The sequence below is a fragment of the Alteromonas sp. 1_MG-2023 genome (genome assembly GCF_030547075.1).
GTDB lineage: Bacteria > Pseudomonadota > Gammaproteobacteria > Enterobacterales > Alteromonadaceae > Alteromonas.
The window spans coordinates 57,672-115,342 of record NZ_JAUOQH010000006.1; the positions used below are offsets into that span (position 1 = coordinate 57,672).

Below are 57,671 nucleotides of genomic sequence, written 5' to 3' on the forward strand. Positions count from 1 at the left end.
ACCTGGAATAACATAAAGCTTTCCATCGGTGGCATCTGCTGCACTACCCACATCAGAAATGACCAATGCGTCGCTTTGTGCATCGTAATCGATACCATGAATATTCGTAGGCGCGGCAACAGCTGTTCCCGACATTGCGGGCGTAATTAATCGGTCTTCACCGTCAATAGTGTCCATACCGCTATTAAGTTTACGCACCACATCTTCAAATACCGCGACTGTACCGTTAGTCAGCGCTAAGAATGCTTGGTCTGTTGCTGCATCATAATCAACATCCCACGGGCTAGCGCCGTTAGATGCCGTTAGCGTAAGTAACGGAGCAACATTACCTGCAGCACACGTCGAGAAAATGCGAACACCTGGTGAGCTGGCATCTATATCGGCAACAAATATAAGGTTATCGTCTGATGAAACATCAATACCTTTAGGCGCAATAAGTCCCGTGCTATCACCGCTAATTTCATGGTCGTACGACGTATTATACATGCCTTCATCACGGGTAGATTTAAGACGGTTTACTACCAATATGCCACCTGTACTGGTTGTTGTATCATCAAAAGTAATGTACCCGTCGCCAACTGCGGTATAAGTTGCGCTCTCAATACTAATAGTGCTATCGAAGCTAGCTAATTCACTGCTTAATGTGGCGCTATACTGCGTAACACCGCCAGTGGTATCGCCAGCTGTTCCAGGGTTACTGGTTACACTAAGCCCCTTGATGGGCATGGTAGATAGACCATTGTCAGACGCACCCATTTGCATTTCAACATCTGTTAATTCGGCAATTGATTCAGGCTTACTGGTAGAGGTAACCAGGTCAGGAGCTATGTCGCCACTCTCACCACTAAATATGTTGGTAAAAACAAGAATAGCGTCATTCGATTTTTCGGCCACGCGCAGGGTAGAACCGGTAAGCGCAATATCAACGGGATTACCTAACACCGTTGATGCACCGCCAATAGTTCTGGTAGGTACGGTAGCACCATCAGCAGTGGCTGCACTGGTCAGCACAAATAGTTGACCATCGTCAGCTACGGCAGCATCACCAACATCTGATACCACTAATCTGTCTGACATAGGCTCGTAAACAATACCGTGAGCGTTGACAGAGATTTGGTTTCCGTCGCTATCTGAAGGCACGATGGTACGCGTCACTGTTGGGGCAAACTCAGAGGCTATCACATCATCGTATACCGCAATGGTGCCATCGGTTAATGCCACGAATAACCTGTCAGCGTCTTCATCAAATGCCACATCCCAAGGTTGTGCTGCGGTTACAATTTCCGCGACTGGAGCCACATCGCCAGCAGCTTGGCTACCAAAAATACTGATGCGCATACCTGTAAAGTCGGCAGCAAAGATAATGCCTGCGTCATTAGCAACTGCAATTCCTTTCGGGTTAGTTAGCCCCGTATTGGCACCACTAATTTCTGTGTCAGCATCAGCTGAATACATGCCAGAGGTGCTGCTTGATAATGAACATAAAGTACGTAACAAGGGCGTGTCGCTGTCTCCTGCTTGTACTAAGCTGCCTGTTTGGGTGAAAACGACACCTTCATTAGCGCCTGTGGTTAGCGTTTCAAGCGTGTTCGCGTTTTGATCAACAAGACTTACGGTGCCACTATTGCTCTCACCATTATTGGCAATAAGAAATTGGCCTTGAGGCAAGCCTGGTGCGCCGTTACTTCCGTCTGCGCCATCCATACCAGCAGCGCCGTCTATACCATCTTTTCCGTCGTCGCCATTACAACCAGATAACAGCATGGCCACCGCCACAGAAATAGCCGTTAATTTAAGTGTGTTTGATGTTGTATTTACCATTTTCATGCAGTGTAACTCCATTATACGTGCTCTCAGATTAAGTAGACGCGTGAAACTGCTAACGCCCTGTCACTTAAACCAAACGACTCGCACATAGAATTAGATGCAAGAAAATAAAAAAAGCCTCATTTAGTCAAATGAGGCTTTCAATTTAATCAATAATCAACTTCTAAAGGCTATCTTGGGGGGAACATACCGCCACCGCCGCCGAAACCACCAGGGCCTCCGCCGCCACCGCCAAAACCACCTGGACCGCCCGGCCCACCTGGAGGCATCATACCTTTCATCTGGCGCATCATTTTCTTCATGCCGCCGCCAGACATTTTCTTCATCATCTTTTGCATTTGGGTAAACTGCTTAAGTAAACGGTTTACATCTTGAATCTGGGTACCAGAACCTGCAGCAATACGGCGCTTACGAGAGCCTTTAATCATATCGGGACGAGAACGTTCCGCTGGCGTCATCGAATTAATGATGGCTTCCATTTGATTAAACTGCTTGTCATTGGCCTGCTCTTTGATTTTTTCAGACATACCACCCATACCCGGCAGTTTGTCCATCATTCCCATCATGCCGCCCATGTTCTTCATTTGCTCAAGCTGATCTTTAAAATCTTGAAGATCAAAGCCTTTACCTTTTTGAACTTTCTTGGCTAGTTGTTCCGCTTTGTTGCGGTCAACTTTACGCTCTACTTCTTCAATTAAGCTGAGTACGTCACCCATGCCTAAAATACGTGAAGCAATACGCTCTGGGTGGAATGGCTCTAACGCATCCACTTTCTCGCCCATACCGATAAACTTAATAGGTTTACCCGTAATATGACGTACTGAAAGGGCTGCACCGCCTCGCGCATCACCATCGGCCTTCGTTAAGATAACACCGGTTAAAGGTAATGCATCGTTAAAGGCTTTTGCTGTATTTGCCGCATCTTGACCTGTCATGGCATCAACCACGAACAAGGTTTCAATTGGCTTCACGGCGGCGTGTAAGTCTTTAATCTCGTCCATCATGTCATTATCGACATGTAAACGACCTGCGGTATCAACTAGCAGTACATCGAAAAAGTTTTTCTTCGCTTCATCAATGGCGCCTTCAACAATGTGAATTGGCGTTTGCAAAATAGTTGATGGGTGAAAAGCAACGTTCACTTCGCTAGCAAGGGTTTCCAACTGTTTGATCGCCGCTGGGCGATAAACGTCGGCACTCACTACCATGACTTTTTTCTTTTCACGTTCTGTTAAGTATTTAGCCAACTTAGCCACAGAGGTGGTTTTACCCGCCCCTTGCAGGCCGGCCATTAGAATAACTGCCGGAGGCTGGGTAGCAAGGTTTAGCTTTTCATTCGCTTCACCCATCACCGCTTCTAGCTCAGACTGAACAATCTTAATAAAGATTTGGCCAGGCTTAAGGCTCTTGGTGACTTCAGTCCCTACCGCACGTTCTTTAACTTGTGCAACGAAGGATTTAATAACGGGTAACGCAACATCAGCTTCAAGAAGGGCCATACGCACTTCACGAAGGGTTTCTTTGATGTTGTCTTCTGTAAGACGCCCCTTACCACTGACATTTCGTAATGTCTGGCCTAAGCGTTCTGATAAATTTTCAAACATAGTATGAAACTTCTATTTATTTCAGACGTAATGCGCCTATTGTAACGTAAAAGGGCGACTTAACGTACCGTCAAATGAAGGAAATTTCTTTCCCTAAAATACCGCTCAAGCATGTAAGCGTGCTGTGAGCCATCATTAAACTAATTCTGACTGTGATTGTCTCATCTCATAAGCTTGCATGCGAGGGAATTAAACGAACTCTATTGCCCCAATACATGGTACTTGCATAAAGAAAAACAAGGAGATGGTTGAATTTCAGCCCAACTTCCAGTATCAATACCGCCAGTATTGGTGATAAACACCATTTTTGACAGGAAATATCATGAACACCGCTTTCGCCATTGCCGCCTCCGCGCTTTATGCTATGGCCGCCATTGTTTTACTTGGCAAGTTTGTACATCAAGAAGGTCCCAATAAACGCTTAGGCTTAGGCATTGCTAGCTTGGGTGTTATTGCACATATTGCCTTTCTGCTAAACGTTATCATGGTAGCCCCAGGGCAAGACATGAGCATTACCAACGTGCTTTCTCTAGTCGCCTGGATAATTACTACCTCCATGCTTATTTTTGCTCGCGCTATTCCTAACCTTATATTACTTCCGGTGGTGTTCGGGTTTGCGAGTTTGACGGTATTAGCTTCGCGGTTTATTCCTGTGTCTTATATCATGCATATTGAGTTGCAGCCTGGTTTAGTGGTGCATATTAGCTTGTCTTTATTCGCTTATTGCACACTTGTTATTGCCTTCCTTTATGCCCTTCAAATGTCTTACATCACTTACCGGTTGAAGCAAAAAGGGGCTGCGCTTTTACATTCTTCATTACCCCCTCTTATGCTAGTAGAAGGCATATTGTTCAAGCTGTTGTTAGCAGGTACCTGCTTATTGTCTGTTTCACTTCTTAGCGGTTTTGTGTTCTTAGACGATATGTTCAATAAAACCTATGCCCACAAAACGGTGCTCTCAAGCGCGGCATTGGTGGTGTACTTGATACTATTGGTAGGTCAAAAACTACGAGGATGGCGAGGAAGACAAGTGATCTTTATGACAGTACTAGGTGTTATACTGCTATCCCTTGCCTATTTTGGCAGCAAATTAGTTCGAGAAATTTTGCTATAAATCGCCACTTATCCAAATGAATTCATCAAATTTACGTGCACACCTCGTGTATGCTGCGTATATTGCACATGTAGACCTAATTTCAAATAATAATATTTGAATATCAATAAATGATAGGAACCCAATAGTTGGACGACATATCTACGAGTACGCTGTTTATCGCGCTCGGCGTACTCATATTACTTTCTGCGTATTTCTCTAGCTCTGAAACAGGCATGATGTCGATAAACCGTTATCGTCTTAAGCACCTGCAAAACGAAGGCAATAAATCTGCCCAGCGAGTCCAAAAACTTCTCGACCGTCCCGATAGACTTATTGGTCTCATCCTGATTGGAAACAACCTCGTTAATATTGCTGCGTCATCGCTGGCCACTATTATTTGTATTCGTTTGTTTGGCGATTACTGGGGCTTATTTGCCGCTACGTTCGGCTTAACCTTGATATTACTGATATTCGCAGAAGTTACACCAAAGACCTTGGCTGCGCTGTACCCTGAGAAAGTCGCGTTTCCTAGCTCGGTAATACTTTTACCTCTGCTAACACTGCTTTATCCTTTCGTTGCTTTCATCAATGGGATTACTAACGGCATTTTAGCGCTACTCAAAATTAGCCCAGCTAATGGTAATGATGATTCGTTAAGTCGCGAAGAATTGCGTACCGTGGTTTACGAAGCTGGAAGCCTTATTCCCAAAAAACACCAAGATATGTTGGTGAGTATTTTGGATTTAGAGAGCGTAACGGCTGAAGATATTATGGTGCCCCGAGCAGAAATTGTTGCCATAGACATTAATGATGAATGGAAACGTATTCAGAAGCACCTTACCCACGCTCAGCATACCCGCGTGCTGCTCTACCGCGATAGCATTGATGATGCAGTTGGGTTTGTACATGTACGTGATGCCCTGCGCTTATTGTCAAAGGATCAGTTCACTAAATCGAGTCTTCTGCGAGCGGTAAGAGAAATTTACTACACACCAGAGTCTACCCCGCTGCATACTCTTATGTATAAGTTCCAAGCGGAAAAAGAACGTATAGCGCTGGTTGTTGATGAATATGGCGACATTATGGGCTTGGTAACGTTAGAAGATATTCTTGAAGAGATTATTGGCGACTTTACGACAAGCATGGTGCCCGATCACAGCAAAGAAGCCCATGTTCAGCAAGACGGCTCAGTATTAGTAGACGGAAGCGCCAACATTCGCGACCTGAACAAAGAAATGGATTGGAATTTACCTACTGAAGGCCCGAAAACTTTGAATGGGTTATTACTTGAGTACTTAGAAGAGATCCCCGATAACAAAGTGAGTGTTCGCTTAGCGGGTTACCCGTTGGAAATTGTGGATATCACTGAAAATATGATTAAGACGGTTCGGATTATGCCTGAATACTTCCAAGCCCCCCAGTCTGGCGGTTCAGACTAGATTTTATCTGCGGCTTTTTCTGCACGTCTGGCAAGCACCTGCGCTTTTGCAGCAGCGACCTTGTCAGATAGCGTAGACAATTTTGTAATAATATCCTGCATCTCCTCATCTTCGCGCAAATCTGCTTCCGCCATATGCGATTGCAATGAACGCTTGAGGAGTTCAGGAATTGATTTACTAGTCATTCCTCACCCTGCTTTCGAATAAACTTTGACACTCTCAATATTTATTATCGGTCAAAAATAAAACTTCTGAAGCAAAATTAACAATTAAATTTTTAGTCTGTTGTTTCTTTTCAGTTTCAAGTGGGCGTACCGGCCTCTCATGCTCGCTGAAGGATTGTCACGTATGCACATCACCCTTGATAATGGGTGACTAAGGTTCCTTTTTGCGCACGTGGCGAATAGCGAATAACCGCGATAGATGCTGTAGCGAAGAGGCTTGTTGTATAAGACTGGCACAATGCGTCTACCAAATAGCTGACCAACGGCATGTGGCTTACCACCAATATTCGCTTCAGGGGTTGTTTGGAATTTACCGAACTGTGAATACGCGCAGACAAATAATCACTAACCAGCTCGGCTGAACCGTCAGGAATAATATCTTCATTCACCTCGATTTTGTCAGCAATGATATCTAGCGACACCATGTCGAGGGTTTGCCTTGTTCTGCGATATGGACTAATTAACGCTAAATCCACCGCATTATCAGGACAATAATTCGCGCATAACCACTGGGTGGCGGCCGACGATTGCTGCCTACCAACCTGAGTAAGTTGTCGGCTTTTGTCATCCAACCGCGGGGCATCTGCCTCTCCGTGGCGCATGATAAATAAAAAAATGTCGTCGTTGCTACTTTGACCTGACATAACATTACGCATACTATGTTTTATGTGCAGTTACGATAACAGAGTGCTTTAATTACGCATAGTATAAAACCTAAATAGTGGGTATTAAACTGTGTTATTCATTTCAGGGATTGTGAGCAGTTCGTGGTTTTCCTGACAATTTTGTCCTGAGTTTATACAAACGAGATCATGTGACTAACGTTCAAAAATTTGACAACGCATACCATCTTACTCTGCCAAATGGCCTTAGAGTTATGTTGTGCCATGAGCCACAATCTACTACTTCTTATGTCTCGATGGCCGTTCGAGCGGGGCACTTCTACGATCCCGACGATTGTCAGGGCCTAGCGCATTTATTAGAACACATGCTCTTTATGGGTAGCAGGCACTTTCCAAATCCAAACAGTATTAATGGTTTTATAGAGCAACATGGTGGCAATATAAACGCATGGACCGGCACCGAGTATGCGAATTATCATTACCAATGCGAAGGTTCGGCAATTGCGCAAACGTTGCCCGCTTTTGCTGATATGTTGCGCCAACCCATTCTCAATGAAACGGCGTTAACGAACGAAATAAAATCTATTGATGCAGAATTTCAGTTTAAAATTAAAGACGATTTACGCAGGCTCTACCAAATTCATAAAGAAACCTGCAATCCTGAGCATCCTTTCGCTAAATTCTCTGTAGGCAATGCAGACATTTTTTCAAAGCACGACATTAGTAGCCTACGAGAAGCATTAAGAGCACTTCATAAAAAGTACTATTGTGGCAGTAATATGTGTTTGTGCATATCGAGTCCCGTTCCCATAGCTCAACTTGAAGCCCTTATTACACAAAGCTTTTCTAGCTTTGATGCTGGAAGCCTAGCCAGTGACGCGTGGCCAGCCTTATATTCATCCTCACAGCTTGGTATTCAAATTAATATCAAGCCGCTGCAAACCGCCCGTAGAATGATTGTGACCTTTGCCCTACCGGGCATTCACAACGACATTGACACCAAACCCTTGAATTATATTAGTCATTTACTTGGCGATGAAGGCGAAGGTAGCTTACTGGCTTATTTGAAAAGCCAAAACTGGGCGGTAAACCTTATAGCGGGCTCGGGTATTGAGGGCGACAAGTTTAAAGACTTTAACATTAGCTTTCAGCTAACAGAGTTAGGCTTAGCAAATCAGCAACACATAATTATGGCGTTGTTCAGTTATTTAGAGCTGGTAAAACTATCAGTAAACGATTCATGGCGATTTGCTGAAAAAGCGCAACTCACCGCCCTTGCGCTAGAATATGAAGAAAGCGTCAAACCGCTAACCATGGTTAGCGAGTTTGCTCAGCATCAGTTTTTGTTTTCCCCAGAAGAGCTCAAAAAGCTTCGCACCAGTATAGGCAGCTTCAACGACACGGTTATGAAAGAGGCGTTGTCGTTCTTTACTCCTAGAAATATTCGTTTAAAAGTTATCTCTCCCGATGTAGAAACCGACAAAAGCTGTGCTTACTACAACGCTAAATACAGTGTAAAGCCAATTGCAGAAAAGCAACTAAACGCCTTTGAAGCGCCAATTACGATAGCAGCACTGTCATTGCCCCCTCCCAACCCTTATTTGGGAGAAAGTTACGCATTAATGTTGCCTGAAACCGGATTTGATAACCCCACCAGAATGGTCGAAAAAGACGGCATGCGTTTTTGGTTTGCTCAAGACCAACAGTTTTTTAGTCCCAAAGGCGACATATATGTCTCGTTTGACATGGTGCACTTTTCAGATTCATTAACCGCAGTTGCTGCAAAACGAATATGGCTAAGTGCGTTGAACGACTATTTACAAGCCAAATACTATCGCGCGGAAATAGCCGGCCTGCATTATCGAATTTACGGCCATCAGGCAGGCTTTACTTTGCACACCCGTGGTTTCACTAATCAGCAAATGCTGTTGGCAGAGCAACTTTTAGAGGCGGTGTTATCGTTCAAACCTTCTGAATTTAACTTCTTGCACTATAAACAGATGCAGCTTCAAAATTTACAGAACTCACTGTTAAACAAACCCACTAACCGGTTATTTTCCCGTTTAAGTGTATTAATACAGCGCAATACACAGGCGCCAGTTGAGCTACTTGAGACTGTTGCTAACACCAGCTACCAAGATATGATTACCGCGCGCGATACCGCATTCAATGACTACTTTATTGAAAGCTTTGTACACGGAAACTGGACGAGCAAACAGGCAAAAGATTTTGCGAATTGTATTGACGATAAATGTGTTAATTCCAGTGGACAGCCTTTGTCTAGAGCAGTATCGAAGCTCCCTGTTGGCGAAGCCTTCTACCACCAAGTGAGTTGTGAACACGACGACGCTGCCGTTGTGCTTTATCTACAAGCACCTACCGCCGGCCTGCACGACACCGCATTGTGTATGGTGCTAGAACAAATGTTAGCTGCACCATTTTTCAATGCCCTGCGCACCGAACAGCAGTTAGGTTATATCGTCGGCACCGGTTATGTGCCCCATAACCAACATCCCGGCATGGCCTTTTATGTACAAAGTCCAGACAACAGCGCCAAAAAGTTACTTGATGCGATGACGGTATTTTTGTTTCAGCAGTTAGAAGAAATTGAGTTTTATCGTTTTTACTGGTCTACCATCAAACAAAACCTGTTAAAGCAACTTGAAGAACGAGATCTCAACTTATCGATGAAGTCACAACGGTTATGGATAAGCCTAGGCACCCAGGATTTAAGTTTCGATAGGAATGCACAGCTAGCCGAATGTATCAATTCACTTAGTTTTGAAGATATTCAAAGTTACGCCCATCAACTTGCTAAGCGAGAACGATGTGGAGAATTGGTTTTGTTCGCTGAAGGTAAACACGCAAAGCTAGAAACGCCAGAGCCAAGGACGATAAATGGTATTTCTGAGTTCAAGTCTCAAATCCCCTATTACTAGTGAAAGGTGGTTAACAAATGAACCATCACCCCTATATATCTAAAAATCTCTTGTAGAGCTCGTCTTATTTCGGCATATTTATTGTTCTGGCTGTTAGGTAAGCGGCCAGCCTTTAAAAAATTATAACGATAAGGCGAAATGCCAAAGGTGTGTAGGTGCGCTCAACCCTAGCTTACTCAGTTATAGTCTTGTGGCTGCAACTGCTCGGAGTCTTTTTTTCCGATGCAGTAGCCATAGAAGTTGCTGATATACAATTTACTGAGTTGGATAACCGAGATGGGTTGTCAAGTACTGTTGTGCTCGATATAGCCGAGGACGATAAGGGCTATATATGGCTGGCCACAATGAATGGCTTAAACCGTTATTCTGGCTATGATATTAAGCAATACCATCCTTCTGATAATGACCCTCATGCTCTTCCTAGCGGTTTTATTCAAAAATTATTTGTCGATTCTGAAAACACCCTTTGGATAGGCACGCATTCAGGTTTAACGCGATACAGGCCTGAAACCGATGATTTTGAAACATTCAATGACGCAAATTCAATTATTAAATCAGACGTTATTACTACAATAAGCGAAGCCATTAATGGTGACATTCTATTTGCTGATTTAAAATTTCTTTACCGCTACTCCAAATCCTTATCTCGAATCACTATTGTTACCGAACTTTTCGATGAACAAAGTATTATTAAGGTTATTCATGATGAAGCTAATAAAATCTGGATTGGTTCGAATGAGTTAGGTGCAAAAATATTCGATAAAAAAACCAAGACTCTCCACGCATTAGATAAAGTAAATCCATGGGGAATAAACCTTGATATCGAAGCTTTGCACGATGTCGAAGTGATTGATGGGAATTACTGGCTTGCAACTAATAAAGGCATATTTGTATTAGATGCGAATGGCACTAAATTACGCCAGATTAACCACGAACTCCCCGACTCATCCACAAACTCTATTGTTCTTTCAATTGAAATGGTAGGCAATAATGTTTGGATCGGCACTAATACCGGCTTATACATCATTAATGATGGCTCATTAGATGAAAATGAAAATAATATTATTCATTTAAGTAGCAACTCTGCAGACATCACAGGTTTAAGTACCGTAATAGTGCTTGGCATTGTTCAAGATAAAACTGGTGCGGTATGGCTGGCGTCCTTAGAAGGTGCGTATAAATACCACCCCAACTACACTGATGTTCGTTTTCATCCTGTGTATGAGTCTGATGCCGACGATGAAGAATATGCCACTATCTGGGGCATAGCTGAAAATAAAGATTCAGAAATCTTTTTTGCTTCACAACAAAGAGGCATTGGGCAGCTTAATAAAGTTACTGGTGAATTATCTTACCTTAAGAAGACGCCTACCCCACCAGAATCAGCAACCTTCTGGGATCTGTCTATTGATGATAACGGTACCTATTGGGTAGCTTCGTCAGTGGGGCTTCTCGCCTATAGAAAAGAAGGTAATGAACTGCGATTATTGCACAATTTTTTTGAAGGTGAGTTTGTCGATTACCTGCACTCTGATTCTTCCAAAATATGGCTATGGTTAGAATTTAAAGGGTTATATTCGATAGATAAGTCTGCGGCTATTTCAGGTGAGACAGACGCTAATATTCAGCATCACGAGATAAATATAGCATCTAACGTTCTGCTCCCTATTTTCACTGATAGTTCAAACCGAGTATGGCTTAGAGATGAACACGGTGTTGCCATTTACTCGCCCAAATCAGAAAAAGTTATAAAGCACTTAAACGTAAGTACTGGCATTTCTTCACCTGTTTATAGCGTATATGAAACTAGTGATGCGTTTTGGTTAACGACCCGCTCAGATGGGGTTATCGAATTCAGTAAAGACACACTACAAGTTAAGCGAAAGCAGATTAGGGATGATAGAGACGGGTTTATCTTCTCATCCATTGGCCTACTAAATAGTATTTGGTACGCAGATGCAGCCGGCGTTCACCAAGTGCACCTTCCTAGCCTAAGAGAAGTGTCAACGGTATCAAACGCACAATTAGCATTTAATTCATTGGGTGAAAGCGCCGTTCTTGCTACACAGGAAGGTGATATTTTCTTTGGTGGAAATAAAGGTTTCAATAAAATTTCCAGAGACATAGCCAAAAATAACACCTCTGTCGCGGTAAAAAGCTTTGCACCTGAACTGTTTGAGTTTAGTGTTTTCGGAGAACCAAAGACTCGGGGAGCAACGTTTAGTATAGACGACGAGCTTGCAGGTGAAGAGTTCTTACAAAAAGAGAACATCACCTATAAACAAACTAAGCTACTGGATTATTTTGAATCACGATTTAGTCTATCGTTTGGCTTGCTCAACCCTACTTACCTTCATGAAGTGTCTTACCGCTACCGTCTGAATGGGTTAGATGACGTTTGGGTTTATATTGGCCAAAACCGAACCGCGCAATTTAACAATATTTCGTTCGGAAACTACGTTTTTGAAGTGCAAGCTAGAGAGCCTGGCAAAGAATGGTCTGATAGCCGTTCTCTCACTATCAAAATTGACCGCCCGCCTTGGTTGCACACAGTGGCACTTGTGTTTTATGCACTTATTTTAACAATTGTTCTGGCGTTTATTATTCGGCAGTACCAACTGCGCAAATCGAATCAGCTGTCTATACGTGAATCAGAAGAGCGCCTCAAGCTTACGCTTTGGAGTTCCGGCGATGAACTGTGGGATTGGGATGTATACCGCGGCCAGGTTTACCGTGCCAATACGTGGGGTACGCTAGACTTCCCCCAAGACGATATCAGAACGACTGGCGCCTATGACGCTAATATCCACCCTAATGATATTGGACGCGTTAGGGATGCTCTGCGCAGTCATTTAGAAGGGAAAAGTGACTTTTACGAGCTTGCCTACCGAGCCAAAACGTTTAAAAACCAGTGGATATGGCTCCTCGATCGCGGAAAAGTAGTAGAACGAGATCATAACGAACAACCCGTTCGTATGACGGGAACTTTAAAGAACATCAATCATTTAAAAGAAGCCGAAGAGCAGCTTAACCTCTTTAAGCGGTCGATTGAAAATATATCTGAGGGCGTATTTATTACGACTACTCAGTTTAAGTTTATTTCGGTGAATAACGCCTATTGCAGTTACACTGGCGAAACCAGAGAGCAAGCATTAGCTAGTTACCTTCATTTTCACTTGTATCCTGATGCCTTCACCGAAGAGATTAAAAAGACCCTTAGAACCAAAGGTAATTGGTCGGGTGAAGTTGAATCGGTTCGCGTAAATGGTGAGCGTTATGAAATGGAGCTTAACGTAGATGCAGTTCATGACGAAGATGGAAAAATAAGCCATTTTGTAGGCGTATTCAGTGATATCACATCACGTAAGAGCACAGAAAAAGAGCTACTTAAACTGGCGAATGTGGACCCCCTAACTGAATTGCCTAACCGTTCATTCTATCAAGCCAGTCATCAAAACTTGGTGCGTAAAGGGTCTCCTCACACCTTGTTGTGTTTGGATATGGATAACTTCAAGAAAATTAATGACTCCTTAGGCCATCAAACCGGTGATATTTTAATTAAACAGATTGCTAAACGCCTGCAGCGTATTACTGGTAAAAACGCGACCTGTTATCGCCTAGGTGGTGATGAGTTTAGTGTATTAATGGAAGACAATGCAGATATTCATACTGTTACCCATTATGCACAAGGTTTACTTGATACCCTTGCTCGACCTTTTATTATCAATAAGCAAGAGTTTGTACTTGGCGCTAGTTTAGGGATAGCGTTTTTCCCCGACGACGGTAATACTCCTCAAGAAATGCTTAAAAATGCTGACACTGCCATGTACTTTGCTAAAAACAATGGCGGTAATAGCTATCAATTCTTTAGTGGTGAAATGAATCAAAATGCGGTACGCCAACTGCAAATTGAAAACCTCATTCGCCAAGGTATAAAAGATGATTTATTTACGGTTTACTACCAGCCTAAAGTGGATATTGCCTCTGGCAAATTAGTCAGCATGGAAGCACTAGTGCGATTTGAACACCCACAAAAGGGCATTGTTAGCCCAGGGCAGTTTATTCCTCTGGCAGAGCAGACTGGACAAATCATCGAAATCGGCGAGCAAGTATTACGCAAAGCGTGTATAGATACCAAACGTTGGGTAAGCCAAGGCTTATTTACCGGCCGCGTAGCCGTGAATATCTCCATCAAGCAATTTGAACTGCCAGATTTAGATGACAGAATTAATCGCATTTTAAGTGAAGTAGGCCTATCGCCACTGCATTTAGAATGCGAAATTACCGAAGGTACTTTAATGGAAGACCCTGAAAATGGACTTCGTATGATGGGTAGATTAAGAGAACGAGGAATACACCTTGCACTCGATGACTTTGGTACAGGTTACTCTTCTTTAGCGTATTTAAAGCGCTTCCCACTCAACACCCTTAAAATCGATAAAGCCTTTATTGATGATATTGCCAAAAGTAGTGTCGACAGACATATGGCCGCAGCCATCATTAATATCGCCCATAATTTGGGTCTTAAGGTTGTCGCAGAAGGGGTAGAAGAAGAAGAGCAACTTAATATTTTACGTCGTTACGATTGCGAAATGCTACAAGGCTTTTTATACAGCCGCCCTCTTAATGCGGAGCGTTTCGAAAAACTACTAACTGAAAATCAAAAACTTCATAACCTGCTAGGTCATTCAAATATCTGACTATTTTTTGGCACTTACAACTTTCGACTAATAAAAGTGTCAAAAAACGTGTGAGAAACACATTTATTCCCTATATAACAACAACTTAAAAAGTTGGCACATCTCTCGCTATATACTCTGTAACCGGTAAACATCCTTTCTATCGGTTTTGTTTGTTCGTTCTTAAAAATAAAAAAATCAGAGGAATAATAAAATGTTAAAAGAATATGCAATTGCATTAGTACTATCTACCGCTACCCCTGTTGCTGCTGATAAACAAGAAGGCGCTAACCAAGCCCCTGAGCAGCAAAAAGAGTCAGTGACTCAACCACAAAACTACCGCCCAAAAACGGGTAATGGTTTTGGCGTAGGCATGTAATTGCCGCAAAAATTCTAAAAAGGAGAGTATATACTCTCTTTTTTTATGCCTGCTGTTTTATCATGAGTAACTGATAGCCTTAAGCTGGGTTTTAAAACAGCCTTGAGCTGATTTTAAAATAGCCTTTTGCCAACGTAACCCCTGCCTTAATTTTACCCCTAGCGGCGCTTAGAGCTTCCTAAGCATCTTTAATACCTAGTTCTCTAGCTCATTGGTTACCTAATCCTTTGTTACCTAGTCCTTTGTTACCTAGTCCTTTGTTACCTAGTCCTTTGTTACTTAGTTAGGCATCAATCCGTAAGTTGTTGAAGCCTACTGCTCTGCGCCAGTGTATATGCCTAGCAATACCGAATAACGGCAATACGAATGGACCAATCATTAATGCTACCATTGCCCAATATTTAGGGTTCATGCCCCACTTCACCGACTCTACGTAAAAAAAGCTGGCACTTAATACGCTTATTAATATCAAAAATAGCAAAAGTGTCTCCTACTGAGTTTGTGATTTAAGAAAATCAAAAAACTCTTTTAATTACGACGCCAAAATTTTGACTAGTATCTATACTAAACCGCAGGATTTTACTCAATATAGGTTAATAAACCAGCTAAAATAACCAGCAGATACAAAAAACCGGGCTTTTTAGTCAAAAGAACCCGGCTTTTAATCTTTTATTTACAACTTAGTAAAACGTGCTGTTCTCTTCGGTCATTTTCACCAATACATCGGCAGGCGCGAATTTGTCACCTACCGTGCTAGCGTAATGATTCAAACGCTCAACAACATGTTTAATGCCTAAGGTGTCCATGTAACGGAAAGGACCACCTAGGAATGGCGGGAATCCAATACCAAAGATAGCGCCTATGTCGCCATCTCGAGCATTACGAATTACGCCTTCATCTAAACAACGGGCCGCCTCATTAAGCATCATAAGAACGCAGCGTTCAGCCACTTCTTTTTCGCTTAATTTAGTTGACGGTGTTAAGCCTAGGAGTGAGTAGATACTTTCATCCACTTCTTTACCTGGCTTCTTGCCTTCATAGCTGTAAAAACCTTTTTGGTTCTTTTTACCTTTACGACCATCAGCCAGTACTTTATCGAAAGCAGATGGCGCCGTAAAACGCTCTCCAAAGGCTTCTACCAAGAAAGGAATAATCTTAGTACCAACATCAATACCTACTTCATCAAGCAACTTCACAGGGCCTACAGGGAAGCCAAACTTAACCAAAGACTTATCGATATGCTCGATAGGCTCTTCAGCAAGTATTAAGCTTGCTGCTTCGTTCATGTAAGGGGCTAAAATACGGTTTACATAAAAGCCTGCGCCATCTTTAACGACCACCGGGGTTTTACCCTGCTTTTTCGCAAACTCAACGGTAGATGAAATAACTTGATCTGACGTTGTTTCATGAGCGATAACTTCCGCCAATGGCATTTTATCTACAGGCGAAAAGTAGTGAAGGCCAATCACGTTTTCAGGGCGAGCAGCTTTGGCAGCAATTTGGGTAATTGGAATAGAAGAAGTGTTAGAGGCAAAGATAGTGTTTTCTTTACAATTCTCTTCAATATCCGCGACCATTTTTTGCTTTAGATCTACATCTTCGAATACCGCTTCAACCACAATATCGGTATCTTGGTAGCCGCTATAATCTAACGTGCCAGTGATAAGCGACATTTGCTTTTGCATTTCATTATTGCGCATGAAGCGCTTTTTCACTTTCTTGTTTAAGATGTCGTAGCTATATTTCATCGCGTTAGCAATGCCTTCAGGGCGAACATCTTTAATACGCACAGGCACGCCGGCTTTCGTAGCAGTAACAAACGCAATACCGCCGCCCATTAATCCACCGCCTAGCACGCCCACTTTTTTCATTTTCTCTGGCGATACACCTTCAATACCGTTTTCTTTTTTCATGTCGGTAGTGGCGAAGAAAATTTGACGTAATTGGAAAGATTCAGGTGTCATTACCAACTTTCCGAACGCTTCAGCTTCGGCTTTAAGGCCCGCTTCAACACCATCACGCATACCGGTTTCGATAACATCAATAATGTAACCAGGTGCAGGATAGTTACCTTTAGTTTTAGCAAACGTTGCTTCGCGCGCTTTTTTGAACATCATTCCGCGGCCTGGGCCTGTGTTCTCAAGCATTTTATCCATTACGCTTTTTTGCGGCGCTTCACGCTCAGGCTTGCGCTTAAGGGCAAACTGTTCAGCCACTTTAAGCAATACACTTTGCGGTACTACATCGTCAACAATACCGTACTTTTTCGCTTGTTTAGGGCGTGCTGGCGCACCAGTAAGCATCATTTTCATGGCTTGCTGAATACCAATCAAGCGAGGTAAGCGTTGTGTTCCGCCACTACCTGGCAATAGGCCAAGCTGAACTTCCGGTAAACCCACCTGAGTGCTTGGTGAATCGGTACAAATTCGATAATGACACGCAAGGGCAAGCTCTAAACCACCACCAAGCGCAGGGCCATTTATGGCGGCAACAAAAGTTGCTTTCATGCGTTCGATACGGTCAAAAATAGCTTGCCCGCCTGCTGCAATCGTCGTTGCGTCTTCTGCGGTATTACAGGCTGCCAACATGCTTATATCGGCACCCGCTACAAACGAATTCGCTTTACCACTTACCAGTACTACACCTTTGATACTGCTATCAGCATCGATGTCGTCTAGCATGGCAGATATTTCATCGCCAAAGGCTGCTTTTAGCGTATTCATAGATTCACCAGGTACATCCATGGTGAGTATGGCTACGCCGTTGTCTTGTTTGGTTAACGTAAAGGCACCAGATGTTGCTTGAACGTCATTTGTCATTGTTGTGTCCTGACTCATATTATTCTGTCTCCACAATCATAGCTGCACCTAAACCACCTGCTGCACAAGCGGTTAGTAGACCAGTACCACCACCTCGGCGATTAAGCTCGTTAAGCATCTGAGTAATCATTCGTGTACCTGTTGCCGCAAACGGATGACCGTAAGCAATAGAGCTTCCCATTACGTTAAACTTGTCCATATCGATTTCACCGGTCGCTTTCGCACGGCCAAGTTTTTCTTGGGCAAATTTATCGCTGGCAAACATCTTCACATTAGACAAAGTTTGCGCAGCAAAAGCTTCGTGCATTTCGATAAGCGTAATATCGTTTAATGTCATGCCTGCACGGTCTAGTGCGATTGGGGTAGCGTAGGAAGGCCCCATTAACATGTCTTCCCAAACGTCGATGGCTGAGAATGCGTAACTTTTGAGGTAACCTAATGGCTTGTAACCCAGCTCTTTCGCACGGCTTTCAGTCATCATAATAACAGCTGATGCACCATCAGTTAGGGGGGTTGCGTTAGCTGCCGTTACCGTACCGTATTTTTTATCAAAAACAGGGCGAAGTTTTGCGTACCCTTCAAGCTTAGAATCGAAACGTACGTTATTATCGCGAGATAACGCGCCTTTGTACGGTTCTGCATAAGCGGTCATCACTTCACTATCTAGCTTACCTTCTTCCCAGCTTTGCGCCGCAAAACTGTGTGAACGATGCGCGAGTGCATCTTGTTCTTCACGTGAGATATGGTGCGATTTCGCCATTTGCTCAGCAGTTTGTCCCATAGACAAACCGGTTGAGTATTCTGCAACCGCTGGCGGCACAGGGGCTAGATCTTTAAGGCCTAAACGCTTAAAGATATTAAACTTCTGACCCAGGGTTTTGGTTTTTTGAAGATCGACCAATGCGCGAGCTAGGTTTTTAGATACACCAATTGGTGATACAGATGTAGAATCAGCACCGCCCGCAATACCGACCTGAACGTGGCCAGCCATCATGCTTTCGGCAATATTCACAGTGGACTGGAAACTAGTGGCACATGCGCGAGATACGCTGTAAGCGTCAGTATGCACGTTCATGCCAGTACCCAATACAATTTCACGGGCAATATTTGGGGCTTCAGGCATTTGAACAACTTGACCATAGACAACCTGATCAACCCATTCTTTTTGTATACCATGGCGTACGAGCAGTTCGTTAACGACCATTTTACCTAAATCGACAGCGGGAACGCCGTGGAAATATGTCGCCATTTTTGCAAACGGAGTACGTAACCCCGCCACAATGGCGATGCGATCACCCTCGCGGGTAGTAACAGATTGTCTTGTTGACATAATGCACCTAAATTAATGACCACGTGAAATAAGTGGTCTGACCTGTAATAAACCCAATTTTTACAAACAATGAACAAAATAGCAAATTATCGTCATTTGAGAGCAGTTTTCAGACTAATTGTTTGGCCGCTGCGCCGCCTATCTGAAAAATAGATGTTTTTAACGACTTGAACTAGACGCCAAGGGAACCATATAAGAAAAACATAGTCTGTTTTATGCCAATTTATCTACTCATGTATTACACCTTTATGAGTTAATTGGTTTATTTTTCCTGATAACTAGAATTTCAACGGAATATTTGCATTATGGCAGCGGAACAATTTCAGCAACTGCAGAAGTATTTAGATCAGCAAATTATTGGTCAAAGTGCACTTACGAAAAGCCTTCTTATTGCGCTTTTAGCCGATGGCCACCTTTTAGTAGAAGGGCCTCCAGGTTTAGCTAAAACACGAGCAATAAACGCGCTAGCCAATGGTATTGACGGCGACTTTCATCGCGTTCAATTTACCCCGGATTTATTACCTGCTGATTTAACCGGCACGGATATCTACCGCCCTGAAACGGGCGAGTTTGTGTTTCAAAAAGGCCCACTATTTCACAACTTAGTCTTGGCCGATGAAATTAACCGTGCACCCGCTAAAGTACAATCAGCGCTTTTAGAAGCCATGGCAGAACGCCAAATAACGGTTGGCAGCAAGACCTACCCGCTTCCGCCTTTGTTCTTAGTTATGGCAACACAAAACCCTTTAGAGCAAGAAGGCACCTACCCTCTACCTGAAGCGCAGCTCGATCGCTTCTTGATGCATGTCGATATTGATTACCCAGACGCAGAAACAGAGTTAGAGATTTTGCGATTAACCCGTGGTGAAGCCTTATCAGTGCCGCCAGTTACACCGCCTAAATTAACTCAGCAAGATATATTCTCGTCACGCAAAGAAGCGTTATCCCTGCACATGGCGCCAGAGCTTGAGCAATATTTGGTGCAATTGGTCATGGCCACTAGACAACCCGCTAAATTTGACGCCAACCTTGCTGAATGGATTGCCATGGGTACTAGCCCTCGGGCCACCATCAGCTTAGACAGATGCGCACGTGCACACGCTTGGTTAAGTGGCAGAGATTTTGTAGGCCCTGATGATATTCAAGCGGTCGTACATAACGTGCTTCGTCATCGTATTATTTTGTCTTATCATGCAGAAGCGCAAGGTATTACCATGAACGATGTACTGAACCAGATTGTTGCTACTGTTGCTGTTCCATAAACGATGAGTGATGTTCATTCGCAGTTAGCGTTACTGCAAACCAACGGTGTTAATTTGTCTACTGCTGAACTCTTACGTTATCAGCAGTTGGCGAAGCTATTTAGCCTTGCGCCTAAGCGTTCTCCTCAAGCCCGACTTGCTGGCAGCTATTTAACCAAGCACAAGGGTCGCGGCATGGAGTTTGACGAAGCTAGGCACTACCAGCCCGGCGACGACATTCGTGCGATCGATTGGCGTGTTACCGCCCGCACAGGTAAAACCCACACCAAAATATACCGTGAAGAGCGAGAGCGCCCTGTCTTTTTGTTTTGCGACTTCTCCCCTTCTATGATGTTTGGCACGCGATTACTGACTAAATCTATGCAGGTTGCTCACATCTGTTCATTGATAAGTTGGTCTGCGGCAGCTCATGGCGATAAAGTAGGCGCGCTGTTGTTTAACCAAAAACAGCATAAAGAAGTGAAACCTCTTGCTCGTAAGCGGGCTGTTTTGCACATTTGTCACGAGTTGATGGATTTGCATGCCACCAGCCATGAGCAAGTAGCTAGCACAGAGGCCGATACTCAAGCTTTTGCCGACGCATGTGCTCGACTTCGTCGGTTAGCTCGCCCAGGTAGCCTAGTGTATCTACTTTCTGATTTTCAGCATTTAGGCAGTGCGGCACAGCAACATTTAAGTCAGCTTTCTCGTCATTGTGAAGTGAGGGCCATTATTGTTGACGATCCTATTGAACATACCTTGCCCCAAACACGTTCAATTCAACGAGTCAGTGTTTCTGATGGTATTAATCAACAACGATGGTTATTAGGTGATAGAAAAGAAGAAGACACCTATCAACGTTGGCGTGAACAACAAAACAGTGCAATGGAACAATCACTTAAACAAGCAAATATTTCTCGTTACCATATTTCTGCGGGACTGCCTCTTGATACCCAAATTCAAGGCATGCAACAGGAGCGCTTTTGATGCAATCAGCCCAAGGTATGCCGCAAACCGATCCTCTTGCACAGCTTAAAGATGTTCATGTTCCTGACAATGTCGACGTATGGCCTTTGGATTGGGGTTGGTGGTGCTTAATTGTATTATGTTTAGCAGGCACAATAAGTCTGATTATTTATCTTGTTAAAAAGCATAAATTTAATAAGCCTCGTCGCGATGCACTAAAGCTGCTTGGAAGTATCTCATCGGCAGATGAAAACTGGCCAATGCAAATCAATAACGTACTGAAACGTACCGCCGTGACCTATTTCAAACCACAAGAAGTAGCTGGGCTTTACGGCAACAGTTGGCATGAGTTTCTATTGAAAACGCTGCCTGACAGACGCAAAACTACTATGAGCGATTCACTATCAATACTTCATTCGCAGCAGTACGCCCCCAAATGCGATAACAAATATTTCGACGAATGTATTCAAGCAGCCAATGCGTGGGTGAAGTACTTCAAAGTGACTTCGGTTATGAATAATGTGGAAAAGCAGGTTGCACAAAAATCTTCATTGCTCGACCCGCAAAAAAGTCAGGAGGCTACCCATGCTTGATTTCGCATGGTGGTGGGCATTCTTTCTACTCCCACTACCTCTTCTGGTTCGATTTCTAGTACCAGCGAAGCCACAACATGTGATGGCTGCATTGCAAGTACCCGCGTTAAGACCGGGTATACAAGAAACCACTTCACCACTAAAGGGCAGTAAACTCCCTGTGATTATTGCATCGCTAATTTGGATATGTGTGGTTATTGCAGCGGCACGGCCTCAATGGTTAGGTGAGCCAATCAGCATTCCAAATGAAGGCCGAGAGATGATGCTAGCGGTGGATTTATCCGGCAGTATGAAAATTGATGACATGGAATTAAATGGCAGACAAGTTAACCGTCTAACCATGACAAAATCGGTGCTGTATGATTTTATCCAGCGCCGCGTGGGTGACCGTTTAGGCTTAATTTTGTTTGCCGATACCGCTTACCTTCAAGCCCCCCTTACCTATGACAGAGATACGGTTTCTACTTTACTGAGCGAATCTGTGATTGGTTTGGTGGGAGAACAAACTGCAATCGGTGATGCTATCGGCTTAGCGGTTAAGCGCTTTGATGCAAAAGACGAATCGAATAATGTACTTATTTTGCTTACCGATGGTCAAAACACCGCAGGTTTTATTACCCCTGAGCAAGCAAAAGAATTAGCAGTTAACAAAAAGGTTAAGGTGTACACCATTGGTGTGGGCGCAGATAAAATGCTTATTCAAAGTTTCTTTGGTAGTCGTCAGGTAAATCCTTCGCAAGAGTTAGATGAAGACATGCTAAGCGACCTTGCTACCTCTACAGGCGGTCAATACTTCCGCGCTAGAAATGTAAACGAACTTGAAGCGATTTATGCAAAATTAGATGCATTAGAGCCAATACAAGGTGAAGCGAGAAAAATGCGACCGCTCACTGCCCTCTTCTATTTCCCATTGGCGGTAGCTTTTGCTTTATCTGCCTTATGGGCATTATTCCTGTTAGGCAGTACGCTAGTAAAATCGCTTTCGCGCACTTATGTTTCATCGAGCGATAAAAAGGAAAGTGTGTAATGGAAGCGTTTATTACCAATTTTCATTTTTTGCGCCCTGAATGGTTTTTTGTACTAATTCCTGTGCTTATTTTATATGTAGCACTTAAGCGTAATACCTCAAAAAAATCGGGCTGGCAGTCAGTTATTCCCTCACATCTGTATCAACACATGGTGGTAGGAAAATTTACGAAGGGACAAAAGCCCCCTTTCTGGCTACTTGCGTTAGGTTGGCTGCTTGCGGTGGTTGCCCTAGCGGGTCCAACGTGGGAGCGCCTTCCTCAGCCTGTCTATCAAATTAAAATGGGCCATGTCATTGTTATGGATATGTCTTTGTCGATGCGTGCTACCGACATTACTCCAGATAGAGTTACCCGTGCCAAATATAAAGCCATTGACCTTGTAAACCAGATTGGCGAAGGCGAAATGGGTTTAGTGGCCTATGCGGGAGATGCATTTGTAGTGAGCCCACTTACTCAAGATGCCGCTAACATAACGACGCTCTTACCCAGTTTATCACCTGAAATTATGCCGGTACCTGGCAGCGACCCATTGTTGGGCGTTAAGACCGCAGCTGAGTTGTTAACTAACGCCGGTTACAGCAAGGGCATGATTTACTGGATCACTGATGGTATTGATTTACGCCAGCAACAAGAGTTGCAAGAGTATATTGCCGATATGCCCTTCACCTTAAATGCGTTGGCAGTAGGCACAGATGAAGGCGCCCCTATCAGGCAGATAAACGGTGAATTATTGAAAGATAATAGTGGCGCTATTGTGGTTCCTAAATTAAATAGCAGTGCGGTAAATGCGGTGGTTCGCGCTAGCGGTGGGAAATTTAGCGAAATCACCACCAATGATGATGACATTAGCGCGCTTGCCTCATTATCGCTTCTTGATAGAGATAGCGAGTCTGAGGAAGATGATAGCAATACTGAAGGTGACCAATGGCGTGAGCTAGGCCCTTATTTAATGTTAGCTTTACTCCCCCTAATGGCATTTGGGTTTAGGCGTGGATTAGTGTTTGCGCTGGTGGCCGCCATTTATATGCCGATGAGCAGTGAATCTGTGATGGCACAATCTGTCGCCCAGGAACCGCCGTCAGCGAATTCAACTTCCTCCTCTGTATCGTGGTGGCAAAAACCTTTTTTAAATGCCAACCAAGAAGGCTTAGCCAACTATTCAGATGACGCATTTGACCAAGCCGCAACCACATTTGAAGATCCAGCTTGGCAAGGCGCAGCCCATTATAAAGCCGGAAATTACGAGCAGGCACTTGCAGCTTATCAACAGCAAAGCGGTATTGAAGGTTTGTACAACCAAGGTAATACGTTAGCTCGTTTAGGCAAGCTGGAAGAAGCCATCGCCAAATATGATGAAGTATTAAAGCAAGATCCTAATTATCAAGATGCTGCGGCAAACAAAACCTTATTGGAAGAGTTGAAACAGCAGCAAGAAGAACAGGAACAGCAAAACCAAGAAAACCAGCAATCAAATGACGGTGAAAACCAACAAGATTCTGGCGAAGGTGAAAATCAAGAAGGTAGCGACGATAGTAGCCAAGAGAGCCAAAACAATGAAGGCTCAAATGAAGAAAATAGCGACCAGGACGCTTCTGATTCTGAATCTCAGGGCGATAGCTCTCAGAGCGACGGTTCTGAAAACCAAGATAATGGTGACCCCCAATCATCACAAAATGAAGAGGGTGAGCAAAGTGATAACCAAAACCCTAACGAGTCAGAAGCGCAAGACGACGCTAATGGCGAAAACGAGGGTGAAGAGGCTGGCGCCCCTCAAAACGCTGAAGGCACTGAAGATGACGCCCAACAAGAAGCCGAGGCCGCTATGGCTCAAGCTGGCGAAATGACAGATGCTGAGAAAGAGCAACAACAACGTCTTGAAAATTTAATGCGCAGAGTACCAGATGACCCCGCGTTCTTATTAAAACGAAAAATGCAATTAGAAGCGCAGAAGCGCCAAAGACAACGCATGCCTTCAAATCGGAGTGATTGGTAGATGAAAGCAATATTATTCACTACAACTTTTTTCTTATTATTACGCAGCATGGTTGTGCTGGCAGATGTGACTTCGGTTGAAGCCACCATAGATAAAAACCCGGTAATGCTTGATGAGGCTATTCGGTTAACCATTGTGGCGAACGGCGGTGCAGACCGTGAATCGTTTGATAGCTCAGTGTTACTTAAAGACTTCGTTGTTGGTAGAACATCAGTAAGTAGTCAGACATCTATCGTGAATTTCGATACCAATAAAACAACGACTTGGACTACCACCCTATTTCCTCGCAAAGAAGGTACTTTCACCATACCGGCTATTAATATAGAAGGTAAACAAACAGCGCCTATGTCGGTAAATGTTATACCTGTTCAGCAGTCTGATAATGTCGCCCGCGATTACTTCGTGACTACCGATATAGACTTAAAAGAAGCCTATTTAAACCAACAGCTTTTTTATACGATCAAGCTGCATTTAGCGACAAATATTGAGCGCGGTAGTTTGCAATCTCCCACTATGCAAAATGCCGAAGTTAAGCAATTAGGTGACGACAAACAATATACCGACATTGTGAATGGTAGACGTTACCAAGTTATTGAGCGTCAATTTGCCATTGTGCCCCAGGCATCAGGTGAATTTACCATTAGAGGGCCAGTTTTTACCGCAGAAGTGGCCGCCGCTAATACTAATCAACGTTTCGGTTTATTTAACCGAACTCAGCAAGTTAACCGAGTTGGGCCCGACATTACGGTAAATATAAAACCAATTCCACCAGGTATTGACTACCCTTGGTTGCCCTCTGAAATGGCGCGTGTTGATGAAGAATGGCCTCAAGGTGATGCCTTTGTGGTTGGTGAACCTATCACTCGCGTGGTAACGCTGACGGCGTTAGGTGTGGTGGAAGAGCAACTTCCCGAGATACCGGAATTTTACCCACCTAATTTTAAGTTATACCCAGATCAATCACTGACTACCACGGTCGAAAAAGACAGTACCTTAATTGCACAGCGCAAAAGCTCACTGGCGTTAATTCCTACCCAAGCCGGCAGCTTTGTATTGCCTGAAGTCACTATCCCTTGGTTTAACACCTTAACGGAACAAACAGAATACGCGACTATCCCTGCTCGCACGGTCAACGTTCAACCAGCCTCCGTTCAACCTACAACGGGAGTATCGACTCTGCCTGCTCAGCAAGGCTTCGACAACCAAGGAGCTAATAACACTAACTCATTACCAACCAATCAAGTCGGCCAAAAAGAAAGCGGCAGCGGGCTAAGTGGTGAATCACAAAATGAAACAGGCAATAACGGCGAAGCTCAAACTTACCATTACTTAACGTGGTTATTTGCAGCGCTTTGGGCCCTCACGGTAATCGCTTGGGTAGTGACTTATCTAATTCAAAGAAAGCAAAAACCGACGTATTCAGTCACTTCCTCGAATACTGTTGTAGTAGCAAATTCGGGTGATGAAACGGCGGCATTTAAATCGCTTATAGCGTCGGTAAAAGCAAGTAATACGTCTGCGATTGCGCCAGCATTACAAACCTGGTTAAAATGTTTATATCCCCATCAAAAAGGGTTTATAAATCCATCCGATCACGACGCAACTCGTGAAATTCAAACCCATTTGAATACGCTACAACAAACAAGGTTTAGCCAGTCGAAAAGTAACTGGCAACCTGAGCCAATGCAAAGCGCGATTAAAAATGCGAGAGATGCTTGGTTAAAAAACAAGAAGTCTGGTAAAAATACCTTAACTAATTTGTACCCCTCTACCTAGTTAGTGCGCTAAGGAAAGGCGTTTTAACTAGGTCACAAGCACGTAAGTACGTAAGCGCGTAAGTACGCTAGTGCATGTTTGCCAAGTTTGGGCTCAACCGCTCAAGCTTGGCATTTATATTCTACGTATTATGGTCGTTAAATTGATGACGCTGATTAAGTACACCAATCAATTACGTAAATAGCATCGAAGGGTACAGGTTTTTAAAAACGTAAAAATAGACGGTAGAAAATACTACCGCGACCACCTAACCAGGAGAATTCATGAAAGCACCACTACTAACCTTATCCCCAATAGCCATTGCAATGCTTGGTCTAATGGCTTGTTCACCCGCACCTGAGACAAGTAAAACAACCCCACAACCAGCCCCAGCAGTAGAAACTGAAAGCCAAACTGATTCAGCACGAGTTAATGCTTTTTTTGAACGCACTTTCGAAGAAGATCTTAAAAGCTCGCCTATGTTTCAAAGCTATCTAGGCATTAAGTGGGACTACGACAAGTGGAATGATGTTTCTGAAGAGCAAAAAGAAAAAGACATTGCTAAAGCCAAAAATCGCCTAGAAACCATTGAAAGTTTCGATATGTCTAAGCTGAGCGAACAAGAGAAATTAAGCCTTCGTTTATATAAGTTAGGTATTGAAAGAGACTTAGCTAACGATGAATTTCGTCATCACAGCTATGTAGTACACCAATTTCGTGCCGCCCATACCCAAGTGCCTAGCTTCTTAATTAATATTCATGGGGTAAAAAGCAAAGAGGACGCCCAAGCCTACATTAGCCGTTTAGACAATGTGAGCGAGTACTTCAAACAAGTTATCGAACAGATGAAGCTTCGTGAGCAAGCTGGCGTATTTCCCCCTGCTTGGGCTTATGAGCAAATGATTGAGGCATCACAAAACGTAGTTACTGGCGCGCCGTTTGATACCAGTGATACGCCTTCAACCATTTGGGAAGACTTCAATGCCAAGGTCGATAACCTTGAGCTTGATGATGTAGAGAAAACCACCCTACTAGGTGAAGCAAAAGCCGCGCTAGTTACGTCTGTAATGCCGGCTTACAAAGACTTTATTCAAGAATTAGAACATCAAAAAACTATTACCCCTGAAGGTGACGGTGTATGGCGCTTGCCTGATGGCGATAAGTGGTATCAAAACCGCTTAAGCTGGTTTACTACCACCGATTTAACCGCTGATGAAGTGCATCAAATAGGTCTTGATAATGTAGAACGTATTCATGCTGCTATGCGCGACATTATGAAAAAGGTGGAGTTTGAGGGCACGTTGCAAGAGTTCTTCGTTTTCATGCGTGAAGATGAGCAATTCTACCTTCCTGCTACCGACGCCGGACGTCAGCAGTATTTAGATGATGCAACGAAAGCCATTGACGATATGCGCGAAGCACTGCCAGATTACTTTGGCATTCTTCCTAAAGCGCCTATGGTAGTTAAACGTGTTGAGGCATTCCGCGAGCAATCAGCAGGAAAGGCTTTTTACCAGAGCCCTGCACAAGATGGCAGCCGCCCGGGTACCTATTACGCAAACCTTTACGACATGAGCGCAATGCCAACTTATCAGTTGGAAGCATTGGCTTATCATGAAGGTATTCCAGGTCACCACATGCAGCGTGCAATTGCACAAGAACTTGAGGGTGTGCCTCAGTTTCAAAAATTCCTAAGCTTTACGGCTTACACCGAAGGTTGGGGACTGTATACCGAAGAGCTCGCTAAAGATATGGGCTTCTACCAAGACCCTTACTCTGACTTTGGGCGCCTTGCGATGGAATTATGGCGCGCATGCCGGTTGGTGGTTGATACCGGTATTCATGCTAAAAAGTGGAGCCGCGAAGAAGCTGTTACTTACTTAGTTAAAAATACCCCTAACCCTAAATACGATGCGCAAAAAGCCATTGAGCGTTATATCGCTATGCCGGGTCAGGCCACAGCCTACATGATTGGTAAGCTTAAAATTATGGAGCTACGAGAAAAAGCCATGACTGAGTTAGGTGATAACTTTGACTGGGCCGGTTTCCATGATGAAGTGCTTAAGCATGGCCCTGTTCCACTTTCAATCTTAGAAGAAAATATTAATACCTGGATAGCCAGTAAGAAAGCGAGCTAGCAACGAATAAAATAGCGTGCGCTATTATTAAACGCTTTCGTTATTAAATCCGCGCTAAACGCGATTTAACACACGCCAGTAATAAAACTTAAAGCAGCCTTAAGGATAAACCTTCCGGCTGCTTTTTTGTGTCATAATTAATAAAATTAGAAAAATGTCGGATTTTTTATGTTTGCACGAAATAGATCTGGAAGCAGTCGGGTCTTATCCAACATGAAAGCAAAACACAAACGATACGAAGCGCTCGTCAATGCGTTTCACGCAGATATATTTCGCTATGCATACTGGCTGGTTAAAGACCGCTCGGTTGCGGAAGATATTGTGCAGGAAACCTTTTTAAGAGCATGGCGCTCACTCGACTCACTCAACGATGAAAAGGCGGCCAAGTCATGGTTGATTACCATATTACGCCGTGAGAATGCCCGTCGCTTTGAACGTAAGCAATTCGATACTGTCGATATTGATGATGTGTCGGTGCATGACGAAACCCAGGATGCAGAAGGCGATGTGCAAGACAGAGAACTTCATCGTCTATTAGGTGGGCTAAGTGACGAATACCGAGAGCCCCTTGTTTTACAACTTATATTTGGGTTTAGCGGTGATGAAATATCGCAGCAACTGAATTTAAATAAAAATACCGTGATGACGCGATTATTTCGAGCAAGAAACCAATTGAGAGAGGCGTTAGAAAGGCAAAATGAACAGAGAGGTCAGGCAAATGGATGAATTAGAATTTAGGCGTCGAATTTACGCCGATCCAGAAACCACTGACAGTGATGTTATCGCCGCAGCGAAAGCTGATGAAAGCAAACGCAAGTTCTGGAATGAACAAAAGCAATTCGATAAGCAGTTAAAGCAAGCTGTAAAAGTAGATGTGCCTGAAGATTTAAAGCACAAGCTTATTTGGCAGCAATCTGCGAATGAATTTGCAAGCTATCAGAAGCGAAGTCGCTGGTATGTGGCGATGGCCGCAAGCATTGCCTTTACCGTGGGAATTGGTTTTACCATGTGGTATCACCAACCTGTCAGTATTGGCGGGCAAGCACTTGCGCATATGCAATACGCAGAGACTGAGCGAGCGCATACGTTACTTCCTGTAGATTTAGAGCAAGTGAATGCAAAACTAGCCAGCTTTGGTGGCAGCTTCACAGACATGATTGGTGATGTTGAAGTGGTTAACTACTGTCACTTAAGTACAGTAAGAAGCTTGCATCTTATTGTTGATACCCCGCAAGGTAAGATGTCAGTGTTTATCGTGCCCGAGCGCGGTGATGTAAGAGTACCGGCTGAGTTTGAAGATAAGCAATACCATGGCGAAAGCATAAAAATGCATCACGCTAATATTATGGTGGTTGGTAATAAAGACGTAGACTTAAGTGAAATGAAAAAAGCGGTTACCGACAGAATTCACTTCTCTGCTTAAGTGATTTTGTAGGTATAAGCTAAGTGATACTGGCTTAGGTCATACTTGTTTAAATGATACTCGCTAAATTGTACTTGTTATACCCCCTTTTATCGGCCCTTGCGGCCGATTTTTTATACTTTTGTATAAGATAAAATAACTTTATCTGGTGCCGGATATTCAAACACTGTCCCGTTTACTTTATACTATTGTCTAATAATAATAACATTTGGTTTCGTTTTTTCTGCCCTAGAAGTCATTCTAGCGGTATAAAGAAACGAGTATTACCCTATGAATATACGCTTTAGCTGTGCGTTTTGGCACCATCTGCATCTCTCATTGAATTTGCAGAAACCTCTTTTCTGCCTTGTCGCAGTACTCATTTCACTTGCTCCTTTACATGCCTTTGCTAATAACACCAATAATGTTAGTGATGCAGAGAAGTTTCGCCAATTCGGCAATCTTGTTAATACCGTCATGTATATGTGGAATACCCCTTATGGGCTCACCAACGAAGAGATACTTACCCGAGTTGAAGCTAGCGGTATAGAGAATGATTCAACTCAAATGGGCACCGTAATTCGCGCAGTGCTTGTTGAGATAGCGAAAAGCGACACCCCCTCTGCGCCAAAATTTCCATTGGTTTCAGACTCCCTTCCGTTTAATGCTGATTGGGAATATCTAAAAAAAGTTAATTTAAGACGTTACGTAGCGTTAAAGGCCATATTTATTCTATCGCTAGCAGCTAATAAATATCCCGAAATAAGCGAGCGCTTAAAGCAAAGCATTCCTCTACTTTACAAATTGAAACTAGAGACGCTCGATACTGCAGATCATAAAGCCGTTGCCATAGCTAGCATGTGGCTTGCTCAAGAGTATTTAGAGTTAAATCTGACACGAGCTGTCGTTGAACTCGAATACGCCCTCCCCTATATCAGCGACTATGACGAAAATTACGCGCTTGAAACAACACTTCACAAACGCCTAGGACACTTGTTGTTATCAGAAGCCTACATGAATCTTAACGCTCCCTACAAAGCCCTTTCGCATCAGAAAGCCGCATTAAACGATAGTAAAAATAACAATAATATTGATGCCTACAAATTTTCGGGAATTGTAACCGCACTCAACCGACTAGACCGATTTGAAGAAGCTGAAGTCTTGGCTCAAGAAGCACAGCAGGTTGCTAAAGATGCTGGGAGCATTCAACAAGAATTGTACAGCTTGTGGCTCAGGGTAAGTGTGTACCTACACAAAGGTGATGAGAGTGATAAGCAACAAATAGCATTACTAACTCGAAATTTATCTAAGTTTGAAAATGTAACGCTTCCTGCCGATTTACCGCCCGCTAAACATTTTTTAGAAACGGCTCGCTCGGCAATAGTGGATACAGAAAAAGATTTTAAGGATTCGCTGAACGCATTTATTGCAACAATGGAACGTCGAGCCAGCAGATCTTCTTATAGTTCCACTATTTTACTAAATCAACACCGAGATTTAAGAGATTTTTATAACTTGAGGGGAGATTTTGAAAAAGCTTTTTACCATCAGAAAAAGTATGAACATCTCTTGAATCAGCCTCAAGGCTACTCCCAACAAATGGACGAATTAGTCATTGATTCGCCTTTGCGACGAGATATCACCATCAATAAATTGCAAGAGATGGCGCGATTAAAAGACAAACAAAACTTAAAATTAAAAGCCGATAGATTTCAGGCCCTCGCTTTTGCCTTGATTGCCGTACTGTCGACCTTTTTACTCTTTTGGTTTTGGCGCCGTCAGCGTTCTCGCGCGAAAGCCAGTGAGTTTGATTTTTTAACTGGCGCATTAATCCGCAAAGCCATGTTTAAAGCCATAGCTAAACCTATGTCTACTAAAGTGAGCTCATGCCTAGTCCTTATCGACTTAGATCACTTCAAGCGAATTAACGATAGATACGGGCATGTGGTAGGTGACGAAGTGCTTTCAAAGTTTGGCGGCTTTGTACGCCAGCGAATTAGAAAAACCGATAAATTTTGCCGATATGGTGGTGAAGAGTTCCTCTTATATTTACACGATACAACAGAGGAAAATGCCAATGCCTTACTTGAAGATATAAAGAAGTCGATAGAAAGCCATCGTGAATGGTCGGCGACTGAAGCTACTTTTAGTGCCAGCTTTTCTGCAGGCGTTATTCAAGTCAAGGGAGAGCGGAACATCAATAAGATTATAAAGGCTTGCGATAACTTACTCTACCGCGCTAAAAGCAATGGAAGAGGTAAAATAGAAACCATGTCCTTCCCCGCTTATCTTAACGAACAGATGTAAATATACCTAAAGCCGGTGACTAAAGTGGGATATCTAAGATTAATCAAAATATTCAAAACTTTATCTGGCCACTCTCGTACACAAACTAGACAAGCATAATGACTTACGTAGAGAGTCTTTGCTATTGATGATAGCATTGCATGAAAAAACATAGGGAATTTATATGGCTACGGGTACGATCATTTCATTGGGGCTCTACTTTGCTGTTATGCTGGGTATTGGCCTTTTCGCTTACCGCCAAACAGATACAAATGTAGAAGGCTACATGCTAGGTGGCCGGCAACTCGGTCCAGCCGTAACTGCATTATCAGCCGGTGCATCAGACATGAGCGGATGGATGCTCATGGGACTTCCCGGTGCAATGTATGTTTCAGGCCTTTCAGCTGCGTGGATAGCGGTGGGGCTTGTTCTTGGCGCATTCGCAAATTATATCTTAGTTGCACCTCGCCTAAGGGTTTATACCGAGGTTGCCAATAACTCTATTACTCTCCCTGATTATTTTGAAAACCGCTTCGCTGATAATTCTCGTTTGCTCCGTGTCATCGCATCAGTTGTTATTGTCGTCTTCTTTACCCTTTATACCTCTTCAGGCGTAGTGGCTGGCGGGAAGCTATTTGAAACCTCATTCGGCCTTACTTACGAAACTGGATTATATGTTACCGCAGGCGTAGTGGTTGCTTACACACTGGTAGGCGGTTTTATGGCGGTGAGCATGACCGACTTCGTGCAAGGCTGCATTATGTTTGTATCCTTAATATTAGTGCCCGCCGTGGTTATTACTGAACTTGGTGGTATAGGCGCATCTATTGATGCCTTGGACACTATCAACCCTGCCCTCTTCGATGCATTTATGGATGCATCTACCAATGAGGCTATCTCGGTTATTGGTATCATATCTCTGATGTCTTGGGGTGTGGGTTATTTCGGACAGCCACATATTATAGTGCGATTTATGGCAATTCGCTCTGTTGAAGATATTCCAACCGCACGCAGAATTGGTATGAGTTGGATGATTGTTTCTATTATTGGCGCATTAATGACAGGTTTATTCGGCTTAGCTTATGTCACCGCGAATGGAAACAGTATCGATCCAGAAACGATATTTATTTATCTTTCACAAATTTTGTTCCACCCACTTATTGGCGGCTTCCTTTTAGCGGCTATTTTAGCTGCCATTATGAGTACCATTTCATCTCAGTTACTAGTGACTTCAAGCTCACTAACCAGTGATTTCTATCAAGCGTTTGTTCGCCGTGATGCGACTGACAAAGAGTTGGTAATAGCGGGCCGCGTAAGTGTTGTTGCAGTGGCATTAGTGGCTATCTTCTTAGCGTATGACAGGGACAGCAGCATTCTTGATTTAGTCAGTAATGCATGGGCAGGCTTTGGTGCTGCATTTGGCCCACTGGTTTTGTTCAGCTTGTTCAAACGAGAAATGACTCGTCGTGCAGCCCTTGGCGGCATGATTGTGGGTGCGGTTACCGTATTATTATGGATTTATCTACCAATCACTATTGACGGCGAATCGTTAGGAAGCTGGATGTATGAGATTGTTCCAGGGTTCATTCTATCTAGTCTGACCATTATAATATTAAGCAAATCAGGTACGCCTCGAGAAGGGGTGCTTGAAACCTTCGATGCGTTTCAAAAGAAACTTGAATCACATAGATAGTCGATAGGAAATTATATAAAGCCCCGTCTTACGGGGCTTTTTTGTAGGTTTCATTCGTTACCAATTGCACTATTTTCTGACAAATAGAGTATGTAACGCTGGCGACCTTTGGCTGAAAACTCGGCGCTTATGCCAAAATTATATGACAGTTTTATTTCTTGGAATAAGGCAGCTATTTTAAATAGCTAAATCGCATACTACATTAGTAATTAAATGTGTTATTGTTCTATGCATAAAAATAACTCGTATATAACTTAATCTTATATAACATAAATCGGACTCGAAAATGACTGCAAGTATCCCGTCTGTTACGCATCTGAAACAACTCGAAGCCGAGAGTATTCAAATTTTCCGTGAAGTTGCTGCGGAATTTGATAATCCGGTCATGCTTTATTCTGTCGGAAAAGACTCTTCGGTATTGTTACATTTAGCGCGCAAAGCTTTTGCCCCAGGTAAAATTCCATTTCCTTTACTTCACGTAGACACTACGTGGAAATTCCAAGAAATGATTGAGTTTCGTGACCAACAAGCTAAGAAGCATGGTTTCGATCTGTTAGTACACATTAATGAAGAAGGTGTTGAGCAAGGTGTTGGTCCATTCTCGCATGGTTCAGCAAAACACACTGATATCATGAAAACGGCCGCACTTAAGCAAGCGTTAAACAAATATAAGTTTGATGCAGCCTTTGGTGGTGCACGTCGTGACGAAGAAAAATCTCGTGCAAAAGAGCGTGTTTATTCGTTCCGTGATAGCAACCACCGTTGGGATCCTAAAAACCAACGCCCTGAGCTTTGGAACATTTACAATTCTCAAGTTAACCCAGGTGAAAGCATTCGTGTATTCCCAATGTCCAACTGGACTGAGCTTGATATCTGGCAATACATCTACCTAGAAAACATCGACATTCCTCAGCTTTATTTGTCGAAGCCTCGCCCTGTTGTTGAGCGTGATGGTGTATTGATTATGGTTGACGACGAACGTATGCCAATGAACGAAGGCGAAACGCCTGAAATGCGTTCAGTACGTTTCCGTACCCTTGGGTGTTACCCATTAACAGGTGCTGTCGAATCTACTGCGGCTACCTTGCCAGAAGTTATTCAAGAAATGCTACTGACCAAAACTTCCGAGCGTCAAGGCCGCGTGATTGATCACGATAGCTCTGGCTCTATGGAGAAAAAGAAAATGGAAGGGTATTTCTAATGGCCACCGACAACGTTGTTTGGCATAAGCATGAGGTGAATAAAACCACCCGCGCTGCAAAGCTGAATCAATCGCCTCGCGTGTTCTGGCTTACTGGCCTAAGTGGTTCTGGTAAGTCGACTCTGGCCAACTTGCTTGAGAAAAAACTTCACGAGCAAGCCAAGCACACTTACCTATTAGACGGTGACAATGTGCGTCATGGCTTATGTGGCGACTTGGGCTTTAGCGATAAAGACCGTGTAGAAAATATTCGCAGAATCAGTGAAGTTGCAAAACTGTTTGTTGATTCTGGCACGCTGGTTTTAACAGCGTTCATCTCTCCTTTTAAAGCAGATCGCGACTACTGTCGTGGCCTTTTAGAAGACGGCGAATTCGTTGAAGTGTTTATCGACACACCTATCGAAGTGTGCGAAAAGCGCGATCCAAAAGGGCTTTATAAGAAAGCGCGTAGCGGTGAGATTAAAGATTTCACTGGTATCGACTCTGCTTATGAAGCACCGGAAAAGCCTGAGATACATTTAACGTATCAGGATGAACCTGCTGAGCAAACTGCAGAGCGCTTATATGCGTTACTGCAAGAAAAAGGACTTGTGTAATGGCCCAGGCTAATACAATGACTAATACACTGGCACAAACCATTCTTCGCATTGCTAAAGAAGCAGGCGATAAAATAATGGCGATTTACGATAAAGATTTCGCCATTTATGAAAAACAAGATACCAGTCCGTTAACCGAAGCAGACTTAGCGGCGCATAACGTAATTGTTGATGCCCTTGAAAAAGAATCTGACCTTCCTATTTTATCGGAAGAATCGGCAGATATTTCATGGGATGAACGCAAGCAATGGCAGTCTTACTGGCTTGTTGACCCATTAGATGGCACGAAAGAATTCATCAAAAAGAATGGTGAGTTCACAGTAAATATTGCGTTGATTGAAGACGGCAAACCTACGATGGGTGTAGTGTACGCACCAGCACTTAACAAAAGTTATGTAGGCATTGTGGGTGAAGGCGCATGGACTGAAGTAAACGGCGAATTTACTGCTATATCTGCACGTAAGCACGATGGTGCTGAAGTATGGAAAATAGTAGGCAGCCGCTCTCACCAAAGCCCTGAAATTCAAAATTTACTTTCCCAACTTGAAGGTGAAACTGAATTAGTGGCCATGGGGAGTTCATTGAAACTATGCCTAGTGGCGGAAGGTGAAGCCCACCTTTACCCTCGTTTAGGCCCCACATCTGAATGGGATACAGGCGCAGCCCATGCTGTAGCCCTAGCTGCAGGTGCTAACGTAACTGTGCTAGACCCGAACGATCCGTTAAATGACAACGCCGACGCTCTTACTTACAACCAAAAAGAGTCTGTGTTAAACCCCTTTTTCCTTGTGAGCGCATAACATGAACAACGAAAACAATTTATTAAAGCAAGACATACTGTCTTACCTTGAGCAACACGAACAAAAAGACATGCTACGTTTCCTTACATGCGGAAGCGTTGATGACGGTAAAAGTACCCTAATCGGTCGCCTACTTCATGATTCAAAAATGATTTATGAAGACCAACTTGCTGCAATTACTAAAGACAGCAAAAAATCAGGTACTACTGGTGAGAAAGTCGATTTAGCCTTATTGGTTGATGGCCTTCAGTCAGAACGTGAGCAAGGTATTACGATTGACGTAGCGTACCGCTACTTCTCTACTGATAAGCGTAAGTTTATTATTGCAGATACTCCAGGGCATGAGCAGTACACACGTAACATGGTAACTGGTGCATCTACGTGCGACCTTGCCATCATTCTTGTTGACGCCCGTGGCGGTGTAAAAGTACAGACTAAACGTCACTCGTTCCTAGTATCTTTGTTAGGTATTAAGCACGTTATTGTTGCTATCAACAAAATGGACTTGATGGATTACTCTGAAGAAGTGTACAACCAGATTCAGCAAGACTACCTGAAATTTGCAGAACAATTGGATATTCCAGATATTCAATTCGTACCGCTTTCAGCTCTTGAAGGTGACAACGTAGTAAACGTGAGCGAACACACACCATGGTTCGATGGTATTCCGCTTATGCAGATGCTAGAGAACACGAAAATTGGTGAAGACGATAATCATGATGATTTCCGTTTCCCTGTTCAGTACGTGAACCGCCCTAACCTAGATTTTCGTGGGTTTGCGGGTACGGTTGTATCTGGTCAAATTGAACCAGGCGACGAAGTAACTGCACTTCCTTCTGGAAAAACGTCGAAAGTAAAATCGATTGTGACTTTTGAAGGCGACCAAGAGCGTGCTTATGTACCTCAAGCGGTTACCCTTACACTGGAAGATGAAATTGATATTTCACGTGGCGACATGATTGTTAAATCAGGTAACTTGCCACTACTTTCTACCCAGTTTAAAACACATTTGGTATGGATGGACGAAGAGCCACTTATGCCAAACAAGCAGTTCTTGTTTAAGTTTGCGACTAAGTCGACGACAGGTGTTGTGTCTCATATCGATAACTCAATTGATGTGAACACCCTTGAAGAAAAAGACGCTATGCACCTTAACTTGAATGAAATTGGTGTGGTAGATGTGAAATTTACTCAAACCGTAGCGTGCGACCCGTACAAACGTAACCGCCCTACTGGTTCTTTCATCGTTATTGATCGCATGACTAACAGCACTGTTGGTGCAGGTATGATCATTGATGAACTTGCTAAAGATGCACAACACGCTTCTCCAGACTTCTCAGAGTTTGAATTAGAGTTTAATGCGCTAGTACGGAAGCACTTCCCTCATTGGAGCGCTGTGGACATTAGCAAGCTGTAAAAGCAGGACTGGAAAATATATGGATATTAACCAGTTTATCGTGCTGGCGATTTTCGCCAGCACGATTTTTGCGCTGATTTTTTCGAATCAGCGCCCGTCTACTGTTTTTTCAGGCGCCGTGTTATTACTAGTGGTTTCACAACAATTGTCACTTGATGACATTTTGTTGAATTTAACCAACAAAGGGTTAATCACTCTTGTCTTGCTGCTGTTAGTCAGTAGCGCAATAGACAAAACTGCGTTAATAAAGCGTATTGGTAGAAAACTAGTAAGTACCAGTTTCTCTAAGTCGTATTGGAAACTGTTTTCACTCACCTTTATTTCATCAGCGCTGTTAAACAATACCGCTATAGTGGCCAGTCTTATAGGGCCTATAAAGCAAAATCAATATCACCCCGCCTCGCGCTTACTTATTCCGCTTTCTTATGCCGCTATACTCGGTGGAACGGTGACCTTAATTGGTACTTCGACCAACCTAATTGTAGATAGCTTTTTACAAGAGCATGGCCACCCTGGGTTCAACTTTTTTGACTTCACATTATATGGGCTAGTTGCCGGTTTAAGCTGCGGTGTACTCATGTTTGTACTTACGCCATTGCTGCCTAATATTGCAAATAAAAATGCCAACTACCAAGAGTACATGGTGGAAGCAAAAGTAAATTCGGGCTCGGAGTTAATTGGTAAAACGGTAGAACAGAATCATCTACGTAACTTGCCTGAGTTATTTTTAGTTGAAGTGGTTCGTGATGGGAATCTTATTTCACCTGTAAGCCCAGATTTGGTAATTGCAGAGAATGACAAACTTATCTTTACCGGTAATGTGCAAAAGCTTGATAACTTAAGCCATATAAAAGGGTTAACCACCTTTGCTGAAACCGACGGTATTTTGCGTGAAAGCTTAACCGAAGTAGTGGTAGCAAACCGTGCCCAAATCATTGGTCAAACCATTAAGAACCTCGGTTTTAGAGCTTTGTTTGATTCGGCCGTCGTGGCTATTCGTCGTGACGGCGAGCAACTATCAGGTAAGCTAGGTGAAATAAAGCTAAAAGCAGGTGATTTTCTGTTGCTTGCCGCAGGGCCAGATTTCAACACTCGCCAAAATTTAAGTAAAAACTTCTTTATATTGTCTGAGCAAAAAATCTCTCGCCCGTTAACCAACCGCCAAGAATGGATAACCCTTGGTGGTTTCCTGACTGTAGTGACCTTAGCCGCGGCAGATATTATTTCACTCGCGATAGGCCTGTTGTTTTTGGCGGCCGTGCTGATTGGCTCTAAGGTAACGAACAACGGTGAGATGAAGCGTAATTTACCGCTGAACCTTATTATTGTAATAGTTGGGGCGTTAAGTCTTGCTACCTCTCTTGAATCATCAGGAGTTATTGCCATATCAACTGCGCAGTTAATTCCATATTTGGCCGATACCGACTGGTTTATTGCGTTAATCGTGGTGTATTTTACTACCTTACTGCTAACGGAATTTGTGACCAACAACGCCGCTGCTGCGCTCATGTTCCCGTTTGCGTATGGATTAGTTGAAATTATAGGCGCACCGCTAATGCCATTCGCGTTAGCAGTTGCCTTTGCAGCAAGTGCCAGCTTTATATCGCCGTTTGGATACCAAACTAACTTGTTGGTGTTTAATGCGGCCAATTATAAGTTTAGCCACTTCATCCGAATAGGGCTACCTATCTCGCTGCTGTATAGCGCTATAGTACTTTGCTTATTAAACTTAACTTATTTACGTTAGGAAAGCATAACGATCAATGAGTTAAGTAAGTAGCTTAGCCATTAACTAAATTAGAGACAAAGCTAATTCCGTTATTAAGAGGCCAGTATTTTACTAATACTGGCTTTTTTGTATGTGGAGTGTGTCGAACTGCGTTGCTTGAAGCGGTACAAACGCTTTATATCTGCTTTACGCGAATTTACTCATTATTAAACCCGTTTTACCAAAAACATGGTCTATTGTTTAACCATAACCTGTACTTAGCTTCGCGATATCAGTAACCTAGGAAAATCTAATATATAATTTTCTTGGAGCAATGGATGCATTCCGTATCAAACCCTTTTCAAGCGTGTAACGATATTTTCTTTCGACCCAACGGTGTATTTAACGCCGTGGGAGAAAAAAATAATTGGAGCTGGATCCCGTTTATCATCGTCATGATGATTACGTTGGCTTCTCAATATTTGTACGTAAACTTCGTTGATATTGAATGGTTCGCTAATATTAATATTGCAGCTCAAGAAGCCATGAGTCCGGCAGAAGAAGACCAAATGAGAGCGTTTTTCAACAGAAACACGCTAATGATTTCTCAGTTAATTGGGGCTTTTATTGGGCTAATTGTTGTTAATGCTATTTTCGCGCTGTATTTAAATTTGACCACCCGTAGCGATGACAGCCATGTTTTTGGCTACACAGATTGGTATGGTTTTACTTGGTGGGTGTCTATGCCTTACGTATTAACGGGCCTGATTTCGGCAGCGCTGATCATGTTATCAGGTGATCACCAAATATCTCCCGCCATACTCGCTCCCCTATCGCTGTCTTACGCGTTAGGGTTGGAGATGTCGTCGCCGTGGTTTGCATTCGCTCAAGCTATTCGTATTGAGCTGTTTTGGACTATCTATCTCACCATGGTAGGAATTACTCAGTGGACCTCATTCTCAACGAAAAAAGCAGCGATAATTGCTACTGCCCCTTACGTAATCATTTACGGCATTTGGGCAGTAATAGCGCTTATCTAATACCCGTCGTCATAGGATATAGTGAGCTTGTGATATCAAGCTATTGTGTCTTTATGACGGTCTTTTATGCTGTTCCTTTATGTCGTTCTTTATCGGAAGAACAATCATGCAAAGGTAGCTGAATAGAAGGTTTCGCTCCCTGCCTAAGGGGGCGAAAATACTCGCTGTTGTTATAAAAAGCGGTATCTTGCTTATTAAACCAATTAGGTACACCTAATAAGGGAATAGGCTTTAGTAACGGTGATTTGTTAAAGGCATCAAGTTTAGCAATTCGATTCACTAGCGCTTTATCTACCTCGGCACGTTGCTGCCAATACGACATCTCGCTAAACCCTTTAGGCACACTGACTGCCAACCACTTCCCCGTTAAACCAATAAAAGGTGATAGCATCATTTCAAGGTTTGCATGACCAAAAATAAAGGGGGTTATATGGGCTCCCCACTCATGCCTATGGGTAACAAAACTATCAACCCAGTGATGCTGAGCTAGCGCATGTAATAGCTGGTTTGATTTATCTTCATCACCTGCTTCTAATGCAAGCACCAACCCACATTCATCAAAATGCGTAATGCGGTTTCGTCGCTCGGTCCTAGGGTGAGCTCCATATTGCGCAATATCTTGCATATGTAACTTATTCAGCAGTGCTTTTGTGGCAGGAAACTGTATCCAAATAAGCGCGTTAAACAGATCGTGCCAGCTATTTTCTCGGGTAGGTACACAGTTATCCTCGGCGATAATTTCTTCATAATACCGAGTGTCATTCTCATAACTGCTTTTTTCTGCACTTTTATCACTATTAAAAAGCTCCCCTTGCGCGATAAAAACAGGTCCTTGCCACTGTGACTGAAACACTTCACGTAACCGGTTTAGTCTCGCCGCGGTAGGAAATTCTGCTTCATCTAATAACCTTAACTCGGTTAACAAAGTATGTACTGGCGAAGAAGCATGGGATTGAATGTGGTGTTTACACCAAGGAGTAACAGGTATTGGCATACTTAATATTGGTTCATCTAAAGGTTTTCTCTATACTGGGCAACATTGTAGAGCAAACAGAGACTAAGAATGAAAAAAATGTTTTTGCCCTTGCTGGTCACTGCCGTATCAGCGGTAAGTGCTTGCACGCCTAATAACGCGCCTGAAAACGCACTTGATAACGACACTGCGCAATCAGAAACGCAAAACCAAACAAAAGAAACTGCGTCAAACTTTGACTCGGTGTACGCCAGTATTTCAGATGCAGATATTCGCGAACCGTTAAAAATTCTATCTTCCGATGAATTTGAAGGCCGACTACCTACCACTATTGGTGAAACCAAAACACTGGATTATCTAACCAGTGAGTTTGAAAAGGCAGGACTATCACCCGGTAACGGCGACAGCTACCTTCAAAAAGTGGCCTTGATGGAAATTACTGCTAACCCAGATATGACCATGACGATTGGTGATAATAGCTTTGTGTATAAGGAAGACATGGTTGCGTCATCTAAGCGCGAGCAAGAAACCGTATCACTTGAGAATTCAGAACTGGTATTTGTAGGCTATGGCGTTAACGCACCTGAATACGACTGGAACGATTATGAAGGTTTAGATGTTACCGGTAAAACCGTAGTGATTTTGGTAAACGATCCAGGTTTCGAAAACCCTGAGAGCGGTAAATTCCAAGGCACGACGATGACCTACTACGGTCGCTGGAGTTATAAATACGAAGAAGCCAGCCGCCAAGGTGCTGCAGGTGCATTGATTGTTCATGAGACTGCCCCAGCCTCTTACGGCTGGTCGGTTGTGGCGAATAGCTGGAGTGGCCCACAATATGGGTTAGTCACTAAAGACAAAGGCGCTAGCCGGGTGGCTATTGAAGGATGGTTAACCTTAAGCGCCGCTGAAAAAGTGTTCGCAGATGCTGGTTTTGACTTTCAAGAAGAAAAAAACCAAGCCAAGCTAGGGCCATATCACAAAGCGATGGATATCAATGCGTCGGTAACCGTGCAAAATGCATTTGAAAAATCTGAAAGTCACAATGTTATTGCTACCCTGCCTGGCTCAGAATTACCCGATGAACACGTTATTTTCACCGCACACTGGGATCATCTAGGAAAAGATGAAACCAAAGAAGGCGACAATATCTACAATGGCGCACACGATAACGCCACAGGAAGCGCTGCTATTCTAGCGATGGCCAAAGCCTACGCAAACCTAGATGTTGCTCCGAAGCGTTCTGTATCGTTTCTTGTCGTTACCGCGGAAGAACAAGGCTTATTGGGCAGTAAATACTACGCAGACAACGCCGTCATCCCATTGGAAGATACGGTGGCCAATATCAATATGGATGCCATGAACGTACTTGGGAAGACTAAGAACGTTGCCGTGGTAGGCATGGGTAAGTCTGACTTAGAAGATTACCTTAAAACTGCTGCTGATAAACAAGGCAGAAGTTTAACTCAGGAAGACCGCCCGGAAGCGGGTTATTATTATCGCTCAGACCACTTCAGCTTTGCGAAAAAAGGCGTACCTGCGCTGTATGCTGAAGGGGGCAATGAGCCCGCTGACGAGGCAACCGCTAAATACCGTAAACGTATGAATGTGATTGTGACAGGCTGTTATCACCAAGTGTGTGACCAATACCGTGACGATTGGGATTTAAGCGGCATTGTTCAAGATACCCAACTATTGTTCGATGTGGGCTTTAACGTTGCTAACGCTAAGCAATGGCCAGCCTGGAAAGAAACCAGCGAGTTTCAACGTAAAGACTGAGTTTTAGCCTGTCGTTAAGACAAGCGCTTAATAAGAAATAAGCCCTGTGGATACAGGGCTTTTTTATTACTGCAGCAATATGTGCTAATAGCCCCAATTACATAAATAGGGCTTTGAGCTCTTCGGCCCCAAAGGTGGCGATTTCAAACGCAATCAAGATAATAATTATCCATTCCAAAAATGATGAGTGTTTGTGATTTAGCTCCTCAGCCAACATCTCGAACAACTCGTGAATCACATCCAATTTGTTTGAAAGCACGTCTACCCTAGGTCGAATATCTAAATATCGCGCCGTGGCATTATATGCATGCTCATATTCTGGGTACTCCCAAAAGAATTCTGGGGTATCGAGCAACCCGTAATGCAAAAAGATGTCACTTTTGGTGCTAAACAAGTGCCCACGTATTTTTGCCAACGCGGGGCGACGTAATGTTATCTTACCCGTTTCGGCCAATGCTTTCGGCAAATACGCATAGCGCGTAATGGTATCTTGCGCTTTATGCTCGTATTCATTGAGCTTAATTGATTGCGCTAACCCATGGCTTATAGACAGCCGAAGTAATGGATCGTCAATAGACAAGGTAATTAAGTCTCGTTGCAGCCTTAGTACATCACTAGTAAATGCAAATTGCAGGTGCTCTTGATGAATCCCCGACAATAACCTTGGACTAACCTGAAGCCGGTTAAGTAGAGCAACTCGCTCTTCTTCTACCACGCCCCAAAAAACCACCACGCCATACTCGAAAAGCCAAGCTTCACCGCCAGTCACTTCAATGTGCATGGCATCACGATAGCGCGAACCCTGAATACTAGCGTCCATTTGAAGGCTATCTACGTCAGGAATAACATAAACCGAAACTCGGTCATTTGAAAATTGCATACCCTTTTCCAGGTGTTGAAAAAACCGGCAGATTATGCGCTTAAAAAAGCTAAAGAGATATAAATATAAATCTATTAAATTCAGTTTGTTACAAAATATATTCGATATGAAAATATCAGAGAAGCCGTGCTATTCTGGCTACTATTTGCGCGACTTGTTTGGTATATCAATCTGTATCCGTACCTGTTTGCACAAAGAACAGAGAGTTTTGGAATAACAATTTCCATTTTCTCATCATATTGTACTTGCAATTTCCTGTCAGACTGGCACATTCAAGGCATGCGAAAGCGCGATTAAAAAAAACAACAATACCTTCGCCAACTCGTTCGCGAGTACCCGACAGAAAAAACCTCAATTATTTTTCAACAAGTGAACAGAGAGAATCCGTTTTATGTGTGGTATTTTCGGTATCCTTGATATCAAAACCGATGTGTCTGAACTCAGAACCCAAGCCCTCGAACTAACAAAATTATTGCGCCACCGTGGCCCTGACTGGTCGGGAATCTGGAATAATGACAATACCATTCTTTGTCACGAAAGATTGGCTATTGTTGATGTGGACACTGGCGCTCAGCCGCTTATCAGCCAAAATGGCAAACAAGTACTAGCCGTAAATGGCGAAATTTATAATCACAAGCAGCTCGCTGATGATTTAGCAGAACCGTATCCATTTAAAACTCGCTCAGATTGCGAAGTAATTCTTCCGCTTTTTCAACAAAAAGGTGTGAGCTTTGTTGATGAATTAGAAGGCATGTTCTCATTTGTTCTTTATGACGACGAACAAGATGCTTATCTAATTGCTCGCGACCATATGGGTATTATCCCTCTATACACAGGTTACGATGAGCACGGCAACTTCTACGTTGCTTCAGAAATGAAAGCGTTGGCCCCAATTTGTAAAACCATCAGCGAATTTCCTCCAGGGCATTACCTGTGGAGTAAAGACGGTCAAATCACGAAGTATTACAAGCGTGATTGGATGGAATACGATGCAGTAAAAGACAACACCACTAACCTAGACGATTTACGTGTAGCGTTTGAAAAATCAGTGAAATCTCACATGATGTCAGATGTACCTTATGCGGTATTGTTATCTGGCGGTTTGGACTCATCATTAGTCTCTGCAATTGCAGCTAAGTACGTTGCAAAACGTGTAGAAGACGAAGATAAAACAGAAGCTTGGTGGCCTCGCCTGCATAGCTTCGCGGTAGGTCTTGAAGGTGCACCAGATTTGAAAGCTGCTAAGAAAGTAGCCGATATGATTGGTACTGTACACCACGAAATTCACTTCACTATTCAAGAAGGGCTTGATGCCATTCGTGACGTGATTTTCCACCTAGAAACCTACGATACCACTACCATTCGTGCGGCAACGCCAATGTACCTAATGACCCGCAAGATTAAAGCCATGGGTATTAAGATGGTATTGTCTGGTGAAGGTGCTGATGAGATTTTTGGTGGGTACTTATACTTCCACAAAGCGCCAAATGCGAAAGAGTTCCACGAAGAAACGGTACGTAAACTAGATCGTCTTCACTTGTTCGATTGTGCTCGTGCGAACAAGGCAACTTCGGCATGGGGTGTAGAAGCCCGTGTACCATTCCTAGATAAAAACTTTATCGACGTGGCCATGCGCTTAAACCCACAAGATAAAATGTGTCTTGATGGCAAAATGGAAAAATGGATTTTACGTAAAGCGTTCGACAACGGCGATACTTTGCCTGCCGAAGTGCTATGGCGTCAAAAAGAGCAGTTCGGTGATGGCGTAGGCTATTCTTGGATTGATTCTATCCGTGATTTCGTAGAGAACGAAGTATCTGACCAACAATTTGCTTCTGCTGAGTTCCGCTTCCCAGTGAACACACCAGATACCAAAGAAGGTTACTACTACCGTACTATCTTCGAAAGTTACTTCCCGCAAGAAAGCGCAGCACGTTGCGTACCTAGTGGCAAATCGATTGCCTGTAGTACGGTTGAAGCGCTTGAGTGGGATGAAAGCTTTAAGAACAATGCCGATCCTTCAGGTCGCTCTATGAAAGACGTGCATTCAGGTGCTTCTGACTAGTTTTAGTTAAACGCCCTAATAAATGCAAAACAAAAAACACGGCCAAGGCCGTGTTTTTTTATGAGTAAATTAAGACGGTAGATATTTAAATAACGGGCTAGTTTTGATCTTGGTCTTCTTCAACCACATACCAAAGCCGTTTATCAGCTAAAGGCGTTTCAGGAGGCAGCAACGGGTTATCTAGTGTGTAAATTTTCCTATTTTTAACGTTCAACGCTTCCAATAAGTCGTCATTCGACGATTTAAACAGGGCATCGAAAGACCCGTCTTCAATAGCTCTATTTAATCCCGTTTCAATTAGCCTAGCTAGTGTGAGGTTACCCTTACTCACGAAGTAATACATGGCCGTAGGGTAGTAGATAGCCATGTTTGGCTCTAGTACAAGGGAAGCGGATCGCTCGGCAAGCTCTGCTGACACTTCGATAACCGACCGAGGAAAAAACTCCCCTTTGTTCTGAAGCAGCAGCGAATAAGCATCTTTGAAGTTTGGCACGGTAGCCACATTGAAACCATTAGCCTGCAGTATTTTAGTATCAGGCCATTCTTCACCTTGCAGCGGGGTAAAATTCAATAATTCGTTTTTAGATGATATCCGAGCAAACTCAGCTTCCCTATCCACATTAATAACAAATACACGAAGGCCAATCAGGCCCTTTGCAATAGGAATTCGAATAGGGATAAGGTCTTTTTCACGTTGGCTGTCAGTCATACTCCACACCACATTCACTTCGCGATTCTCACGAAGTTGTCGTAGTGCTTTTGACGATAACAAAATACGATCGGAAGGCAACAATTCATAATTAACCCCCGTTTTATCCAGCGCAAGCTTTAGTAGCGCGATAGGATATTCAGCGCGGGCATCAGAGTCTTCTAATGGTCTGGGGTAGTTAATGGTCCACAGTGCCGCTAAACTTTGTGTACTTATACATAACCCACAAAAAAACAGCATCGCTTTTACATACTTCAACGCCATTATCGAACTCCTTTGATGTCACGTTTTTGCAATTTACTCTATACCAATATATTTATGCGTTTGTAACGATAACCGCCAATTACGTGCGATGCAGGTTTCCACCGCCAATTGGGTTGCCCGTGGCTGCTGACTAATCGGTTGTAAACATACCTGCTTACCCGCTAATGAAGATACTCCTGCAAGCAAGGCATCTAACTCATCAATATGCTTTTGCATAGCAATAGGATGTTTTATTTCGTTTGCACGTTCAAGGGCGCTAATTAACACAGGCATGCCCCCTTTCATGTTTATTTTAGGCGATACTGTGACATAAGTCCTATCATCACACAGCACTTCATAAGTACCACTTGTTTCTATTTGCGTTGAGTAACCATTGTCATGCAACAAGCTGGTAAGCGGACGTAAGTCATACATACATGGTTCACCGCCTGTAATAACAACGTGCTTAGCCACATAGCCTTGCTCAGCAAACAAAGCGAGTAACTTATGTTCATCAATTTCAAAAAAATGCTCAGACTCGTTAGTTTTGTCTATAACCTGTTGTGCAGTAGTTACCAAAGCATTGTCTAGCGTCCAAGTATGTTTGGTATCACACCATGGGCAACCTACAGGACACCCTTGTAAACGGACGAAGATAGACGGAATACCAGTATGCGCCCCCTCTCCTTGGATGGTTTCGAACATTTCATTGATGTTCAGCGTGATTAATTTCGACAAAATGTCACCCTTTAACGATTGTATGTTTCGATTTTACCAAGGATCACATAAAATTCGGGCATAATTTCTTAAAACTTTAAAACTATGTCAGAAAACGTTGTTGTTATCTATTCAGGTGGAATGGACTCATTCACTGTTTTACACAAAGCCTTACGTGATGGTAAGACCGTTCACGCCCTTTCTTTCGACTATGGCCAGCGCCATAAGAAAGAATTAGATTATGCAGCGGCGGTGTGTAAATCTCTAAACGTGCCTCATAAGATTGTGGATATTAGTGCCATTAACAGTCTAATTGGCGGTTCTTCGTTAACCTCTGATATCGATGTACCAGAAGGGCATTACGAAGAGCCCAGCATGAAGCAAACGGTAGTACCTAATCGTAATATGATTTTGCTGTCGCTAGCGGTAGGCTATGCCGTAAGCCTAGAAGCGAACGAAGTCTATTATGGTGCCCACTCGGGCGATCACGCTATTTATCCTGACTGTCGCCCTGAGTTTGTGGAAAAGATGAGTGATGTTTGTCGCATTGCTAATTACACCCCAGTAGAGATTGTTACGCCCTATATTAAAGAAAGTAAAACCGCTATTTTAACCGCCGGTTTGAAGATGGGCTTAGACTATGGCGAAACATGGACATGCTATAATGGAAGAGAGAAAGCCTGCGGTAAATGCGGAGCCTGTGAAGAGCGCTTAGAAGCTTTTAGAGAAAATCACTGTACTGATCCACTTAGCTACGAATAAACACTGAGGCGCCTGTTTAGGCGCCTTTTAGTTTGTTCCCCGCCAATCTTAACGAATGGCTCACTGCCACTGAAATAAAGGCGCTACAACCTAACGCGCCACCTACTCCTTCAAGCAAAGGCAACAGCAGCATAAAAATAACCGCAAAACATAAAGACGACATTGTCAGTAGATAATATGAAAAGCGATGGGGTGCACTCATGCCTACAAAACTGCCCCCGAAAAACACCGTCGCCCAGAATTCAGCGCTATAGGTCTCAGTGCTTTCTATACTCGCAGCGATATCTGCACTTGTAGCGATTATATTTTCAGCCATTAGCCATTTTTCTATTATTAAAGCAGAAAAGTAAAATAGTATGGTTAACGCACTAGATGCTCGGATGACGTTAAATTTAGGCAGCTTAGCCAATCTATAAGTAGTAAATGCCCCTGCAAGGGTACATAAAAAAACTAATAACTCTATCAAAACAATGCCCTAAGCAGCACTAGGCTACTTACCGCAGTAAAAGCGATAGCGCCGAGTCGCCCACCAAAACCTTCGAAAATATTGCGCGTAAGGGTATATACCCCGGCTCCTACTACAGAAATAAATAACAGCGCTTCCCAACCAGTGATAATGGCACTTGAACACATCCCCGCAAACGCCCCAGCATAGATAGCCGCTTGAGGGTGATTGCCAAATTTTTTAGGCCAGTGCCAAAAACTACCGAGTAATCCCGTAACCGCGGCAGCTAACACCACAGGCACATCAAAATGATGGTGCAGTGAAAAGCACAGATAAGTTCCGAAAAAGAACGAGAGCAATTTAGTCAGGAAGAAAATAGACAATTCCTTTCAAGCAAAACCAAAAACGCCCTGTTTTCACAAGGCGCTTTCATAAATTTATTAACTCGCGATGTAATTTACTTCTGGCTTTCTCCGATGAAGTAAGCGAGTTCTTTGATGCAATGACGTAAAACAGGATTCAAACGGGTATTTTTACCGTTCATCACAAATAATTCATGGCTAAAGTTATATAGACTGCCATTAGCAATAGGTACCAATCCTAGTGCAGCGCCCTGCTCTTTTGCCATGTAGTCAGGCAGAATACCAATGTATTCACCGGTCATAATGGCAGACATAGCTGCATCAAACGAGTCTGAGAAAGTTTGAATAGCTAATCGAGCTTCGTTATCAATATAGTTTGCCGATGATAAGCCTGAAATCCCAATAGCGGGATAGTCTTCAATGTTAATTTTATCCGGTAATGCCGTATCGCGATATTTTGCCAATGGGTGTGTAGGCGAACAATATAAGCGACCATCTGTGTGTATGCCTACAGGGTGAAAGGTCACCGATTCAGGCTTAACCATATCGTAGGTAGATACAACTAAATGACACTCTCCAGATAATGCGACATGTTCCACTTCGTTGTATAAACGAGTTTGGATATTAACGTGAATATCGTCAAACTTTTTCATGGTGCTTTTTACCGCTTTACTCACAGCTAAATGCATAGAAAGCGGAAGGCCAGCCATTAATACTAAGGTGATATGCCCAGAGTAATCATCATGTAACGACTTCAAATTAAAAACGAAGTTATCAAAGGCGTTAAAAATGCGCTTGGTTTCTTGGAAAACCACCTCGCCTTCTTTTGTCATTTGAAAGCCACCGCGGCCGCGGTGGCAAAGTACTAAATCAAGACGTTCTTCAAGCTTTTTAATAGCAGCGCTGATATTAGGGCGCTGCATGCGAAGAACATGTTCTGCAGCGGTAAAACCATTACAGCTTGCTACCGCATAGAACACACGTAATAATTTGATGTCTGATTCTTGAAGACGATTTAACATATAGGGACCATTATTAATTATTATAGGTATGGTTATAGATACTTAAGTACTAACTATAAGCAACTGAGGCCCCGATTACAACGACAATTTTAAGTAAATCTCTGCGATAAACAATCTGTTATATGCGATTAAATCAATTTCAACGTGATTATTTTCTAAACAAAATCACCATTCAGTGCATTACGACAAGGCAACCACCTGCTTTCTTAGCGCTTCTACGTCATCTCTTAACGACGCAGCTTTTTCAAACTCAAGCTCTCGGGCGTATTCAAACATCTGCTTTTCAAGCTCGGAAATTTGCTCCATTAACTCTGTCGCACTTGCCGCTTTCTTCTGTTTTTTCTTCTCTTCTACTTTGCGAAGCCTTACTTTACCGGAGGCAGGATGAGCTCCTTCGCCCAAATCCATAATATCGGTAATCGGCTTATTCAAGCGCATCGGCGTTATATTATTGGCCTTGTTGTACTCTACCTGTTTTTCACGGCGGCGTTCAGTTTCATCCATGGCTTTTTTCATAGATTTAGTGATTTTGTCGCCATATAAAATGGCGCGACCGTTGATGTGACGAGCCGCTCTACCAATCGTCTGAATAAGTGAGCGCTCTGCTCGCAAAAAGCCTTCTTTATCGGCATCTAAAATAGCCACCAAAGATACCTCTGGCATATCTAAGCCTTCACGAAGTAAATTAATGCCCACTAATACGTCGAACTTACCAATACGTAGGTCACGAATAATTTCTATTCGTTCTACCGTGTCGATATCAGAATGCAAATACCGCACTTTAACGCCGTGTTCATTTAAATATTCACTTAAGTCTTCGGCCATGCGTTTAGTTAGCGTGGTAATAAGTACCCTTTCATCAAGGGCTACCCGTTTATGAATTTCCGATAATACGTCATCAACTTGGGTAGCGACGGGGCGCACTTCAATGATGGGATCTAACAGCCCTGTTGGGCGCACCACTTGCTCTACAATGTCGCCATGGGTCTTTTTAAGTTCATATTCACCAGGCGTTGCGGACACATATACCGTTTGCGGGCAAATCTGTTCAAACTCTTCAAATTTAAGCGGTCTATTATCAAGTGCTGAAGGTAAACGGAATCCATATTCCACTAGGGTTTCTTTTCTAGAACGATCCCCTTTATACATGGCACCAATTTGAGAAACCGTTACGTGGGATTCATCAATGAACATAAGGCCATCAGCAGGGAAGTAATCTAATAAGGTTGGGGGCGGCTCGCCAGGTGCTCGGCCTGAAAGATAACGTGAGTAGTTTTCTATACCCGAGCAATAACCAAGCTCCATCATCATCTCAATATCAAATTGAGTACGCTGAGAAATTCGCTGCTCTTCTATCAGCTTATTAATTTCTAAAAGCTGTGCCTTTCTAGACTTCAATTCGCCTTTTATGTGCTCAATAGCATCAAGAATTTTCTCGCGCGGTGTTACGTAATGGGTTTTCGGGAATACCGTGGCGCGAACAACTGACTTATCTACCGCACCGGTAAGGGGGTCGAATAAGCTAATTTTATCTATCTCATCATCAAAAAGCTCAACTCGAACAGCTTGTTTTTCAGAATCAGCAGGGAAAATGTCAATCACATCGCCGCGCACACGAAACGTACCTCGTTCAAAAGCGAGATCGTTGCGCTTGTACTGTAGCTCGGCAAGTCGGCGCAAAATATCGCGTTGATCCATCGTATCGCCCTGTCGCAAATGCAAAAGCATTTTCATGTACGACTCAGGATCACCCAAGCCATAAATAGCAGACACACTGGCCACAATCACTACATCTCGGCGTTCCATCAATGCTTTTGTGGCAGACAAACGCATTTGCTCGATGTGATCGTTTATCGACGCATCTTTTTCGATGAAGGTATCCGTACTAGGTACATATGCTTCAGGCTGATAGTAATCGTAGTAAGAAACAAAATACTCAACTGCATTGTTAGGGAAAAAATCTTTCATTTCTCCGTACAGCTGTGCCGCCAAGGTTTTGTTATGCGCCATAATAAGTGTTGGCCTTTGAACTTCACTAATAACATTCGCCATGGTAAAAGTTTTACCCGAACCGGTTACCCCTAACAGGGTTTGCGCTGCTAGGCCACTTTCTAACCCATCAACAAGGGTTTCTATGGCAGCAGGTTGATCGCCGGCTGGCTTGTAGCTTGAATGAAGTTCAAAACCTTTACTCATTAATCAAATACCTTATTTACCTTGCCACCTAGGTAGCATGTTGTTCCTGTTTAAATATCGAGAGCGAATTTTTGAATACGACAAAAGACACGGTCGCCATGGCAATGTTTGCCACTACCGTCCCCCAGTACAATCCGGTTAAACCGAAAAAGTAACTTCCCGCAATACTTATTGGCACAAAAAATACAAACAATCTGATGACACTCAACGCCAATGCACTCAAGGGTCGGTGCATCGCGTTTAACGAAGAATTCGTTAAAATAATAATACCCTGCATGCCATAACCTAAGGGCACAATCATCAAAAACAATTGGATAAAACGGCTAACCTCGGGTTCACTGGTAAAGGCTACGGCAATCCAGCCAGAACACACCCACATAAAAACAAATACGAATAACTGCCAAAAAAGCACAAATTTTAACGACAGCATATAGGCGCTATGCACTCTATCGAATTTATTTGCACCCACGTTCTGGCTAATAAAGGGTGGCAATGTCATAGAAAGTGCAAGTACCACTATACTGGCAATAGACTCCATTCTGCTCCCTACTCCCCATGCCGCCACAGCTTCAGCTCCATAACCGGCCACTACCGCGGTCATTACTCCACCGGCTATTGGCGTAAGCATATTTGCCCCTGCAGCAGGCAGCCCTATTTTTAGCACATTGCCGCTTACCGCTTTCAATTCTGATAACGAAAGCAAACGAGGAAGAATTAGCTCTCTTTTTACCGCGAGTAAATAAAGTATCCATGCAGCGCCTACAAGCCAGGCTAATAAGGTTGCTAGCGCAGCACCTTGAATGCCCATCGCTGGAATAGGTCCCGCACCAAAAATAAATAAAGGATCGAGCAATGCATTCAAGCCGCCAACAGTTGCCATTACAATACTTGGCGTTCGGGTGTCGCCACAGGCCCTTAAAACACTATTACCCACCATTGGCAGTGACAAGAACACGCTAGATGCATACCACAACGTCATATAATCTCTTATATAAGGTAATAACGTTGGCGATGCATTCAGCAAAGTGAAAATAGGTTCAATGGTTAAATAACCAATAAGTGCCAACGTGCCGACCAAAATAGCCGAAAGCATGAGCGACCCCGTGGCGTAATTTTTCGACTCGCTTAACTCGCCACTGCCCTGCAACTTGCCAATAATGGCCGACGTACCTATTCCTAATCCAATATTCAAACTAATAACGGTAAAAGTGACGGGAAAAGTAAAACTGATAGCGGCAAGGGGCTCGGTGCCCAGTAAGCTGACGAAAAAGGTATCAATTAACCCAAAGCTCATCATCATGACCATGCCCAATATCATCGGAATAGTCATGCGCTTTAATGTTGAAGAAATATCACCGTCTAACAGATTCGCGGCTCGACTCGGGGACTCGTTTGTTTTCACAAACCCTCTCAGAATGTTGTTTGGTTCGGTTAATTGGCTTTTAAAAATAATGATTTGTTATAAAACACTACTTTAGCCAACTAACGAGAAGCTATCTGTAGTCTAAGTGAGACTACCCAGATTGGCTATGTTAAATCGACAAAGCAAAGGTTGGATGCGAGTTTTAACGTCTTTACCCGCATTCACTCTTAGACTAATGACTAATTTACACGTTTCATGAAGACATTGGGCTAGAAACTCACCAACACCCTATTTTAATAATTCAAGGTTCCGATTGAGAACGTTTAGTTTACGAAATAACATCATTTTACGTGATGACAATTTCATTACGGCTAGATTGCGCTTTTAAGACAGGCTAAATAGAGATTAAATGCGAATTATCGCTTAAGAGTGCAATAATTAGAATGTAAAAAAAATGTAAACCTTTCTTTTCATTCTGTTATATCGTCGAAAAAGTAACTGATAGTCGACGAATTAACACACAAGATATTTTTTGTCCAATAGATCTGGTAAGATCTCTTAAAGAGATCCGGAGAATATCGGTAACACATTAATAAATATATATTTTTAGATTGATCACCTGCTCTTCACTCTCGATCATTAACACCATGATCTTACCAATTTATCCCAAGGTTAATAACTATCAACATAGTTATCCACAGAATTAGTGGATAAGTAGCTCAAACCCAGCATTTACGCCATATGGTGGGTAACTAGTCCGAAATTAGGTAAGTGAAGACTAACCTTGAGATCCTAAGCTGTAGGTTACATATTTATTAAACCCTGTACATATTACCAGTACACAAAACATTTTTTATTCTTTTTTATTATATAGGAAGCGAATTTTGATACTGAGCAAATGTAGCGTCTATGGGTAAAAATTTATTCTGTTGATAACGCAGTTAAATAGCCCGATACCAATTCTCGCTCACTTATTAAGCATCGCTTTCTCGCTTTTGGTGCAAATTTGTGCACAAAACACCTAAAAAGCTATTTTTTGACCACTTAGCATAAATATTTCATTAAGGTTGTTGACAGAAACCCAGATGCTCTTTAATATTCCGCCCCGTTGAAAAGCAGGTCCCCTTTAGCTCAGTTGGTTAGAGCGACGGACTGTTAATCCGCAGGTCCCCCGTTCGAATCGGGGAAGGGGAGCCAACTTTTCATCGACAACTTAAGTGCAATTCCCCCTTAGCTCAGTTGGTTAGAGCGACGGACTGTTAATCCGCAGGTCCCCCGTTCGAATCGGGGAGGGGGAGCCACTTGGTTGGCTCATTCAAGCATCACTTCTCTTTCGTTATTCCTTGCATTTCTTTATTTCAGCAATAACTTCTAAAATCATTAAATAACCCTAATTCAATCAAGTTGTTAATCTGCGCCTAAAAAGCGATAATAGACGGATTATTCTTGTTTCAATTTCGAGTAGGGCTGTTATGCCTTAGCTCAACTAATTCCTCGTAGGAATTGCGATATTTCATGACTGAATTTTTATTACTATTAATTGGTACTGTATTAGTTAATAACTTCGTGTTGGTGAAGTTCCTTGGCCTATGCCCTTTTATGGGGGTATCGAGTAAGCTCGAAACGGCTATGGGCATGTCTATGGCCACCACGTTTGTGTTAACCCTTGCCTCTGCCACCAGCTACCTCGTAGAGACATACTTACTGGCACCTCTTGGTATTGGCTACCTTCGGACGCTAGCGTTTATTTTAGTGATTGCCGTTGTGGTTCAGTTCACTGAAATGGTGGTGCATAAAACTAGCCCTACCCTGTATCGCCTATTAGGTATCTTTCTTCCACTGATCACTACTAACTGTGCCGTACTCGGCGTGGCACTACTCAACTTAACTGAGCAACATAACTTTATGGAAAGCCTAATTTATGGCTTTGGTGCTGCGGTTGGTTTTTCTTTGGTGCTGGTTTTGTTTGCAGCCATGCGAGAACGATTAGCCGCTGCCGATGTACCGGTTTCCTTTAAAGGTGCATCTATTGCCATGATTACTGCGGGTCTGATGTCATTAGCATTTATGGGCTTTAGCGGCTTGGTGAAAATATAATGACCATGACGTACGCCATTGTCGCATTAGGGGCGCTAGCACTCTTATTTGGCTTAATTTTGGGTTATGCCAGTATTCGATTCAAAGTGGAAGGCGACCCACTGGTTGATCAAATCGATGAAATATTGCCCCAAACTCAATGTGGACAATGTGGCTACCCTGGTTGCAAACCCTATGCAGAAGCCATTGCTAATGGGGATGAAATTAACAAATGCCCTCCAGGTGGTGAATCGACGATTAAAAAACTCGCCGATTTAATGGGTGTAGAGCCCAAGCCTCTAGACGCAGCTCACGGCGAAGAAGATACGAAAAAAGTCGCCTTCATTCGAGAAGATGAATGTATTGGGTGTACCAAGTGTATTCAAGCATGCCCTGTTGACGCCATTTTAGGCGCAGCTAAGCACATGCATACGGTAATTGTTGAAGAGTGTACGGGTTGCGACCTGTGTGTAGACCCCTGCCCCGTAGACTGTATCGACATGGTGCCTGTTACACCAACAACAGCAACATGGAAGTGGGATTTTTCCTCATCACCGAAAGGTGACATTCCAATTAAAATGGTGTCGTAAGCGTTGAACTACCCAGATTTTGATAACATCATTGAGCGTTTAAACTCAGGGAAATTATTTTCCTTCCCAGGTGGTGTGCACCCAGACGATAAAAAGCGACTTTCAAATAAAGCCGCAATTGTGCAACCTAGCATGCCGGACATGCTAACGCTGCCTATCCGTCAACATGTAGGTTCAGAAGGTATTTGCAATGTAAATGTGGGTGACTATGTTCATAAAGGACAAGCACTTTCTAGTGCCACAACACCCTATGCAGTGCCAGTTCACGCACCTACCTCGGGTCATATTGTTGCCATTGCGCCTCACGTGGTTGCCCACCCAAGCGGCCTTACCGAAATGTGCGTTAGCATTAAACCTGACGGTAAAGACACATGGGGCGAACTTACCCCATTGGCTGATTACAGCGCCGAAGATAAAAATACAATTGTTGACGCTATATGCCAAGCCGGTATTTCAGGCATGGGCGGCGCAGGTTTTCCTACCCACATTAAAACAGCCACCAGCAAACCCGTTGAGTTTTTAATTTTAAACGGTGTTGAGTGCGAACCTTATATTACGGCTGACGATCGCCTCATGCGTGAACACGCGTGGCAAATTCGCCAAGGCCTAGACATTCTTGCCCATATTATTGAGCCTAAAGCGATTGTCATCGCTATTGAAGATAATAAGCCTG

The 57,671-nt window shown here is 43.2% G+C and carries 44 protein-coding genes and 2 tRNA genes (2 of these 46 cut by a window edge); 30 read left to right on the forward strand and 16 right to left on the reverse strand.

From position 1 onward, the window contains the following. Positions 1-1,827, reverse strand: the 5' portion of a protein-coding gene (locus Q4561_RS08365) for a YncE family protein (protein ID WP_303459133.1). It extends 234 nt beyond the left edge of the window; the window shows 1,827 of its 2,061 coding nt (coding positions 1-1,827); its start codon is at positions 1,825-1,827; its stop codon lies beyond the left edge, outside the window. A 170-nt stretch (positions 1,828-1,997) separates the two neighbouring features. Then, positions 1,998-3,431 carry a signal recognition particle protein gene (gene ffh, locus Q4561_RS08370; protein ID WP_303459135.1) on the reverse strand — a complete coding sequence of 478 codons (1,434 nt, stop codon included), beginning with the start codon at positions 3,429-3,431 and terminating at the stop codon, positions 1,998-2,000. A 322-nt stretch (positions 3,432-3,753) separates the two neighbouring features. Here ffh and ccsA point away from each other — a divergent pair, with 322 nt between their 5' ends. Together ccsA and Q4561_RS08380 are read left to right on the forward strand one after the other, a co-directional pair. Further along, a complete protein-coding gene (gene ccsA / locus Q4561_RS08375) occupies positions 3,754-4,545 on the forward strand; it encodes an inner membrane protein YpjD (protein WP_303459137.1) in 792 nt (263 codons plus the stop codon). 128 nt (positions 4,546-4,673) lie between these two features. Then, positions 4,674-5,966, forward strand: coding sequence for an HlyC/CorC family transporter (locus Q4561_RS08380; protein WP_303459139.1), 1,293 nt, complete (start codon positions 4,674-4,676; stop codon positions 5,964-5,966). Here the strand turns inward: Q4561_RS08380 and Q4561_RS08385 are convergent. Beyond that, the gene (locus Q4561_RS08385; protein ID WP_303459142.1) at positions 5,963-6,151 is read right to left on the reverse strand and encodes a hypothetical protein; all 189 of its coding nucleotides are present in this window, start codon (positions 6,149-6,151) and stop codon (positions 5,963-5,965) included. The genes Q4561_RS08380 and Q4561_RS08385 overlap by 4 nt on opposite strands. Before the next feature lie 170 nt (positions 6,152-6,321). Continuing rightward, positions 6,322-6,834 (reverse strand): phosphohistidine phosphatase SixA, encoded by a 513-nt coding sequence (gene sixA, locus Q4561_RS08390; protein ID WP_303459144.1) that lies wholly within the window; start codon positions 6,832-6,834, stop codon positions 6,322-6,324. A gap of 170 nt (positions 6,835-7,004) precedes the next feature. Between sixA and Q4561_RS08395 the strand changes: the two genes are divergently transcribed. From Q4561_RS08395 to Q4561_RS08405, 3 genes are all read left to right on the forward strand, one after another. Beyond that, positions 7,005-9,752, forward strand: a complete 2,748-nt coding sequence (locus Q4561_RS08395) for an insulinase family protein (protein ID WP_303459147.1) — start codon at positions 7,005-7,007, stop codon at positions 9,750-9,752. A gap of 155 nt (positions 9,753-9,907) precedes the next feature. Next, entirely contained in the window at positions 9,908-14,452 is a 4,545-nt protein-coding gene (locus Q4561_RS08400; protein ID WP_303459148.1) for an EAL domain-containing protein, read from the forward strand. 193 nt (positions 14,453-14,645) lie between these two features. Continuing rightward, entirely contained in the window at positions 14,646-14,810 is a 165-nt protein-coding gene (locus tag Q4561_RS08405; protein WP_303459149.1) for a hypothetical protein, read from the forward strand. A gap of 283 nt (positions 14,811-15,093) precedes the next feature. Here Q4561_RS08405 and Q4561_RS08410 read toward each other — a convergent pair whose 3' ends face one another. From Q4561_RS08410 to fadI, 3 genes are all read right to left on the reverse strand, one after another. After that, positions 15,094-15,291, reverse strand: a complete 198-nt coding sequence (locus Q4561_RS08410; RefSeq protein WP_303459152.1) for a hypothetical protein — start codon at positions 15,289-15,291, stop codon at positions 15,094-15,096. 199 nt (positions 15,292-15,490) lie between these two features. After that, the gene (fadJ, locus tag Q4561_RS08415; protein ID WP_303459154.1) at positions 15,491-17,629 is read right to left on the reverse strand and encodes a fatty acid oxidation complex subunit alpha FadJ; all 2,139 of its coding nucleotides are present in this window, start codon (positions 17,627-17,629) and stop codon (positions 15,491-15,493) included. 19 nt (positions 17,630-17,648) lie between these two features. Further along, positions 17,649-18,959 carry an acetyl-CoA C-acyltransferase FadI gene (gene fadI / locus Q4561_RS08420; RefSeq protein WP_013784923.1) on the reverse strand — a complete coding sequence of 437 codons (1,311 nt, stop codon included), beginning with the start codon at positions 18,957-18,959 and terminating at the stop codon, positions 17,649-17,651. A 305-nt stretch (positions 18,960-19,264) separates the two neighbouring features. Between fadI and Q4561_RS08425 the strand changes: the two genes are divergently transcribed. The 17 genes from Q4561_RS08425 (at position 19,265) to Q4561_RS08505 (ending at position 40,816) form a co-directional block, all read left to right on the forward strand. After that, positions 19,265-20,221: a MoxR family ATPase gene (locus Q4561_RS08425; protein ID WP_303459156.1), complete on the forward strand. Its 957-nt coding sequence runs from the start codon at positions 19,265-19,267 to the stop codon at positions 20,219-20,221. A 3-nt stretch (positions 20,222-20,224) separates the two neighbouring features. Beyond that, on the forward strand, positions 20,225-21,187 hold the full coding sequence (locus Q4561_RS08430) for a DUF58 domain-containing protein (protein ID WP_303459157.1): 963 nt from the start codon (positions 20,225-20,227) through the stop codon (positions 21,185-21,187). Further along, positions 21,187-21,759: a DUF4381 domain-containing protein gene (locus tag Q4561_RS08435; RefSeq protein ID WP_303459158.1), complete on the forward strand. Its 573-nt coding sequence runs from the start codon at positions 21,187-21,189 to the stop codon at positions 21,757-21,759. Before Q4561_RS08430 ends, Q4561_RS08435 begins: the two co-directional genes overlap by 1 nt. Next, positions 21,752-22,786, forward strand: a complete 1,035-nt coding sequence (locus tag Q4561_RS08440) for a VWA domain-containing protein (protein ID WP_303459159.1) — start codon at positions 21,752-21,754, stop codon at positions 22,784-22,786. Before Q4561_RS08435 ends, Q4561_RS08440 begins: the two co-directional genes overlap by 8 nt. Then, on the forward strand, positions 22,786-24,780 hold the full coding sequence (locus Q4561_RS08445) for a VWA domain-containing protein (RefSeq protein ID WP_303459160.1): 1,995 nt from the start codon (positions 22,786-22,788) through the stop codon (positions 24,778-24,780). Before Q4561_RS08440 ends, Q4561_RS08445 begins: the two co-directional genes overlap by 1 nt. Further along, entirely contained in the window at positions 24,781-26,556 is a 1,776-nt protein-coding gene (locus Q4561_RS08450) for a BatD family protein (protein WP_303459163.1), read from the forward strand. It begins immediately after the preceding gene. A gap of 263 nt (positions 26,557-26,819) precedes the next feature. Then, positions 26,820-28,673 (forward strand): DUF885 family protein, encoded by a 1,854-nt coding sequence (locus Q4561_RS08455; protein ID WP_303459164.1) that lies wholly within the window; start codon positions 26,820-26,822, stop codon positions 28,671-28,673. 168 nt (positions 28,674-28,841) lie between these two features. Continuing rightward, the gene (locus tag Q4561_RS08460) at positions 28,842-29,399 is read left to right on the forward strand and encodes a sigma-70 family RNA polymerase sigma factor (protein WP_129737289.1); all 558 of its coding nucleotides are present in this window, start codon (positions 28,842-28,844) and stop codon (positions 29,397-29,399) included. Further along, a complete protein-coding gene (locus Q4561_RS08465) occupies positions 29,392-30,096 on the forward strand; it encodes a DUF3379 family protein (RefSeq protein ID WP_303459168.1) in 705 nt (234 codons plus the stop codon). Before Q4561_RS08460 ends, Q4561_RS08465 begins: the two co-directional genes overlap by 8 nt. A gap of 270 nt (positions 30,097-30,366) precedes the next feature. Beyond that, positions 30,367-32,382 carry a GGDEF domain-containing protein gene (locus Q4561_RS08470; RefSeq protein WP_303459169.1) on the forward strand — a complete coding sequence of 672 codons (2,016 nt, stop codon included), beginning with the start codon at positions 30,367-30,369 and terminating at the stop codon, positions 32,380-32,382. Positions 32,383-32,545: 163 nt separating this feature from the next. After that, positions 32,546-34,054, forward strand: coding sequence for a sodium/proline symporter PutP (putP, locus tag Q4561_RS08475; RefSeq protein WP_303459170.1), 1,509 nt, complete (start codon positions 32,546-32,548; stop codon positions 34,052-34,054). Positions 34,055-34,340: 286 nt separating this feature from the next. After that, positions 34,341-35,255 (forward strand): sulfate adenylyltransferase subunit CysD, encoded by a 915-nt coding sequence (gene cysD / locus Q4561_RS08480; RefSeq protein WP_013784935.1) that lies wholly within the window; start codon positions 34,341-34,343, stop codon positions 35,253-35,255. Further along, positions 35,255-35,851 carry an adenylyl-sulfate kinase gene (gene cysC / locus Q4561_RS08485; protein ID WP_057793062.1) on the forward strand — a complete coding sequence of 199 codons (597 nt, stop codon included), beginning with the start codon at positions 35,255-35,257 and terminating at the stop codon, positions 35,849-35,851. The genes cysD and cysC overlap by 1 nt, the downstream gene beginning before the upstream one ends. Before the next feature lie 17 nt (positions 35,852-35,868). Then, on the forward strand, positions 35,869-36,651 hold the full coding sequence (cysQ, locus tag Q4561_RS08490; RefSeq protein WP_218395421.1) for a 3'(2'),5'-bisphosphate nucleotidase CysQ: 783 nt from the start codon (positions 35,869-35,871) through the stop codon (positions 36,649-36,651). Position 36,652: 1 nt separating this feature from the next. Beyond that, on the forward strand, positions 36,653-38,068 hold the full coding sequence (gene cysN, locus Q4561_RS08495) for a sulfate adenylyltransferase subunit CysN (protein ID WP_303459176.1): 1,416 nt from the start codon (positions 36,653-36,655) through the stop codon (positions 38,066-38,068). Between the two features lie 19 nt (positions 38,069-38,087). Next, positions 38,088-39,815 (forward strand): SLC13 family permease, encoded by a 1,728-nt coding sequence (locus tag Q4561_RS08500; protein WP_303459179.1) that lies wholly within the window; start codon positions 38,088-38,090, stop codon positions 39,813-39,815. Positions 39,816-40,114: 299 nt separating this feature from the next. Next, complete coding sequence (locus Q4561_RS08505; RefSeq protein ID WP_303459182.1) at positions 40,115-40,816, forward strand: YIP1 family protein; 702 nt, start codon at positions 40,115-40,117, stop codon at positions 40,814-40,816. A 64-nt stretch (positions 40,817-40,880) separates the two neighbouring features. On the opposite strand, the gene Q4561_RS08510 is transcribed toward Q4561_RS08505, so the two are convergent. Then, the gene (locus tag Q4561_RS08510; RefSeq protein WP_303459184.1) at positions 40,881-41,810 is read right to left on the reverse strand and encodes a DUF3025 domain-containing protein; all 930 of its coding nucleotides are present in this window, start codon (positions 41,808-41,810) and stop codon (positions 40,881-40,883) included. Positions 41,811-41,879: 69 nt separating this feature from the next. Here Q4561_RS08510 and Q4561_RS08515 point away from each other — a divergent pair, with 69 nt between their 5' ends. After that, positions 41,880-43,568, forward strand: coding sequence for a M28 family metallopeptidase (locus Q4561_RS08515; RefSeq protein WP_303459187.1), 1,689 nt, complete (start codon positions 41,880-41,882; stop codon positions 43,566-43,568). A 97-nt stretch (positions 43,569-43,665) separates the two neighbouring features. On the opposite strand, the gene Q4561_RS08520 is transcribed toward Q4561_RS08515, so the two are convergent. After that, a complete protein-coding gene (locus Q4561_RS08520) occupies positions 43,666-44,448 on the reverse strand; it encodes an RMD1 family protein (RefSeq protein WP_303459190.1) in 783 nt (260 codons plus the stop codon). A 391-nt stretch (positions 44,449-44,839) separates the two neighbouring features. Here Q4561_RS08520 and asnB point away from each other — a divergent pair, with 391 nt between their 5' ends. Beyond that, complete coding sequence (gene asnB, locus Q4561_RS08525; RefSeq protein WP_303459192.1) at positions 44,840-46,513, forward strand: asparagine synthase B; 1,674 nt, start codon at positions 44,840-44,842, stop codon at positions 46,511-46,513. Positions 46,514-46,610: 97 nt separating this feature from the next. On the opposite strand, the gene Q4561_RS08530 is transcribed toward asnB, so the two are convergent. Both Q4561_RS08530 and queE read right to left on the reverse strand, forming a co-directional pair. Continuing rightward, complete coding sequence (locus Q4561_RS08530; protein WP_303459409.1) at positions 46,611-47,462, reverse strand: amino acid ABC transporter substrate-binding protein; 852 nt, start codon at positions 47,460-47,462, stop codon at positions 46,611-46,613. 57 nt (positions 47,463-47,519) lie between these two features. Beyond that, a complete protein-coding gene (gene queE / locus Q4561_RS08535) occupies positions 47,520-48,170 on the reverse strand; it encodes a 7-carboxy-7-deazaguanine synthase QueE (protein ID WP_303459411.1) in 651 nt (216 codons plus the stop codon). A gap of 117 nt (positions 48,171-48,287) precedes the next feature. Between queE and queC the strand changes: the two genes are divergently transcribed. Further along, positions 48,288-48,944 carry a 7-cyano-7-deazaguanine synthase QueC gene (queC, locus tag Q4561_RS08540; protein ID WP_303459194.1) on the forward strand — a complete coding sequence of 219 codons (657 nt, stop codon included), beginning with the start codon at positions 48,288-48,290 and terminating at the stop codon, positions 48,942-48,944. Between the two features lie 16 nt (positions 48,945-48,960). Here the strand turns inward: queC and Q4561_RS08545 are convergent, their stop codons facing one another. From Q4561_RS08545 to Q4561_RS08565, 5 genes are all read right to left on the reverse strand, one after another. After that, positions 48,961-49,260, reverse strand: a complete 300-nt coding sequence (locus tag Q4561_RS08545; RefSeq protein WP_368411526.1) for a hypothetical protein — start codon at positions 49,258-49,260, stop codon at positions 48,961-48,963. Positions 49,261-49,406: 146 nt separating this feature from the next. Next, complete coding sequence (locus tag Q4561_RS08550; protein WP_303459200.1) at positions 49,407-49,772, reverse strand: hypothetical protein; 366 nt, start codon at positions 49,770-49,772, stop codon at positions 49,407-49,409. 74 nt (positions 49,773-49,846) lie between these two features. Beyond that, positions 49,847-50,773, reverse strand: coding sequence for a LysR family transcriptional regulator (locus tag Q4561_RS08555; RefSeq protein WP_303459202.1), 927 nt, complete (start codon positions 50,771-50,773; stop codon positions 49,847-49,849). 180 nt (positions 50,774-50,953) lie between these two features. Then, complete coding sequence (gene uvrB / locus Q4561_RS08560) at positions 50,954-52,969, reverse strand: excinuclease ABC subunit UvrB (RefSeq protein ID WP_062086974.1); 2,016 nt, start codon at positions 52,967-52,969, stop codon at positions 50,954-50,956. 28 nt (positions 52,970-52,997) lie between these two features. After that, positions 52,998-54,287, reverse strand: coding sequence for an MATE family efflux transporter (locus Q4561_RS08565; RefSeq protein ID WP_303459413.1), 1,290 nt, complete (start codon positions 54,285-54,287; stop codon positions 52,998-53,000). A 1,165-nt stretch (positions 54,288-55,452) separates the two neighbouring features. On the opposite strand from Q4561_RS08565, the gene Q4561_RS08570 reads away from it, so the two are divergent. From Q4561_RS08570 to rsxC, 5 genes are all read left to right on the forward strand, one after another. After that, positions 55,453-55,529 (forward strand) — tRNA-Asn (locus Q4561_RS08570). A gap of 27 nt (positions 55,530-55,556) precedes the next feature. Beyond that, positions 55,557-55,633, forward strand: a tRNA-Asn gene (locus Q4561_RS08575). A gap of 214 nt (positions 55,634-55,847) precedes the next feature. Further along, complete coding sequence (gene rsxA / locus Q4561_RS08580) at positions 55,848-56,429, forward strand: electron transport complex subunit RsxA (RefSeq protein WP_303459205.1); 582 nt, start codon at positions 55,848-55,850, stop codon at positions 56,427-56,429. Beyond that, a complete protein-coding gene (gene rsxB / locus Q4561_RS08585) occupies positions 56,429-56,998 on the forward strand; it encodes an electron transport complex subunit RsxB (protein ID WP_129737263.1) in 570 nt (189 codons plus the stop codon). Before rsxA ends, rsxB begins: the two co-directional genes overlap by 1 nt. 3 nt (positions 56,999-57,001) lie before the next feature. Next, positions 57,002-57,671: the beginning of an electron transport complex subunit RsxC gene (gene rsxC, locus Q4561_RS08590; protein WP_303459209.1), read on the forward strand. 1,940 nt of this gene lie beyond the right edge of the window; the window shows 670 of its 2,610 coding nt (coding positions 1-670); it begins with the start codon at positions 57,002-57,004; its stop codon lies beyond the right edge, outside the window.

Excerpts from the sequence above, each read along its gene's own strand:
- ffh (WP_303459135.1), bottom strand. The coding sequence starts at position 3,431 with ATGTTTGAAAATTTATCAGAACGCTTAGGCCAGACATTACGAAATGTC.
- ccsA (WP_303459137.1), top strand. The coding sequence starts at position 3,754 with ATGAACACCGCTTTCGCCATTGCCGCCTCCGCGCTTTATGCTATGGCC.
- Q4561_RS08385 (WP_303459142.1), bottom strand. The coding sequence starts at position 6,151 with ATGACTAGTAAATCAATTCCTGAACTCCTCAAGCGTTCATTGCAATCG.
- sixA (WP_303459144.1), bottom strand. The coding sequence starts at position 6,834 with ATGTCAGGTCAAAGTAGCAACGACGACATTTTTTTATTTATCATGCGC.
- Q4561_RS08405 (WP_303459149.1), top strand. The coding sequence starts at position 14,646 with ATGTTAAAAGAATATGCAATTGCATTAGTACTATCTACCGCTACCCCT.
- fadJ (WP_303459154.1), bottom strand. The coding sequence starts at position 17,629 with ATGACAAATGACGTTCAAGCAACATCTGGTGCCTTTACGTTAACCAAA.
- fadI (WP_013784923.1), bottom strand. The coding sequence starts at position 18,959 with ATGTCAACAAGACAATCTGTTACTACCCGCGAGGGTGATCGCATCGCC.
- Q4561_RS08425 (WP_303459156.1), top strand. The coding sequence starts at position 19,265 with ATGGCAGCGGAACAATTTCAGCAACTGCAGAAGTATTTAGATCAGCAA.
- Q4561_RS08430 (WP_303459157.1), top strand. The coding sequence starts at position 20,225 with ATGAGTGATGTTCATTCGCAGTTAGCGTTACTGCAAACCAACGGTGTT.
- Q4561_RS08435 (WP_303459158.1), top strand. The coding sequence starts at position 21,187 with ATGCAATCAGCCCAAGGTATGCCGCAAACCGATCCTCTTGCACAGCTT.
- Q4561_RS08440 (WP_303459159.1), top strand. The coding sequence starts at position 21,752 with ATGCTTGATTTCGCATGGTGGTGGGCATTCTTTCTACTCCCACTACCT.
- Q4561_RS08445 (WP_303459160.1), top strand. The coding sequence starts at position 22,786 with ATGGAAGCGTTTATTACCAATTTTCATTTTTTGCGCCCTGAATGGTTT.
- Q4561_RS08450 (WP_303459163.1), top strand. The coding sequence starts at position 24,781 with ATGAAAGCAATATTATTCACTACAACTTTTTTCTTATTATTACGCAGC.
- Q4561_RS08455 (WP_303459164.1), top strand. The coding sequence starts at position 26,820 with ATGAAAGCACCACTACTAACCTTATCCCCAATAGCCATTGCAATGCTT.
- Q4561_RS08460 (WP_129737289.1), top strand. The coding sequence starts at position 28,842 with ATGTTTGCACGAAATAGATCTGGAAGCAGTCGGGTCTTATCCAACATG.
- Q4561_RS08465 (WP_303459168.1), top strand. The coding sequence starts at position 29,392 with ATGGATGAATTAGAATTTAGGCGTCGAATTTACGCCGATCCAGAAACC.
- Q4561_RS08470 (WP_303459169.1), top strand. The coding sequence starts at position 30,367 with ATGAATATACGCTTTAGCTGTGCGTTTTGGCACCATCTGCATCTCTCA.
- putP (WP_303459170.1), top strand. The coding sequence starts at position 32,546 with ATGGCTACGGGTACGATCATTTCATTGGGGCTCTACTTTGCTGTTATG.
- cysD (WP_013784935.1), top strand. The coding sequence starts at position 34,341 with ATGACTGCAAGTATCCCGTCTGTTACGCATCTGAAACAACTCGAAGCC.
- cysC (WP_057793062.1), top strand. The coding sequence starts at position 35,255 with ATGGCCACCGACAACGTTGTTTGGCATAAGCATGAGGTGAATAAAACC.
- cysQ (WP_218395421.1), top strand. The coding sequence starts at position 35,869 with ATGACTAATACACTGGCACAAACCATTCTTCGCATTGCTAAAGAAGCA.
- cysN (WP_303459176.1), top strand. The coding sequence starts at position 36,653 with ATGAACAACGAAAACAATTTATTAAAGCAAGACATACTGTCTTACCTT.
- Q4561_RS08500 (WP_303459179.1), top strand. The coding sequence starts at position 38,088 with ATGGATATTAACCAGTTTATCGTGCTGGCGATTTTCGCCAGCACGATT.
- Q4561_RS08505 (WP_303459182.1), top strand. The coding sequence starts at position 40,115 with ATGCATTCCGTATCAAACCCTTTTCAAGCGTGTAACGATATTTTCTTT.
- Q4561_RS08510 (WP_303459184.1), bottom strand. The coding sequence starts at position 41,810 with ATGCCAATACCTGTTACTCCTTGGTGTAAACACCACATTCAATCCCAT.
- Q4561_RS08515 (WP_303459187.1), top strand. The coding sequence starts at position 41,880 with ATGAAAAAAATGTTTTTGCCCTTGCTGGTCACTGCCGTATCAGCGGTA.
- Q4561_RS08520 (WP_303459190.1), bottom strand. The coding sequence starts at position 44,448 with ATGCAATTTTCAAATGACCGAGTTTCGGTTTATGTTATTCCTGACGTA.
- asnB (WP_303459192.1), top strand. The coding sequence starts at position 44,840 with ATGTGTGGTATTTTCGGTATCCTTGATATCAAAACCGATGTGTCTGAA.
- Q4561_RS08530 (WP_303459409.1), bottom strand. The coding sequence starts at position 47,462 with ATGCTGTTTTTTTGTGGGTTATGTATAAGTACACAAAGTTTAGCGGCA.
- queE (WP_303459411.1), bottom strand. The coding sequence starts at position 48,170 with ATGTTCGAAACCATCCAAGGAGAGGGGGCGCATACTGGTATTCCGTCT.
- queC (WP_303459194.1), top strand. The coding sequence starts at position 48,288 with ATGTCAGAAAACGTTGTTGTTATCTATTCAGGTGGAATGGACTCATTC.
- Q4561_RS08545 (WP_368411526.1), bottom strand. The coding sequence starts at position 49,260 with ATGGCTGAAAATATAATCGCTACAAGTGCAGATATCGCTGCGAGTATA.
- Q4561_RS08555 (WP_303459202.1), bottom strand. The coding sequence starts at position 50,773 with ATGTTAAATCGTCTTCAAGAATCAGACATCAAATTATTACGTGTGTTC.
- uvrB (WP_062086974.1), bottom strand. The coding sequence starts at position 52,969 with ATGAGTAAAGGTTTTGAACTTCATTCAAGCTACAAGCCAGCCGGCGAT.
- Q4561_RS08565 (WP_303459413.1), bottom strand. The coding sequence starts at position 54,287 with ATGATATTGGGCATGGTCATGATGATGAGCTTTGGGTTAATTGATACC.
- rsxA (WP_303459205.1), top strand. The coding sequence starts at position 55,848 with ATGACTGAATTTTTATTACTATTAATTGGTACTGTATTAGTTAATAAC.
- rsxB (WP_129737263.1), top strand. The coding sequence starts at position 56,429 with ATGACCATGACGTACGCCATTGTCGCATTAGGGGCGCTAGCACTCTTA.